Annotated in this window: 47 protein-coding genes and 2 tRNA genes (2 of these 49 cut by a window edge); 26 read left to right on the forward strand and 23 right to left on the reverse strand. The window is 72.2% G+C overall.

Going from position 1 to position 57,404, the window contains the following annotated elements:
- Positions 1-707, reverse strand: the 5' portion of a protein-coding gene (locus ABZW17_RS00795; RefSeq protein WP_354808229.1) for a TIGR03620 family F420-dependent LLM class oxidoreductase. It extends 106 nt beyond the left edge of the window; the window shows 707 of its 813 coding nt (coding positions 1-707); the start codon lies at positions 705-707; the stop codon falls past the left edge of the window.
- The gene (locus ABZW17_RS00800; RefSeq protein ID WP_354808230.1) at positions 704-1,603 is read right to left on the reverse strand and encodes a TIGR03620 family F420-dependent LLM class oxidoreductase; all 900 of its coding nucleotides are present in this window, start codon (positions 1,601-1,603) and stop codon (positions 704-706) included. Before ABZW17_RS00800 ends, ABZW17_RS00795 begins: the two co-directional genes overlap by 4 nt.
- A gap of 88 nt (positions 1,604-1,691) precedes the next feature.
- Between ABZW17_RS00800 and ABZW17_RS00805 the strand changes: the two genes are divergently transcribed.
- From ABZW17_RS00805 to ABZW17_RS00830, 6 genes are all read left to right on the forward strand, one after another.
- On the forward strand, positions 1,692-2,255 hold the full coding sequence (locus ABZW17_RS00805) for a helix-turn-helix domain-containing protein (protein WP_354808231.1): 564 nt from the start codon (positions 1,692-1,694) through the stop codon (positions 2,253-2,255).
- Between the two features lie 125 nt (positions 2,256-2,380).
- On the forward strand, positions 2,381-3,979 hold the full coding sequence (serA, locus tag ABZW17_RS00810; RefSeq protein WP_354808232.1) for a phosphoglycerate dehydrogenase: 1,599 nt from the start codon (positions 2,381-2,383) through the stop codon (positions 3,977-3,979).
- A 230-nt stretch (positions 3,980-4,209) separates the two neighbouring features.
- Positions 4,210-7,557 (forward strand): S8 family serine peptidase, encoded by a 3,348-nt coding sequence (locus tag ABZW17_RS00815; RefSeq protein WP_354808233.1) that lies wholly within the window; start codon positions 4,210-4,212, stop codon positions 7,555-7,557.
- Positions 7,558-7,786: 229 nt separating this feature from the next.
- The gene (locus ABZW17_RS00820; protein ID WP_354808234.1) at positions 7,787-8,827 is read left to right on the forward strand and encodes a 3-isopropylmalate dehydrogenase; all 1,041 of its coding nucleotides are present in this window, start codon (positions 7,787-7,789) and stop codon (positions 8,825-8,827) included.
- 258 nt (positions 8,828-9,085) lie between these two features.
- Positions 9,086-10,690, forward strand: a complete 1,605-nt coding sequence (gene cimA / locus ABZW17_RS00825) for a citramalate synthase (RefSeq protein ID WP_354808236.1) — start codon at positions 9,086-9,088, stop codon at positions 10,688-10,690.
- A gap of 31 nt (positions 10,691-10,721) precedes the next feature.
- Positions 10,722-11,492 (forward strand): fumarylacetoacetate hydrolase family protein, encoded by a 771-nt coding sequence (locus tag ABZW17_RS00830; protein WP_354808238.1) that lies wholly within the window; start codon positions 10,722-10,724, stop codon positions 11,490-11,492.
- Here the strand turns inward: ABZW17_RS00830 and ABZW17_RS00835 are convergent.
- Positions 11,489-12,739, reverse strand: a complete 1,251-nt coding sequence (locus ABZW17_RS00835; protein ID WP_354808240.1) for an FAD-dependent oxidoreductase — start codon at positions 12,737-12,739, stop codon at positions 11,489-11,491. The genes ABZW17_RS00830 and ABZW17_RS00835 overlap by 4 nt on opposite strands.
- Before the next feature lie 501 nt (positions 12,740-13,240).
- On the opposite strand from ABZW17_RS00835, the gene ABZW17_RS00840 reads away from it, so the two are divergent.
- The 3 genes from ABZW17_RS00840 to ABZW17_RS00850 all read left to right on the forward strand — a co-directional run bounded on the left by ABZW17_RS00840 (position 13,241) and on the right by ABZW17_RS00850 (position 14,273).
- On the forward strand, positions 13,241-13,975 hold the full coding sequence (locus tag ABZW17_RS00840) for an HAD family hydrolase (RefSeq protein WP_354808605.1): 735 nt from the start codon (positions 13,241-13,243) through the stop codon (positions 13,973-13,975).
- A 49-nt stretch (positions 13,976-14,024) separates the two neighbouring features.
- A tRNA-Gln gene (locus tag ABZW17_RS00845) sits at positions 14,025-14,096 on the forward strand.
- Positions 14,097-14,197: 101 nt separating this feature from the next.
- A tRNA-Glu gene (locus tag ABZW17_RS00850) sits at positions 14,198-14,273 on the forward strand.
- A 504-nt stretch (positions 14,274-14,777) separates the two neighbouring features.
- Here ABZW17_RS00850 and ABZW17_RS00855 read toward each other — a convergent pair.
- From ABZW17_RS00855 to ABZW17_RS00875, 5 genes are all read right to left on the reverse strand, one after another.
- On the reverse strand, positions 14,778-15,170 hold the full coding sequence (locus ABZW17_RS00855; RefSeq protein WP_354808242.1) for an Lsr2 family protein: 393 nt from the start codon (positions 15,168-15,170) through the stop codon (positions 14,778-14,780).
- A gap of 331 nt (positions 15,171-15,501) precedes the next feature.
- The gene (locus tag ABZW17_RS00860) at positions 15,502-17,766 is read right to left on the reverse strand and encodes a tetratricopeptide repeat protein (protein WP_354808244.1); all 2,265 of its coding nucleotides are present in this window, start codon (positions 17,764-17,766) and stop codon (positions 15,502-15,504) included.
- Between the two features lie 115 nt (positions 17,767-17,881).
- Positions 17,882-18,646 carry a TIM barrel protein gene (locus tag ABZW17_RS00865; RefSeq protein ID WP_354808246.1) on the reverse strand — a complete coding sequence of 255 codons (765 nt, stop codon included), beginning with the start codon at positions 18,644-18,646 and terminating at the stop codon, positions 17,882-17,884.
- Positions 18,647-18,732: 86 nt separating this feature from the next.
- Positions 18,733-19,320, reverse strand: coding sequence for a hypothetical protein (locus tag ABZW17_RS00870; RefSeq protein ID WP_354808248.1), 588 nt, complete (start codon positions 19,318-19,320; stop codon positions 18,733-18,735).
- A 66-nt stretch (positions 19,321-19,386) separates the two neighbouring features.
- Positions 19,387-19,752 carry a DUF6292 family protein gene (locus tag ABZW17_RS00875; protein ID WP_354808250.1) on the reverse strand — a complete coding sequence of 122 codons (366 nt, stop codon included), beginning with the start codon at positions 19,750-19,752 and terminating at the stop codon, positions 19,387-19,389.
- Between the two features lie 159 nt (positions 19,753-19,911).
- Here ABZW17_RS00875 and ABZW17_RS00880 point away from each other — a divergent pair, with 159 nt between their 5' ends.
- From ABZW17_RS00880 to ABZW17_RS00890, 3 genes are read left to right on the forward strand one after another with little or no spacing between them, the layout of a single operon-like run.
- On the forward strand, positions 19,912-21,363 hold the full coding sequence (locus ABZW17_RS00880) for a hypothetical protein (RefSeq protein ID WP_354808252.1): 1,452 nt from the start codon (positions 19,912-19,914) through the stop codon (positions 21,361-21,363).
- Entirely contained in the window at positions 21,360-22,412 is a 1,053-nt protein-coding gene (locus ABZW17_RS00885; RefSeq protein ID WP_354808254.1) for a hypothetical protein, read from the forward strand. The genes ABZW17_RS00880 and ABZW17_RS00885 overlap by 4 nt, the downstream gene beginning before the upstream one ends.
- Positions 22,413-22,440: 28 nt before the next feature.
- Positions 22,441-23,040, forward strand: coding sequence for a TetR/AcrR family transcriptional regulator (locus ABZW17_RS00890; RefSeq protein ID WP_354808256.1), 600 nt, complete (start codon positions 22,441-22,443; stop codon positions 23,038-23,040).
- A 197-nt stretch (positions 23,041-23,237) separates the two neighbouring features.
- Here ABZW17_RS00890 and ABZW17_RS00895 read toward each other — a convergent pair whose 3' ends face one another.
- The 3 genes from ABZW17_RS00895 to ABZW17_RS00905 all read right to left on the reverse strand — a co-directional run bounded on the left by ABZW17_RS00895 (position 23,238) and on the right by ABZW17_RS00905 (position 25,379).
- Positions 23,238-23,651, reverse strand: a complete 414-nt coding sequence (locus tag ABZW17_RS00895; protein ID WP_354808258.1) for an Lsr2 family protein — start codon at positions 23,649-23,651, stop codon at positions 23,238-23,240.
- Positions 23,652-23,901: 250 nt separating this feature from the next.
- A complete protein-coding gene (locus ABZW17_RS00900) occupies positions 23,902-24,087 on the reverse strand; it encodes a hypothetical protein (RefSeq protein ID WP_354808260.1) in 186 nt (61 codons plus the stop codon).
- A gap of 617 nt (positions 24,088-24,704) precedes the next feature.
- Complete coding sequence (locus ABZW17_RS00905; RefSeq protein ID WP_354808262.1) at positions 24,705-25,379, reverse strand: HU family DNA-binding protein; 675 nt, start codon at positions 25,377-25,379, stop codon at positions 24,705-24,707.
- Positions 25,380-26,017: 638 nt separating this feature from the next.
- On the opposite strand from ABZW17_RS00905, the gene ABZW17_RS00910 reads away from it, so the two are divergent.
- The 5 genes from ABZW17_RS00910 (at position 26,018) to ABZW17_RS00930 (ending at position 35,597) form a co-directional block, all read left to right on the forward strand.
- A complete protein-coding gene (locus ABZW17_RS00910) occupies positions 26,018-27,769 on the forward strand; it encodes an ATP-binding protein (RefSeq protein ID WP_354808264.1) in 1,752 nt (583 codons plus the stop codon).
- 35 nt (positions 27,770-27,804) lie between these two features.
- A complete protein-coding gene (locus ABZW17_RS00915) occupies positions 27,805-28,965 on the forward strand; it encodes an exonuclease SbcCD subunit D (RefSeq protein ID WP_354808266.1) in 1,161 nt (386 codons plus the stop codon).
- A gap of 1 nt (position 28,966) precedes the next feature.
- A complete protein-coding gene (locus ABZW17_RS00920) occupies positions 28,967-32,368 on the forward strand; it encodes an AAA family ATPase (protein ID WP_354808268.1) in 3,402 nt (1,133 codons plus the stop codon).
- Positions 32,365-33,357: a hypothetical protein gene (locus ABZW17_RS00925; protein ID WP_354808270.1), complete on the forward strand. Its 993-nt coding sequence runs from the start codon at positions 32,365-32,367 to the stop codon at positions 33,355-33,357. Before ABZW17_RS00920 ends, ABZW17_RS00925 begins: the two co-directional genes overlap by 4 nt.
- 188 nt (positions 33,358-33,545) lie before the next feature.
- Positions 33,546-35,597, forward strand: coding sequence for a glycoside hydrolase family 3 C-terminal domain-containing protein (locus ABZW17_RS00930; RefSeq protein ID WP_354808272.1), 2,052 nt, complete (start codon positions 33,546-33,548; stop codon positions 35,595-35,597).
- A 6-nt stretch (positions 35,598-35,603) separates the two neighbouring features.
- On the opposite strand, the gene ABZW17_RS00935 is transcribed toward ABZW17_RS00930, so the two are convergent.
- The 3 genes from ABZW17_RS00935 to ABZW17_RS00945 form a co-directional block, all read right to left on the reverse strand.
- On the reverse strand, positions 35,604-36,182 hold the full coding sequence (locus ABZW17_RS00935; RefSeq protein WP_354808274.1) for a hypothetical protein: 579 nt from the start codon (positions 36,180-36,182) through the stop codon (positions 35,604-35,606).
- 35 nt (positions 36,183-36,217) lie between these two features.
- Positions 36,218-36,472 carry a hypothetical protein gene (locus ABZW17_RS00940; RefSeq protein ID WP_354808276.1) on the reverse strand — a complete coding sequence of 85 codons (255 nt, stop codon included), beginning with the start codon at positions 36,470-36,472 and terminating at the stop codon, positions 36,218-36,220.
- A 299-nt stretch (positions 36,473-36,771) separates the two neighbouring features.
- A complete protein-coding gene (locus ABZW17_RS00945) occupies positions 36,772-37,473 on the reverse strand; it encodes an IclR family transcriptional regulator (protein ID WP_004560682.1) in 702 nt (233 codons plus the stop codon).
- A 141-nt stretch (positions 37,474-37,614) separates the two neighbouring features.
- On the opposite strand from ABZW17_RS00945, the gene leuC reads away from it, so the two are divergent.
- From leuC to ABZW17_RS00965, 4 genes are all read left to right on the forward strand, one after another.
- Positions 37,615-39,048 (forward strand): 3-isopropylmalate dehydratase large subunit, encoded by a 1,434-nt coding sequence (leuC, locus tag ABZW17_RS00950; protein ID WP_354808278.1) that lies wholly within the window; start codon positions 37,615-37,617, stop codon positions 39,046-39,048.
- Between the two features lie 22 nt (positions 39,049-39,070).
- The gene (leuD, locus tag ABZW17_RS00955) at positions 39,071-39,673 is read left to right on the forward strand and encodes a 3-isopropylmalate dehydratase small subunit (protein ID WP_354808280.1); all 603 of its coding nucleotides are present in this window, start codon (positions 39,071-39,073) and stop codon (positions 39,671-39,673) included.
- Positions 39,674-39,905: 232 nt separating this feature from the next.
- Positions 39,906-40,589 (forward strand): HU family DNA-binding protein, encoded by a 684-nt coding sequence (locus tag ABZW17_RS00960; RefSeq protein ID WP_354808282.1) that lies wholly within the window; start codon positions 39,906-39,908, stop codon positions 40,587-40,589.
- Positions 40,590-41,362: 773 nt separating this feature from the next.
- The gene (locus ABZW17_RS00965) at positions 41,363-44,074 is read left to right on the forward strand and encodes a BTAD domain-containing putative transcriptional regulator (protein ID WP_354808284.1); all 2,712 of its coding nucleotides are present in this window, start codon (positions 41,363-41,365) and stop codon (positions 44,072-44,074) included.
- A gap of 141 nt (positions 44,075-44,215) precedes the next feature.
- Here ABZW17_RS00965 and ABZW17_RS00970 read toward each other — a convergent pair whose 3' ends face one another.
- From ABZW17_RS00970 to cofC, 3 genes are read right to left on the reverse strand one after another with little or no spacing between them, the layout of a single operon-like run.
- Positions 44,216-45,169 (reverse strand): NUDIX hydrolase, encoded by a 954-nt coding sequence (locus tag ABZW17_RS00970; RefSeq protein WP_354808286.1) that lies wholly within the window; start codon positions 45,167-45,169, stop codon positions 44,216-44,218.
- Positions 45,166-47,559, reverse strand: a complete 2,394-nt coding sequence (locus ABZW17_RS00975; protein ID WP_354808288.1) for an RNA degradosome polyphosphate kinase — start codon at positions 47,557-47,559, stop codon at positions 45,166-45,168. Before ABZW17_RS00975 ends, ABZW17_RS00970 begins: the two co-directional genes overlap by 4 nt.
- Positions 47,560-47,601: 42 nt before the next feature.
- Positions 47,602-48,213 carry a 2-phospho-L-lactate guanylyltransferase gene (gene cofC / locus ABZW17_RS00980; protein ID WP_354808290.1) on the reverse strand — a complete coding sequence of 204 codons (612 nt, stop codon included), beginning with the start codon at positions 48,211-48,213 and terminating at the stop codon, positions 47,602-47,604.
- 376 nt (positions 48,214-48,589) lie between these two features.
- Between cofC and ABZW17_RS00985 the strand changes: the two genes are divergently transcribed.
- The 3 genes from ABZW17_RS00985 (at position 48,590) to ABZW17_RS00995 (ending at position 50,977) form a co-directional block, all read left to right on the forward strand.
- Positions 48,590-49,303, forward strand: a complete 714-nt coding sequence (locus tag ABZW17_RS00985) for a lysophospholipid acyltransferase family protein (RefSeq protein ID WP_354808292.1) — start codon at positions 48,590-48,592, stop codon at positions 49,301-49,303.
- Positions 49,303-50,319, forward strand: coding sequence for an NAD(P)H-dependent glycerol-3-phosphate dehydrogenase (locus ABZW17_RS00990; RefSeq protein ID WP_354808294.1), 1,017 nt, complete (start codon positions 49,303-49,305; stop codon positions 50,317-50,319). Before ABZW17_RS00985 ends, ABZW17_RS00990 begins: the two co-directional genes overlap by 1 nt.
- 178 nt (positions 50,320-50,497) lie before the next feature.
- The gene (locus ABZW17_RS00995) at positions 50,498-50,977 is read left to right on the forward strand and encodes a cysteine dioxygenase family protein (RefSeq protein ID WP_354808607.1); all 480 of its coding nucleotides are present in this window, start codon (positions 50,498-50,500) and stop codon (positions 50,975-50,977) included.
- A 4-nt stretch (positions 50,978-50,981) separates the two neighbouring features.
- Here ABZW17_RS00995 and ABZW17_RS01000 read toward each other — a convergent pair whose 3' ends face one another.
- The 6 genes from ABZW17_RS01000 to ABZW17_RS01025 all read right to left on the reverse strand — a co-directional run bounded on the left by ABZW17_RS01000 (position 50,982) and on the right by ABZW17_RS01025 (position 55,864).
- Positions 50,982-51,959 carry an asparaginase gene (locus ABZW17_RS01000; RefSeq protein ID WP_354808296.1) on the reverse strand — a complete coding sequence of 326 codons (978 nt, stop codon included), beginning with the start codon at positions 51,957-51,959 and terminating at the stop codon, positions 50,982-50,984.
- A gap of 13 nt (positions 51,960-51,972) precedes the next feature.
- Positions 51,973-52,821 carry a class I SAM-dependent methyltransferase gene (locus ABZW17_RS01005; protein ID WP_354808298.1) on the reverse strand — a complete coding sequence of 283 codons (849 nt, stop codon included), beginning with the start codon at positions 52,819-52,821 and terminating at the stop codon, positions 51,973-51,975.
- Positions 52,818-53,198, reverse strand: a complete 381-nt coding sequence (locus tag ABZW17_RS01010; RefSeq protein ID WP_354808300.1) for a VOC family protein — start codon at positions 53,196-53,198, stop codon at positions 52,818-52,820. The genes ABZW17_RS01005 and ABZW17_RS01010 overlap by 4 nt, the downstream gene beginning before the upstream one ends.
- Before the next feature lie 65 nt (positions 53,199-53,263).
- Positions 53,264-54,004 (reverse strand): FAD:protein FMN transferase, encoded by a 741-nt coding sequence (locus tag ABZW17_RS01015; RefSeq protein WP_354808302.1) that lies wholly within the window; start codon positions 54,002-54,004, stop codon positions 53,264-53,266.
- Positions 54,001-54,504 carry an FMN-binding protein gene (locus tag ABZW17_RS01020; RefSeq protein ID WP_354808304.1) on the reverse strand — a complete coding sequence of 168 codons (504 nt, stop codon included), beginning with the start codon at positions 54,502-54,504 and terminating at the stop codon, positions 54,001-54,003. Before ABZW17_RS01020 ends, ABZW17_RS01015 begins: the two co-directional genes overlap by 4 nt.
- Before the next feature lie 13 nt (positions 54,505-54,517).
- A complete protein-coding gene (locus ABZW17_RS01025; protein WP_354808609.1) occupies positions 54,518-55,864 on the reverse strand; it encodes a ferredoxin reductase family protein in 1,347 nt (448 codons plus the stop codon).
- Between the two features lie 147 nt (positions 55,865-56,011).
- Here ABZW17_RS01025 and ABZW17_RS01030 point away from each other — a divergent pair, with 147 nt between their 5' ends.
- Positions 56,012-56,725, forward strand: coding sequence for a response regulator transcription factor (locus tag ABZW17_RS01030; protein WP_354808306.1), 714 nt, complete (start codon positions 56,012-56,014; stop codon positions 56,723-56,725).
- A protein-coding gene (locus tag ABZW17_RS01035; protein ID WP_354808308.1) for a HAMP domain-containing sensor histidine kinase crosses the window boundary here: on the forward strand, positions 56,722-57,404 show its 5' end (the start). 727 nt of this gene lie beyond the right edge of the window; the window shows 683 of its 1,410 coding nt (coding positions 1-683); its start codon is at positions 56,722-56,724; the stop codon falls past the right edge of the window. The genes ABZW17_RS01030 and ABZW17_RS01035 overlap by 4 nt, the downstream gene beginning before the upstream one ends.

The following is a 57,404-nucleotide window of genomic DNA, read 5'->3' on the forward strand; positions in this document are numbered from 1 at the left end:
GCGATCGCCTGCTCGCCGGTCGCGACGATGGCGTCGACCAGGCGGTCGCTGCCGCCGTCGGCGAGGTCGGCGTCGGTGAAGCCGAGGCGGCGCAGGTTCTGCTGGTGGTGCACGGCCTGCCCGACGTAGAGGCCCACGTGCTCCCGGGCCACCTCGGGGGCCGGGTCGAGGACCACCGCCTGCTCGACCGCCAGGTACTTGCCCGGCCCGAGCCGCTCGCGGGCCATCGCCGTGTGCTCCGGCGGGACGAAGTACGGGTGGGCGCCGTCGGCGCGTCCGGCCGCCAGGTCCAGCAGCTTCGGGCCCAGGGCCGCGAGCACCCGCCTCGGCCGCGGCGACGGCTGGGGGAGGCCCGGCAGCTCGGCCGCGTCCATCCCGTCGAGGTACTCGCGCAACGCCGTCAGCGGCCGCGCGCCCGGCCGGTGCCCGCCCAGGCCGGCCACGAACCGGCCCGGGTACGCCTCGCCCAGCGCCCGGATCGCGCCTTCCGCCGCGAGCGGGGAACGCTGGTCGAACCGGGCGACCCCGGTGGCGATCGTGAGCCGGGACGTCGCCGCGAGCAGCAGCGCCGCCTGGGTGAACGCCTCCCGGCCGGCGTACTCGCCGAACCAGAGCGCGTCGAAGCCGAGTTCCTCCACCTCGGCGGCCGTTTCGCGGAGCTCGCCGATCGGGGCGCCGTCGAAGAACCGCCAGATCCCGACGCTCATCGGACCACCGCCGGGGCCAGCTCGAGCAGCATGTCCACAGTGGACTCGAACGAGGGCGCCGACGGCGTCAGCAGGACGTGGTCCGCGCCCGCGTCGAGCACCTCGGCGAGGCGTTTCGCGATGGTTGCCGCGTCACCCCAGAGCACGAGGTCGTCGACGAACCGGTCGCTCGGCCCGGCGATGTCGGCTTCGGTGTAGCCGAGCCGTTTCCAGCCCGCGAGGTAGACGGTGACGGAGTACTCCCGCGACTGCGCCACCCGGCGCCGGACGCTCTCGCGGGCGTCCTCGCGGCTGCCGAGCAGGACGGTCTGCTGCGGGATCAGCAGCTTGTCCGGCCCCAGGATTTCGCGGGCGTACGGTGTGTGCGAAACCGGCTGGGCGAACGGGTGCGCGCCGTCCGCGTGGTCGCGGGACAGGGCCAGCATCTTCGGCCCGACGGCGGCCAGGACGCGCGGAAACGCCACGGTGGAAGGGTTTTCGGCCGCGGCAGCATCCATTTCGGACAGATAATCGCGCATCCGGTCGATCGGCCGGTACTCCTCGCCGAGCTTCGCCGCCTGGAACGCGTGTCCGACGCCGATGCCGAGCACGAACCGGCCGGGGTGGGCCTGGGCGAGCGTCGCCCCGCCCTTGTACGCGGTCGTCCCGCGCCGCAGCCAGGTGTTCGCGATGCCGGTGCCCAGCACGACGTCTCCGACGGTGGCCAGGAGGTCGCCGAAGTGGGCGAACACCTCCCGCGTGCCGGGTCCTTCGCCGCTCCAGGCCGAGCGGTAGCCGGCGTCGGCGAGCCGCCGCGTCGCGGTGCGTTCGACGTCCGGGGGCGGGGCCAGTGGCGCGCTCGGCAACCACGCGCCGATCGCGCCGAGCCGCGTCCGGGTGTCTTCGATCAGGGTCATCCTCGAGTTCCCTCCAGTAAGCTGAGGCTGCCTCCGGTTAATATACGGAGGTGGCCTCCGATTGGCTAGCGGGTAAGGTCGGAGCGCGATGACCGACGTCAAACCGATGCGCGCGGACGCCCGCCGCAACTACGAGCGCCTCCTCGAAGAGGCCCAGCGCGCCTTCGCCGAACACGGCGTCGAGGCGTCCCTGGAAGAGATCGCGCGCCGAGCCGGCGTCGGCATCGGCACGCTGTACCGCCATTTTCCGACCCGGGAAGCGCTGCTCGAGACGCTCCTGCGCGCCCGGTTCGACGCGCAGGCCGAGCGGGCGCGCGAACTGCTCACCCACCCCGAGCCGCTGGCCGCGCTGCACACGTGGCTCGCCGGGCTCGGCGACGCCACCGGCACCTTCCGCGGCCTGGTCGAGCTCACCGCCGACGCGCTGAACGACGAATCGTCCCGGTTGTACGAGTCGTGCCACGCGATGCGTGCCGTCGGTTCCCAACTAGTGGAACGTGCGAAGGAGGCCGGGGAGCTGCGCGCCGACGTCACGGCGCACGAGCTCCTTCTCCTGCTGCACGCGGCATCCTGGGCGGGGGGTCACCTGCCCGGCGAAGGGGGCATGCAGCGCCTGCTGGCTCTTGTTTTCGAGGGATTGCGCGCAAGTTAACACCAGAAGACGCCACGGGCCCGGCCAGCGCGTTAAACTCCCGCTCGACCGGGGCACAACGACGTGCTTTGACCGTTTGTCGACACAGAGCGTCCTGGAAATGACCAGATAGTGGGAGCCGCATCGTGAGCAAGCCCAATAAGCCCGTCGTCCTCATCGCGGAGAAGCTCGCCCCCTCCGTGCTGAGCGTCTTCGGTGACGAGGTGGAGGTCCGGCACGTCGACGGCACGGACCGGTCCGCGCTGCTCGAGGCGGTGAAGAGCGCCGACGCGCTCCTGGTCCGCTCCGCCACCCAGGTGAACGCCGAGGTCTTCGCGGCCACCACGCAGCTGAAGGTCGTCGCCCGCGCCGGTGTCGGCCTCGACAACGTCGAGGTGCCCGCCGCGACCGAGCGCGGCGTCCTGGTCGTCAACGCGCCGACGTCGAACATCGTCTCCGCCGCCGAGCACGCCGTCGCCCTCCTGCTGTCGGTCGCGCGCCGCGTCCCGGCCGCCGACCAGAGCCTGCGCGGCGGCGAGTGGAAGCGCAGCTCGTTCTCCGGTGTCGAGCTGCAGGGCAAGACCGTCGGTGTGGTCGGCCTCGGCAAGATCGGCCAGCTGTTCGCCCAGCGCCTCGCCGCCTTCGACACGAAGCTCATCGCCTACGACCCCTACGTGTCGGCCGCGCGCGCCGCGCAGCTCGGCATCGAGCTCGTCACCCTCGACGAGCTGCTTTCCCGCGCCGACGCGATCTCCATCCACCTGCCGAAGACGCCGGAGACCAAGGGCCTGATCGACGCCGAGGCGCTGAAGAAGACCAAGCCGGGCGTCATCATCGTGAACGCCGCCCGCGGCGGGCTGATCGTCGAGCAGGACCTGGCCGACGCGCTGCGCTCGGGCCACGTCGGCGGCGCCGGCGTCGACGTCTTCGTCTCCGAACCGACCACGTCCAGCCCGCTGTTCGAGCTGGAGAACGTCGTCGTGACGCCGCACCTGGGCGCGTCGACGGCCGAGGCGCAGGACCGCGCGGGCACCGACGTCGCGAAGTCGGTGCTGCTGGCCCTGCGCGGCGACTTCGTGCCGGACGCGGTGAACGTCTCCGGCGGCGGCGCGGTCGGCGAGCACGTCCGCCCGTACCTGTCGCTGACCCAGAAGCTGGGCCAGCTGCTGACGGCGCTCAACCCGACCTCGCCGACTTCGGTGACGGTGCAGGTGAAGGGCGAGATCTCGAACGAGGACACCGGGGTGCTGCAGCTGGCGGCGCTGCGCGGGGTGTTCACCGGCGTGGTCGAGGACCAGGTCACGTTCGTCAACGCGCCGCAGCTGGCGGAAAAGCTCGGCGTCCAGGTCGAGCTGACGACCGAGCCGGAGAGCCCGAAGTTCCGCAGCCTGGTCACCGTGCGCGCGGTGCACGCGGACGGCCAGGCGCTGACCGTGTCCGGGTCGGTCACCGGCAAGGACGAGGTCGAGAAGCTGGTCGAGGTCAACGGCCGCGGCTTCGACCTGCGCGCCGAGGGCACCGTGCTGCTGGTCGAGTACCCGGACCGCCCGGGCGTGATGGGCCGCGTCGGCACGCTGCTCGGCGAAGCGGGCATCAACATCGAGGCCGCGCAGATCAGCCAGACCACGGACGGCTCCGACGCGGTGATGCTGCTGCGCGTCGACCGCCACATCGACGCGCACCTGCTGGAGCCGATCGGCGCCGCTGTCGGGGCGCACACTATCCGCGCCGTCGATTTCAACTGACGTAACCCTTTCGAAGGCCCCCTGTCACCCGGCAGGGGGCCTTCGTGCGCAATCACAACTACATAACGGAGTCCTTTGCCTACGTAAGTAGGTGTTTTGGGGCATTAGGTTCTCCCCGCGAGGTTGAACCACGCGCCGTCGAGGGCACGGCGCTGTGCCGCGCTTCACCGTCGGGGGTGTCAGGAGCGGCCGGCAGGTTCGGGTCCAGACCTCGGGTAAGGGGCCGACTCATGAGCAGATCCCGCCTCCCCGCGCGCGCCACGACGGCGGCCTTCGCCGTCGTTCTGGCGGCCGCGCTCGGGGCGCCGGTCGCGAGCGCAGCGGACTCCCCGCTCGCCGACGGCGTCGCGCCGGCGAAGATCGACGACGCGAAGCTGCAGGGCAAGCTGTCGCCGCGGCTGGGGGCCGCGCAGGGCCGGGTCACCGCGTTCGTCGAGCTGGCGAAGAAGCCGGCCGTCGACGCGTTCACCGCCGCGCAGCCCCAGGGCAAGGAGGCCGCCAAGCGCGCCGCCCGTGCCGCGAAGGACGACACCGCCGCCGCGGTGAACTCGGTCGTGGGCCAGCTGCGCGCGGCCGACGCCAAGCCGCAGGTCGTCACGCAGACCGCCAACGCCGTTCCCGGTGTGGTCGTCACCGCCGACGCCGCGAAGCTGCGTGAAGTCGCGAAGCGGGCGGATGTCGTCGCGGTGCGCACGGTCGTGCCGAAGACCCGCACCAACGCCAGCGCCGAGCAGCTGACCAACACGCTCGCCGCGTGGCAGCAGACCGGCAAGTTCGGCGACGGCGTCCGCGTCGGCGTCATCGACGACGGCATCGACTACACCCACGCCGACTTCGGCGGCCCCGGCACGCAGGCCGCCTACAAGAGCGTCGACTCCACCAAGCCGACGCCGCTGTTCCCGAGCGCCAAGGTGGTCGGCGGCACCGACCTCGTCGGCGACGACTACGACGCCGCGACGGCCGGCAAGACCACGCCGAAGCCGGACCCGAACCCGCTCGCCTGCGGTGAGCACGGCACGCACGTCGCCGGCACCATCGGCGGCTACGGCGTCACCGCCGACGGCAAGACCTTCAAGGGCGACTACAAGAAGCTCGACGGCAAGAAGGTCGACGCGATGCAGATCGGCCCGGGCACCGCCCCGAAGTCGCTGCTCTACGCGATCAAGGTGTTCGGCTGCACCGGCTCGACGAACGTCACCTCGCAGGCCCTGGACTGGGCGCTCGACCCGGACGGCGACGGCGACTTCACCGACCACCTCGACATCGTCAACCTCTCGCTCGGCTCCGACTTCGGCGCGCCGGACGACCCGGACTCGCTGTTCGTGCGCAAGCTCGCCGCGAACAACGTGCTGCCGGTGATCTCCGCGGGCAACGGCGGCGACATCAACGACATCGCCGGCTCCCCGGGCAACACCCCCGAGGCGCTCACCGTCGCCAGCACGCGCGACGCGGGCGTCCTGCGTGACGCCGCCGAGGTCAAGGCGCCCACCGCGGGCCAGAAGACCGGACAGTACAGCCAGAACTACACCGGCTACGACACCCTGGACTTGACCGCCCCGGTGGTGGCTCTCTCGGCGGCGAACGCGGCCGGCTGCGGGCCGTACTCGGCCGCGGACAAGGCGAAGGCCGCCGGCAAGTTCGTCTTCCTGGAGTGGGACGACAACGACTCGACCCGCGCCTGCGGTTCGGCCGCGCGCGCCAACAACGCGCAGGCCGCCGGGGCCAAGGGCGCGCTGCTGTCGTCCACTTTGGAGCACTTCAGCGCCGGCATCGCGGGCAACGCGGCGATCCCGATGTTCCAGTTCACCGGGTCCGCCACGAAGACGCTGCGCGCGGCGCTGACCGCGGGCACGCTGCAGGTCCGGCTCTACGGCGCCGGGCGCGCCTCGATCCAGACCTACGACAGGACGATCGTGGACACCCCGAGCTCGTTCACCTCGCGTGGCACCCGCGGCCCGGCCGTCAAGCCGGACGTCGCCGCCCCCGGTGACACGATCACCTCGGCGTTCCGCGGCAGCGGCAACGGCCGGACCGTGCTGAGCGGCACCTCGATGGCCGCCCCGCACACCACGGGCATCACCGCGCTGGTCCGCCAGGCGCACCCGGACTGGTCGGTCGAGGAGGTCAAGGCGTCGGTCATCGACACCGCCGGCCACGACGTCTCCGACGGCGCCGGCCACACCTACGCGCCGCAGCGCGTCGGCAGCGGCCGGATCGACGCCAAGGCGGCGCTGGACAACCAGGTGCTCGCCTACGTCCAGGACGACCCGGGCGCGGTCAGCGTCAGCTTCGGCACGGTCGAGGCGTCCGGTCCGGTGACGCTGTCGAAGACGCTCAAGCTGGTGAACAAGGGCGTCACCCCGGCCGAGTACACCGTCGCCTACCAGGCGGTCAACGCCCTGCCGGGTGTCGAGTACACAGTGGACAAGCCGTCGGTCAAGCTGACCCCGCGCGGCACGGCCAAGGTGAAGGTGACGCTGAAGATCACCGACCCGAAGGCGCTGCGCAAGGTCATGGACCCGACCATGGCGGCCACCCAGGCCGGCCTGGCCCGGCAGTTCGTCGCGGACGCCTCCGGGCGCGTCGCCTTCACGCCGGTCAGCGGGGCCAAGGTGCCGCTGCGGGTTTCGGTCTACGCCGCGCCCAAGCCGGTCTCGACGATCTCGACGCCGGCGTCGGTCAAGTTCGGCGCGGACGCCACGCAGGCCGTGCTGAACCTGGGCGGCAAGGGTGTCGACCAGGGCACCGGCGCGCAGCGGTACCGCTCGCTGATCAGCGTGCTCGAGCTGCAGGCGGAGTCCCCGCAGCTGCCCGAGTGCGACGCGGACGTGGTCACCGACTGCACGCTGAACAAGACGGCCAAGGGCGGCGACCTCCGCTACATCGGCGCGGCGTCGACCGCTCCGCTGGCGAAGGCCCAGGGCGAGCCGGAGAACGCGCTGCTCGCGTTCGGTCTCTCCACGTGGGGTGACTGGGCGAACATCGGCAGCAACACCTCGCCGTTCGTCGACATCGACACCACCGGGGACGGGCAGCCGGACTTCGAGACCTACGTGACCAAGGCGACGTCCACCGACGTCCTCCTGGCGAACACGGTCGCGCTGACCCCGGGCTTCCCGACCGTCGACGTCCAGGCGGTCAACGGCCAGCTCGGCGACGTGGACACCAACGTGTTCGACACGAACGTGCTCACGCTGCCGGTTTCGCTGGCCGCGCTGGGCATCGACGCGAACGCGGACAGCCACCGCATCTCGTACACGGTGGGCGTGAGCGGTTTCTACGTCGCGCCGGGCACGACGAACGGGCTGATCGACTACGTCGGCACGCCGCTGTCGTTCGACGCGCTCGCGCCGGGCTACGCGGTGCAGGGTGGCGGCGACGCCGCGCTGGGCTACGTCGCGAAGCCCGGAACGGCGCTGGTCGTGACGCGGAACGCGGCGTCGGCCGCGGCCGACAACGCCCTCGGGCTGCTGGCCATCGAGCACCACAACGCCGCGGGCAACCGGGCGAACGTGGTCAAGGTGGAGGACGCCCGGCCGGGGAACGGCCGTCAGCCGATCGGGGCTGGCCGCCCCTAGTTCCCGTGAAGATCGGGTTCTTGCAGGACCAGGGGCGTCCCCGGTGGATTTCCGCCGGGGGCGCCCCGCCCACATTCACCCGATTGGGTGTCTCACCCTGCGGGAGGATGCGGCATAAGGGTGGTGCGGCTACGGCGGTTTGTCTACGGCCGGTAACCTTCCGGCTGCTGGCGTTTTGTTGCGATGGACCATCGGTGCGGCCGGTGGTCCGGTCGACGGAGGTGTGTGGATGCGGCTCGCGGTGATCCCAGGAGACGGGATCGGGCCCGAGGTGGTCTCCGAGGCGCTGAAGGTGCTCGGCGAGGTAGTACCGACGGCGGAGATCACGAACTACGACCTCGGCGCGGCGCGATGGCACTCGACCGGTGAGCTGCTCCCGGAGTCGGTCCTCGGCGAGCTCCGCCAGCACGACGCGATCCTGCTGGGCGCGGTCGGCGACCCGTCGGTGCCGAGCGGCATCCTCGAGCGCGGCCTGCTGCTGCGCCTGCGGTTCGAGATGGACCACCACGTCAACCTGCGCCCGGCGCGGCTCTACCCGGGCGTCCGGGGACCGCTGGCCGACGCGGGCGACGTCGACATGGTCGTCGTGCGCGAAGGGACCGAAGGCCCGTACGCGGGTACTGGTGGTCTGCTGCGCAAGGACACCGAGCACGAGATCGCGACGGAGGTCAGCGTCAACACGGCGTTCGGCATCCGGCGCGTGGTCGCGGACGCGTTCAACCGCGCCGAGGCCCGGCCGCGCAAGCACCTGACGCTGGTGCACAAGACCAACGTGCTCGAGTACGCGGGTTCGCTGTGGTCGCGGATCGTCGAAGAGGTCTCGCTGGAGCACCCGGAGGTGACGGTCGCCTACTCCCACGTGGACGCGGCGACGATCCACCTGGTGACGGACCCGTCCCGGTTCGACGTCATCGTGACGGACAACCTGTTCGGCGACATCATCACGGACCTGGCGGCCGCGGTGACGGGCGGCATCGGCCTGGCGGCGAGCGGCAACCTGGACATCACCCGGCGGAACCCGAGCATGTTCGAGCCGGTCCACGGCTCGGCGCCGGACATCGCGGGCCAGGGCCTGGCCGACCCGACGGCGGCGGTGCTGTCGGTGGCGCTGCTGCTGGACCACCTGGGGCAGAAGGAATCGGCGCGGCGGATCGAGGCGTCGGTGGCGTTCGACCTGGCGACGCGGGACCAGTCTTCCCCGGGGGCGACGCAGGCCATCGGTGACCGGCTGGCGGCGCTGGTCTCGTCGAACGTGCGGACGGCCGGCTGAGGTTTCCCGGAAGAGCCCCGCACTTCGGTGCGGGGCTTTTTTCGTGCCCGGAGGCTTCCCGGATGGTGGGAGCTTCGCCCAGTTCCTGGACTCGTCCGCGACCGCTGTGGCATGATGCGACCGTGACCAGCTTCGCGATCATTATCGACGAGCGCGCCGGACGATAGCTCCACAAGAGCACCCGGCGCGCAACCTCTCGCACCCTGCGGGAGGTTTTTTTGTTGCCTTGAAACGCCAGGAAGACGCTAGGAGAAGCCCGTGACCCGCCAGGAGCCCGCCGATACGCCGCTCGGCGATGCCTTCCACCTCTACGACACGACCCTGCGCGACGGGGCGCAGCGGGAGGGCATCACCTACTCCGTCCAGGACAAGCTCGCCGTCGCGCGGCTGCTGGACGAGCTCGGGGTCGGGTTCATCGAGGGCGGCTGGCCCGGGGCGCTTCCCAAGGACACCGAATTCTTCGCCCGCGCCGCGAAAGGCGAACTGAAGCTCCGCCACGCCGCCCTCGTCGCGTTCGGGGCCACCCGCAAGGCCGGCACCACCGCCGACGTCGATCCGCAGGTCCGGGCCCTGCTCGACAGCGAAGCACCCGTTGTCACGCTCGTCGCCAAGTCCGACCTGCGGCACATCGAACGCGCTCTCCGCGTCGACGTCGACGAGGCCTGCGCCATGGTGAAGGACACCGTCGAGTTCCTCACGAAGGAAGGCCGGCGGGTCTTCCTCGACGCCGAACACTTCTTCGACGGCTACGCCCATTCCCCCGAGACCGCCCTCCGGGTCCTCGACGCCGCCGCGCACGCGGGTGCCGATGTCCTCGTGCTCTGCGACACCAACGGCGGGCAGCTGCCGCTCGGGCTGGCGGAAACGGTCCGCGACATCAAGGAAAAGACCGGGTTCCGGCTCGGGATCCACTGTCAGGACGACACTTCCTGCGCCGTGGCGAACTCCGTCGCCGCGGTGCAGGCCGGCGTGACGCACGTGCAGTGCACCGCCAACGGTTACGGGGAACGGGCCGGCAACGCCGACCTCTTCGCCGTGACGGGAAACCTGGTGACCAAGCTCGGCCTCGACGTCCTCCCGACCGGAGGCGCCGCCGAGCTCCCCCGGGTCTCCCATGCCCTTGCCGAAATCGCGAACATCGCCCCCTACACCCACCAGGCCTACGTAGGGGCGTCGGCCTTCGCCCACAAGGCGGGACTGCACGCGAGCGCGATCAAGGTGGATCCGTTGCTGTACAACCACATCGATCCATCCTCCGTCGGCAACGACATGCGGGTACTGGTCACCGAGATGGCCGGCAGGGCCAGCCTCGAGCTCAAGGGACGTGAGCTCGGGGTCGACCTTGCCGGCCGGCCCGAAGCGCTGACGAGCGCCATCACGAAGGTCAAGCGCCTCGAAGCGGAAGGCTGGTCCTTCGAGGCCGCCGACGCCTCCCTGGAACTCCTGCTGCGTCAGGAAGCCGACGTCCCCGTCGAAGCGCCGTTCCAGCTCGAGTCCTACCGCGTGGTCCTCGACCACCGCTCCGACGGCGAGGTCGTGGCCGAGGCCACGGTGAAGGTGCACGTCGGCGGGCAGCGCGTCATCGCCACCGCCGAGGGCATCGGGCCGGTGCACGCCCTCGACGCCGCCCTGCGGCAGGCGCTCTCCCCGCACCTGTCCTGGTTGGACAGTGTGGAGCTGGCCGACTACAAGGTGCGCATCCTCACACGGCACCCCGGCACCGACGCGGTGACGCGCGTGCTGGTCGAGAGCACCGACGGCGAACGCGAGTGGACCACCGTCGGGGTGCACGGCAACATCGTCGAGGCCAGCTGGCTGGCCCTGTGCGACGCGCTGGTGCACAAGAGCACGACCGTGCACTGAGTCACGGGCCGGGCGCACGTAGACTGAGCCCGTGCGCCTAGCCCGAATTGCTCATCCCGGTGGTGTCGCGTTCGCCTCGATCGAAGGCGACGGTGACGACGCCCAGGTCCTCGAAATCGCCGAACACCCCTTCGGCCAGCCGAACTTCACCGGCAAGCGGTGGCCGCTGGCCGACGTCCGGCTGCTCGCGCCGATCCTGCCGTCCAAGGTGATCGCCGTCGGCCGCAACTACGCCAAGCACGCGGCCGAGTTCGGCAACGAGGTGCCCAGCGACCCGATGCTGTTCATCAAGCCCTCGACCACGGTCATCGGGCCCCACGCGGCCATCCGCCGCCCCTCCGGCATCGGCCGCGTCGACTTCGAGGGCGAGCTGGCCATCGTCATCGGGCAGCCGGTGAAGAACGTGCCGGCCGCCCGCGCCGCGAGCGTCATCCTCGGCTACACGATCGCCAACGACGTCAGCGCCCGCGACCTCCAGAAGGCCGACGGCCAGTGGGGCCGCGCCAAGGGCTTCGACACCTTCTGCCCGATCGGCCCGTGGATCGAGACCTCGATCGACGCCGCCGACCTGGCGCTGAGGAGCGAGGTCGACGGCGAGCTCAAGCAGGACGGCCGTACTTCGGACCTCGTCCACAAGATCCCCGAGCTGGTCGAGTTCGTCTCCGGCATCATGACGCTCCTGCCCGGCGACATCATCCTCACCGGCACCCCCGAGGGCGTCGGCCCGATCGAGGGCGGCCAGAGCGTCTCGATCACCATCGAAGGCATCGGCACCCTGACCAACCCGGTCGAAGAGGTCTAGCCCCGGCCGGCCGGCTCCATCGGCCGCCGGGCGAACGCCGGAGCGTGCTCCGGCCGCAGCCCGAGGCCGAGGAGCCGGGCCGGGAAGTACGCCAGCCCCGGGAACCGCGCGAACGCCCTGACCATCGGCTCCGGCGGCCCGTTGCGCTTGCCGGTCATCACCCCGCGCACCACGGTCCGGTGCATCAGCCGTTGCAGCCCCTGCACCAGCAGCGTCGGCGCGAGCCGCCGGCTGCGCACCTTCGCCAGCTCGGCCCCCGTCGGGCGGCCCCGGCGCAGCGGCTCGGCCAGCAGCGTCGCCGCCGCGACCGCGTCCTGCACCGCCAGGTTGATGCCGACGCCGCCGATCGGCGACATCGCGTGCGCCGCGTCGCCGATGCACAGCAGCCCGTCGACGTGCCACCGGCGCAGCAGGTTGAGCCGCACGTCGAGGAACTTGACGTCGTCCATCGCCTCGAGTTCGTGCACGCGGTCGTGGAACTCGGGGCAGATCTGCGTCACGTTCTCGCGGAACGCCTCGATGCCCTGCTTGCGCAGGTCTTCGCCCTTCGGTGCGAGGTAGGCGACCTGGTAGAAGTCCGGCCGGGGGAGCGGTACGGCGAACCGGCGGTCCCGCATCTTCGGCAGCAGCATGCCGCCCGCCTCGCCGTCGTTGCGCGAGAGCCGGAACCACCAGACGTCGAACGGGCAGTCGTACTCCCGCGGCACCAGACCGGCTTCCCGGCGGGCCAGCGACCAGCGGCCGTCGGCGGCGATCACCAGGTCGGCGCGGATTTCGCCGGTCTCACCGGCGCTCGTGCGGTAGGTGATGCCCGCCACCCGGCCGTGCTCGCGCACCAGGCCGGTGCACTCGGTCTCCATCCGCTGGACGAACGTCGGCTCCTTGCGCGCGCTCTCGGCGAGCAGGTCGAGGAAGTCCCACTGCGGCACCATCGCGATGTACGGGTGCGCCACCTTCAGCCGGGTGAAGTCGGCCAGCTTCATCAGCTCGCCGTTCTCCTGCGGGAAGCCCGCCGCGGTCAGCTCGCTGTGCGGCAGCGCGTGGAACTTCTCGCCCAGACCCAGTTCGTCGAGCAGCGTCAGCGTCGACGGGTGGACCGTGTCCCCGCGGAAGTCGCGCAGGAAGTCGGCGTGCTTCTCCAGCACGGTCACCTCGACGCCGGCCCGGGCCAGCAGCAGTCCCGTGACCATCCCGGCCGGCCCGCCACCGATGACGACGCAGGTCGTGCGCTCGGTCATCTCGACCATCTCCCTTATTCATCGCGTGTTGAATAAGTTGAGGATGCACCCGCTCGACACCGGCGTCAAGGGGTGTGACCGGAGATACGCTGATCGGGCGAAGGCGGGCCGAGGGCCCCGGCGGTGAACGGAAACCGTCCAAACGCGACAGTTCGTCGGCCGTGCGCCCCGCGCGGGCGACGCCGCCGGCCGGGTGCCGATGCGCCCTTGTGGACTGAAGGAATTTCCCGGCCGCACAACGGTTTCGCGTGGTGCGAGATCCGGCACCGGAGGAGGCGACAGCGCCCGTGTGCGGTGCCGGATAACCGAACGGGGACGGTTCGCCAACTGGGAGTAGAGCCGGTGCGCCGGAACAGGGGAGCGGCAATCACCTCTTTGGCAGCGTCGCGAACGCGGCGGTTGCCCTAGCCTCACTGGGTGGATTTCGCCGTGGCACCCCGGACCCCTTCGCGAACCGCCCCGCCCGCCGCGGCGGCCGCCGAGCCCTGGTCACCGCCCGAGCTCCGGCTGGTGTGCCTGGACATCGACGACACGCTCATCGACTGCACCGCGGCGATCCGCCGCAGCCTCCACATCCTCACCGGCCGGGGCGATCTGTGGCCGTTGTGGGACCTGATCACCGAGGAGCACGTCGCCCTCGTCGTCGCCGGCGGGCTCGACTACGCGACCATGCACCAGCGCCGCACCGAATGCTTCCTCGCCGAAATCGGCATCCTCGCCGACGCCGAGCAGGTGAGCTCGTTCGAGCGTCGCCGAAGAGAACTGCTCGACCACTCGTGGCAGCTGTTCGACGACGTCGTCCCGTGCCTCGAATGGCTCCGCGCGGCCGGCCTGGTTCTGGCCGCGGTGACGAATGCCTCGGGCGCCCACCAGCGCCGGAAAATCGCCGACCTGGGCCTGGCGCCGTTTTTCGACCACGTCGCCATCGCGGGCGAGCTGGGGGTCGCGAAACCCGACCCGGTGATGTTCCACACGGTGTGCCTGGGCCTGGACTGCGCCCCGGCCCAGGCGGTCCACGTGGGCGACAAACTGGACACGGACGCGATCGGCGCCCGCGACGCGGGCCTGGGCGCGGTCTGGCTCGACCGCGACGGCATCGGCGAGCGCGCCCCCGAGGGCGTCCACACGGTCGCCGGCCTCGCGGAGCTGCCTGAGCTGCTGGTTTCGGAGTACGCCACGATCGGCGTCCCCGCCCAGCGCGGCAGTGGCACCCCCGCGTTCACCGTCCGGAACGGCGTGCTCTAGTATTTCTTCTCGTGCGGTGCTGAACCGGCCAGCCGGAGCAGTACCTCACTGGGGTATGGTGTAATTGGCAGCACGACTGGTTCTGGTCCAGTTAGTCTAGGTTCGAGTCCTGGTACCCCAGCTGCGGAGAGTGACCCCCCTGCAGGTCGGGAAATCGGCTCTGGTAGGTTCTCTCCAGCAAGAAAAACAGAAAAGCCCCTGGGAAACCAGGGAAGATCCTAAGCCCCCGTCGTCTAGCGGCCTAGGACGCCGGCCTCTCACGCCGGTAGCGTGGGTTCGAATCCCATCGGGGGTACCAGCAAGACCGTCGAAGCCCGTCTGACCCAGGTCAGGCGGGCTTTTGTGGTTGGTCGGCGGCTTGATTCGGTGCGGCTCCGGGGATTGTTCCTGCGGCGAGTACCGGCGCGGGAGAAGAGCTCTCGGGGGGTGCGATGGCGGGCCTCGGCGGTCCGGGACGCCAACCCGATTTGGTGCTTCGCGGCCATGGGGCCTCGCCGCCAGCGCGCCTCGGCAGCGCTGGACTTCGGCGCGCCGGAGGGGCGGCGAGGTCTCGCCGCGGCCCAGCTTCGGTGCGCTGAACATTGTGCGCCGGAAGGGCGGCGAGGGCTCGCCACGGCCAGCCGCGGTGCGCCGAACATTGCGCGCCGGAATTAAGCGCAGCGTGCCTTCAGTGGCGCCGGACATTGCCGCGTCGGGAACGGCTCTGTGGCTCACCACAGCGTGCCTCGGCGGTACCGGACCGCCACCGGACCGCCACCGTGGACCGGGCAGCCGTCCCCGGCGCAGGCGCAGGACCGCCGGGTCAGGCGGCCGCGCTCTTGCGGGATGCGCGCCTCGGCGGGGTCGGCGCGTCGCCCGCCGTGTGGGCCTGCTCGTAGGCCGTCACCACCTGGGAGGACAGGCGGCCGCGCTCGGAGATCTCGTAGCCGTTGGCCGCCGCCCAGGCGCGGATCTGCTGGTTGCGCTCGCGGTCGGACGTCGTCATCGCCGGGCGGGTGGCCGCCGTGCGGGCGCGGCGGCCCGCCAAGCGGCGGCCGGCGCCGATGTAGCGGGAGAATTCGTCGCGCAGGGCCGTGGCGTTCTCGTCGGACAGGTCGATTTCGTAGGTGACGCCGTCGAGGCCGAACTGGACCGTCTGGGCGGCGGCGCTGCCGTCGATGTCGTCCAGGATCTCGACGAGGACTTTCTGGGCCATTGACTGCTCCTCGGGTGGATGCGTCCAGGAACGTGTGGCAGGTCGGGGTGCACAATGGGGGACGTTCTCCCCGGCGAGTGTATCCACAAAGCCGCCGGAAAGGGAAATACCGCGCCCGGTGGCGGCGGTGCGGAAACGCGCGATCAGCCGTTCTTCCTGCGATCCGGGCGTGTCGCGCATTCCGGGGAAACGACGTGAGGCCGTTCGGCGTAGTCGGTGCCGGGTGGTGGCGAAATGTCACAGATTCGCCTCATCGAGTGATGATCGGCGTATTCGCCGCGGAAAACCGGTGGTCTGTCCGCTGTGGAGGGTGCGGACCCGGTGCCGTGCCTCACCGCAACGCCGGAGGCCGCTCCAGCGCGGTCAACCGGGCCCGGACGCGCCGGGCGTCCGCGGTCCGGTTCTGGGTTTCGAACATCGCGAGCGCGGTGCGCCACGCGGTTTCCGCCGCCACCGGGTCCGCCGTGGCCGCGTGGACTTCGGCGATGTCCACCTGGGCGTTGGCTTCGGCGAATTCGTCGCCGATGTCGTGGTAGACGGGGATGGAACGGCGGAAGTAGCGCAACGCCTCCGCGTACCGGCCCGTTCTCTTCGCGATGTAACCGAGGCTGTGCAGCGCGCACACCTCGTACCGGCGATCACCGCGGCGGACCAGCATGTCCAGCGCCGCGGTGCAGTACTCCCGCGCCGACTCGAATTCGCCCAGCATCGCGTGGTGCCAGCCCATCGCGTTGAGGGCGTTGGCTTCGTCGTTCGCCTGGCCGATCGACCGGAACAACCGCGCCGCTTTCAGCGCGTAGCCGATGGCTGTCCGGTGGTCGGCGCCCAGTTCCGCCAGGTGCGTCAGGACGCCGTAGGTGTGCGCGAGCGCCTCGGTGAAGCCGTGCTCCTCGTTGGTCCGCCGCGCCTGCTCCAGGTACGCCGCCGCCTGCTCGCGGTCACCGAGGCGCAGCAGGTCGTAGCCCAGGTTGCGGACGATGATCGCGGTCGCCGCCGCGTCGCCCAGCTCCTCCGCGGCGGCGAGGGCGCGCCGCGAGGAGACCAGGTCCTCCGCGAACAACCCCCGCCGCCAGTGGAAGATGGCCAGCGCCTGCGCCAGCCGCCACACCCGGGCGTGCTTGCCCTGCGCGGCCGCCACGGCCTGGATCGCCAGCAGGGCGTCGTGCTCGGTGGCCAGCCAGGCCATCGCGGCGCCGACGTCCGGCGGCGACTCCGGCACGCACCCCTCGGCGGGCGAGCCCGGGTCGACCACCTCGGTGCGTTCGCGCAGCACCCGGTCGGCGGCGATCGCGGTGTGCACGTAGTGGTCGACCAGGCGGTCCAGCGCCGCGGTGCGTTCGCCGTCCGGGAGGTCGGCGCGGGCCCGTTCGGTGGCGTAGAGCCCGATCAGGTCGTGCATCCGGTACCGGCCGGGCCGTGGCTGCCCGACCAGGTGGGCGTTCTCGAGCACCCGCAGGACCTGCCCGGCCTTGGCGGCCGGCCAGCCCGCGAGGCCGGCCACGGCCGGCACGCCGACCTCCGGCACCGGTGCCGGCCCCAGCAGCCCGAACAGCCGCCGGGCGTCGGGGTCCAGGACGCCGTAGGACGCCGAGAAGACGGCTCTCAGGTTGGCGTTGAGTTCGCCGGCGTCGAACCCGTCGAGCCGCGCGGTCGTGTCGTGCAGCTCGTCCGCCAAGGTCTGCAACGGAAAGCCCGGGTTGCCGGTGGCGCGCGCCGCGACGATGCCGAGCGCCAGCGGCAACCCCGAGCAGTGGTCCAGCAGCTCGGCGACGGCGCCGGCCTCGCGGTCGGCCCTGGTCCGGCCCACGTGCCGGATCAGCAGCCGCCGGGCGTCGCCGGGGGCGAGGACGTCGAGCCCCACCGTCGTCGCGCCGTGCGAGGCGACCAGGCCGGCGAGCCGGTTGCGGCTGGTCACCAGGACCACGCAGGCCGACCGGCCCGGCAGCAGCGGGACGAGCTGCGCGGTGTCGCGGGCGTTGTCGAGCACGATCAGGAGGCGGCGGCCTGCGGTGAGGCTGCGGAACAGGCCGTACCGCGCCTCGGCCGCCAGGGGCAGCGACGACGGCGGGACGCCCAGCGCCTCGAGGAACCCCCGGACCACCGCCTCGGGCCGCGCCGGCGTGCCGCTCGCGTCGAAGCCGCGGAGGTTGGCGTACAGCTGCCCGTCGGGGAAGCCGTCCGCGTTCCGGTGGGCCCAGTGCAGGGCGAGCCAGGTCTTGCCGATGCCGCCCGCGCCGCCGATGGCCGAAATGGCGACCCCGTCGTCCCCGGCGGCCGCGCGGGTCAGCTCCGCCAGCTCCCGGTCCCGGCCGGTGAACCGGCGCGGGGGCGGCGGCAGCTGCCGCGGAACCGGGCGGGGCGGCGGCTCCGCGGGGCCGGTGAACACCGCGGCCACCAGCTCGGCGCGATCGCCGTCCGAAAGCTCCATCGCGTCGGCCAGCAGCTGCAGTGAACTGCGCTGCGGATTCCGCCGCGTCCCGGTCTCCAGCCCGCGGATCGTCCGGACCGACACCCCCGAGCGCTCGGCGAGCGCCTCCTGGGTCAGCCCGGCGTGGTGCCGGAAGCGCCTGAAGGTCGTGCTCGGCCGATCATCCACACCGATCTCCCCCTCGGTTTCCCTCCCCGTGCCACCGACGATAACGCCCGGCCGGTGGCACGGACCCGGGTCAGGGGCGTGGTGACCCCATCAGAGCAACGCCGGTGAGGGAGGCTCAGGCCTCGAGCCAGCCCAGCAGCGTCGCCGTCTCCCGTGGCAGCACCGCCGGGTCGTCGTCGGGGACGAACTCGAGGAGGACGTCCGCCGGGTGGTCCGCGACGAGCTCCAGCGCGGGCCGCCACAGGCGCTCGCGTTCGTGCAGGGGAAGGCGGTTCTGCCCCGGCCACCACGAGAAGACGTGGATCGCGCTGACCCGCTCCAGCAGCGTGGCCAGGCCGGCGAGGGCGTGCTCGTCCGGCGCGTCGACCGGTGGCTGCCAGTAGGTGGACAGCGCGTCGTGGCCGACGTCGTCGAGCAGGCGCAGGGTCGCCGCCGGGGTGTCCGCCAGCGTTCCGGAGTGGAACTCCAGCGCGACCGACAGGCCCCGGCCGGCGGCGATCGCCGCCGCCTCGCGCAGTGACGCCGTCACCCGCGAGCGGGACTCGGCGGACGCGTCCGCCGAGTCTTCGGTGCCGGCCCACACGCGGATCCGCGGCGCGCCGAGCGCGGCCGCGGCTTCGGCGAGGGCGCCGAACTCCGCCGTGCCGTCCCGGCCCGCGCGCCAGTACGAGCCGTACGAGCAGACCGCCAGTCCGTGGACGGCGGTCCGCTCGCGCACGTCCCGCAGGGCCGGCGCCGGGTGCGGGGGAGCGTGGACGTCGGCGCCCCACTCGACGACGTGCAGCCCGGCGGCCGCCGCGATCCGGGCCACCTCGGCGGCGGGCAGCGCGCGGAACGTCACCGAACACAGCCCGATCCGGTCTCGCGGGGTGGTCGGCACGCGGCGCCTCCGGGTGATCGCTTTTCGCGAGCCTAAGCGACGTCGGCCGCGGCGGACAAGGTGGAAAGCGCTTTCAGCGGGTTCGGTCAGCGCACCCGGCGGACCTCGTCCGGTGCGGCCTCGATGCCCGCGACCTGAACCCAGCCCCGGCCCCGGACGTGCCCGCGGGCCTGCAGATCCTCGAGCTGACGGCGGGGAGCGGAACCGGGGTCGTAGCTCTGGACGAGCCCTTCCCCGGTGTCGCCGAAGCTCCACAGCTGGGCGTAGACCTGCCCCGCGTGCCGCCAGCGCGCGTGGACGACGGACTTGCCCAGCAACGCTTCGAACCACTTCGCGCACTCGGCCGCGAGCCGCCGAGGCGGCCCCTTGACGTCGACGGCGAACCCGGTCGGCTCGTCCGGCAGGGTGAAGAGCTGGTTGTGCAGCTGGTCCCCGCGCGCCCGGTCGCCGAGGACGTGGACGCCGAAGTCGCCCAGCGAGACCCGCGCCTCGCTGTCGACCAGCGACACCACGGCGAGCAGCGACGGTTCGGTTTCCCCACGCGCGGCCCAGCTGTCGGCGAAGGGGACCGACCAGCGGCCGGCCGCTTCCCGGAGGGTGTCGAGGAAGGCGGTTTCGTCGGGGGAGAGGCCGGGGGTCTCCTCGTCCTCTTCGTAGGGGAACCAGTCGGTCATGACGCCAGGTTAGGGCCGCCGCCGGACCACGCGAAGCGCTTTGCGCGCCGGCGGCACCGGGCTCGGCTACGCCGGCGACCGGTCCTTCTCGCCGGGCGTGACCGGTTCCGCGCCCGGCTCGTCGGACCGGCGCACCAGGCGCTCCCCGCGTCCGGTCAGGGCCGTCAGGACGAAGTCGGCCACGGCTTCGGGCGGCCGGGCGCCCGGCAGCGTGGCCACGACCTGCACCGCGCCGTCCCGGCCGTCGTCCGCGGCGAGCTGCCAGCCTTCGCCGGGCGTCCAGAGCAGCAGGTAGTCGCTCGGTTCCCGCTCGCCGGCGCGGCCCGCGAAGCGGATGCGGCCACCCTCGAAGTCGCCGGTCCGGGCGCGCGTGTCCTCGGGCTGCAACCCGAGTTCGGCGGCCACGGCCTGCAGGTGCGGTTCGTTCGTCATGGCCCGCCCTCCTGTCGCAGCCGGGCTACCCGGCCGCGACCGGAGGGAAACGCCGTGTCGAACCACTGTCCACTGTGGACGCGAACCGGGGCTTGACGCCCGCACCTTGTCATTCATACATTCAGTGTCTCTTTGTATGAATGACGGGAGTTGGTCCGCATGCGGCTCGGCAAGACCGCCGTCGTCCTGGGTGGCAGTGCCGCGGGTCTGTGCGCCGCCGGTGCGCTCGCCCCGCACTTCGACCACGTGCTGGTGCTGGAACGCGACGACCTGCCCGCCGGGGCCGGGCACCGGCGCGGCGTGCCGCAGAGCAAGCACCCGCACTTCCTGCTGAACTCGGGGCGGCGCGCGATCGGCGCGCTGTTCCCCGGCTTCGAGGACGACCTCATCGCCGCCGGCGGCCTGCTGCTGATGCCGTCCATGGACGCGGCCTACCTCGACGGCCCGGGCTGGTCGGCCCGCAAGCGCAGCGCCATGACGATGGTCTACGGCTCGCGGATCCTCATCGAACGCGTGCTGCGGGAAAAGGTGCGCGAGCTGGGCAACGTCGTCGTCCGCGAAGGAGCGTCGGTGCGCGGCCTGACCACCCGCGACGGCGAGGTCACCGGAGTCACGTTCACGGCGGGCGAGGGCGACGAGCACGTCGGCACCGACTTCGTGGTGGACGCGATGGGCCGCGGGTCCCCGGTCGCCGGCTGGCTGGTGGCGGCCGGCTGGCCCGAACCCGAGGTGCGGACGCTCGACGCCAAGGTCACCTACACCTCGCGCTGGTACGACCTGCCCGCCGAACGGCCCGCGTCCTGGTGGTGGCGGCACCTGGTGATCATGCCGACACCGGACAAGGGCGAACACCCGGCCGAGCACGAGTACCTGGTCAACTTCTTCCCCGTCGAGGGCAACCGCGTCATCGCGTGCATGGGGTCGTGGGGTCTCGAAATGCCCAGCACCACCGACGCCTTCGTGGAGACGGCCCGCCGCGTCCGGACGCCGTTGTTCGCCGCCGCGATGGACCGGTGCGAGCCCGCCTCGCGGGTGCACCTGACCCGGTCGACCGGGAACAAGTGGCGGCGCTACGACCGCCTCCGGACCCCGCCGCGGCGGCTGGCGTTCGTCGGTGACTCGATCTGCGCGTTCAACCCCTTCTACGCCCAGGGCATCAGCTCCGCGTCGGGTTCGGCGTTGCTGCTGCGCGAGCACCTGTCCCGCGCCGGGGAGCTCGACGCGGAGTTCTCCGCGCGGTTCCTGGCCGCGCAGCGCAAGCTGCTCCGCGTGCCGTGGAGCCTGGCGATGGCCCGGGACCAGGGCTACGAGTGCGCGTCCGGCACCGAAAAGCTGCCCGAGTGGCGGCGGCGCATCGTCGCGGCGCTGTCGGCCCCGGCGTTCAGCCTCGTCGTCGGCGCCGCCCGGGAGGACGCCGTGGTCGACGAGCACTTCGCCAAGGTGTTCAACCTGGACGAATCACTGGGACAGATGCTGCGGAACCCGCGCGTGCTCGCCGGGCTGGTGCGCCACCGCGTCCGCACGGTGCTGGGGCGGCCGCGGGTGCCGTCCGGGTTCGACCCCCAGGCGGAACCGCCGTCGACGGACTACTCGGCGGCGGTCACGCGATGACCGCGGAGTGCGGGACGGCCGCCGAAGCCGTCACCCGCGGCCTCGGGTTCGACTGCCACGACGTCTCCGCGGTGGTTTCGGTCCGGCCGCCGTGGGAGCTCGCGCACTGGACGATGCCGCTGCTGGAACTGCTCGTCGTCGGCGGTGCGGTGTTCGCGCTGGTGCACGCGGTCCGCCGGTACCGCGCGGGCGATCCGGTGAACCTGGCGCTGTGGTGGGCCTCGCTGGTCTACCTCTTCGTCACCGAGCCGCCGCTGTACTTCCCGGAGTGGTTCGGGCTCGACCGCCTGTACGGCTTCATCTTCGCCCACAACCGGTTCACCGTGCAGTTCATGGCGGACCGGCTGCCGCTCTACATCGTGGCGTTCTACCCGGTGATCAGCCAGCTCGCCTACGAACTCGTGCGCTCGCTCGGGCTCTTCCGCCGGGGCGCGCTGACCGGCTCGGTGGCCGTCGCGTTCGTCTGCCAGGTGTTCTACGAGGTTTTCGACCAGCTCGGCCCGCAGCTGAAGTGGTGGGCGTGGAACCCGGGCAACACGATCGTGAACCACCCGGCGCTCGCCGCGGTGCCGATGACCAGCATGGTGCTGTTCGCGTCGGTTTCGATGGCGGCCATGACCTACCTGGTCGTGCGCCTGGCCGGGGCGCACCGCGGAGGGGCGCTGGTGCCGCGGATCCTGCTGGCCGGCGTGCTGACGCCGGTGGCCATGGCGATCGCGGGCATCCCGTCGGGACTCGCGGGCGAGAACACCACGGCGCGGGCGTGGATCCTCGGCGTCGAACTGGTCCTGATCTGGGTGGCCGGCGTCGTGATCGTCCTGCGGCGTGCCCGGCCGGAGACCTTGTCCGCTTTCACGCGGTACTACCCGGCTGTCTACCTGGGCGGGTTGCTCGTGTGCTGGATCGGTGCGCTGCCGGGGTACTTCGCCGCCCGCGACGGCGTCACCCCGGACGGCACCCCGGTCGGCAGCGGGCTCTACGCGCTCGCCTGCTTCGCCGCGGCCGGGCTGCTGCTCACGCTGTCGCGGAAAGCACCTGCCGCCGGCTGAACCCGCCGGCTCGGGGAAGATGGACCGCATGGGGCACCACGGATGGCAGGGCAACCCGCCCGGCACCGAAGACGAGGCACGCCGCCGGATCGTCGAAGCGGCGACGGCGTGCCTCGACCGGGCCGGCCTGGCCAAGACGAGCCTTTCCGACGTCGCCGCCGAAGCGGGCGTCACCCGCCAGACCGTCTACCGCTACTTCCCGGGCCTGAAGGACATCCTGCGCGCGGTGGCCCTGGCCGGGGTGGAGGAGTTCGCCGGGCGGATGGAACGCCACCTGGCCGCGTTCGGCAGCGCGGAGGAAGCCGCGGTGGAGTCCGTGGTGTTCGCGGTCCGGGCCATCCCCGGTGAGCCGCACATGGGCCTGCTGCTGCAGGCGGGCGAAGCCGACTTCTTCACCGACGGGGTCGTCTCCCCGCTGGCCTTCTCCTACGGCGCGCGGATCCTCCGCAACGTCCCGGTCGATTGGGCGGCCGCCGGCGTCACCACCGAAGCGGACCTGCACGGGCTCGCCGAGGTCCTGATGCGGCTGTTCCTGTCGTTCCTGCAGTACCCGTCGACCCCGCCGCTCACCGATGACGAACTGCGGGCCCTGGTCCGCCGGTGGATCGGGCCGGCGTTGCGCGGATAGTTTCGCTGTCGGTGTCCGCGCGGTCGCGCTGTGGTTTGTGAAAAGACTGCGCCGAATGCGATGACAATTCCTGACAACGCGGATCCTGTGACGGTGCCCACGTCCGATCCGGAATGCCGGACGCGGGCGGCGAGGAGGTTCAGTCCCCGCCGCCCGCGCGGGCGTGCTCTTTCCCCAGTGATCTGCCGGCCACCGCGTTACTTCTTGGCGGCGGCGACCTTCTTGCGCGGGGCACGCTTGCGCGGCGCCGCGGCGGGCGGCTCGGCCTCCTCGGCCTGGGCGGCCTCGTAGGCGGAGATCACCTCGGAGGACAGCCGCCCCCGCTCGGAAACCTCGTAGCCGTTCGAGTTGGCCCAGGCGCGGATCTGCTGGTTGCGCTCGCGGTCGGTGGTGCTGGTCGTGGTCGACTGGCCGGTCGCGACCCGGACCTTCCGGCCGCCGATGCGCCGGCCGGCCGCGATGTAGCGGGCCAGTTCGTCGCGCAGGGCGCCGGCGTTGTCGTCCGAAAGGTCGATTTCGTAGGTGACGCCGTCGAGGCCGAACTGAACGGTCTGGGCAGCGGTGCTGCCGTCGATGTCGTCCAGGATCTCGACGAGGACTTTCTGGGCCACGGGAATGCTCCTCAGCTGGATGTGCGTCCGGGGGAACGCGACATGTGACAAGTTGCACAATGGTCGGCGTTCTTCGGTGGAGTGTATCCACCCGAGGAGAGATCCGGCAATTTCCTCCCGCATACGCGGAACGGACGGCGGCCGGCCGGGTCCTGATAGGACTGGCCGGCCGCCGCGTTCCGGGCGAAAGGCCGCACCCGCCCGGTTCGCCCGGGAGCGGCAATACCGGCGGAAATGGCGGCCCGGGAATCTAGGTTCCGGAGGGTGTGGAGCCCTGCTCGCCGTGGTGGTGGGGCGGATCGGTGGCGAGCGCCTCGTCGGCGTCCCCTTCGGCCGGATCGGCCAGGTCGGCCTTCTCGGCGGCTTCTTTGGCCTCTTTGATGGACTGCCGGCTGCGGGCGAGGTCGTCCCCGGGCCGGTTTTCGTTCTCGGTCATCGCGACTCCTTGCCGGTCGGACGGGCTTTCTCCCGGCTACCCCGGCGGGCGTCCGGACAACCACGACCGGCCGATTCGGCCGGTCGTCACCCCACCGGGTGGGCGCGGGAATTCTTCGGCGGAGTGGCGGCGGATCGGGTGAGCGGGTGACCGGGACCGGTTCCGGACCGGAGAAACACCGTTCACCGCGGCCGGTGGTGGTTCCTGGACGCGCGGTGGGAATGCGAACGGAATGTCCGCGGGGGGAAGGGGATGGCATTCCGGACCCGGCGGCTGACGCGGGCTTGGCGTGCCGCGGTCTTCGTGCTCGGCCTGGGTGCGGGGAACCTCGCGCGGCTGCTCGCTGATGCGGGCTTGGCGTGCCGCGGTCTCCGTGCTCGGCCTGGGCGTGGAGGAATCTCGCACGGCTGCCCGCAGATGCCGGTCCGGCGAGAGGCGGCCTCAGCGGCCCGCAGAGTGCGAAACCCGTGCCGTCCGATCGGCAACGCCGTCGGCCGTGTTCGTGCGCCGAGAGGTGGCCTGAGCGCTGCCCGCGGCTGATGTTCGCCACAGCGGCCCCGAAACGGCGGAAGGGCCCCGCACCAGCCTGGTGCGGGGCCCTTCCGAGGTCGCCGGTGTTACTTCTTCTTGGCGGCCGACGTGCGCTTGGCCGGGGCCTTCGCCGCCGTCGTCTTCTTCGCCGCGGCGGTCTTGGTCGCCGCCGGCTTGGCGGCCGCCGTCTTCGCGCGGGTGGTGGTCGCCTTCGCGGTGGTGGCCTTGGCCGCCGTCGCCTTCGGGGCCGCCTTCGTGGCCGTCGCCTTGGTCGCGGTGGCCTTCGCCGCCGGCTTCGCGGCCGCCGTGCGGGTGCGGGTCGTGGTCGACCGCGTGGTGGCCGGCTTGGCCGCCGCCGCGCGGGTGGTGCGGGTCGTCGTCGCCTTGGCCGGGGCCGCCGCGGCCGCGGTCTTGGTGGCGGTCGCCCGGGTGCTGGTCGTCGCCGCGGCGGCGCGCTTGACCGGGGTGGCCTTCGGCAGCTTCTTGGTGCCGGAGATGACGTCCTTGAACGTGGTCCCGGCGCGGAACGCGGGCACGTTGGTCTTCTTCACCCGCACGGCCTCGCCGGTGCGCGGGTTGCGCGCGGTCCGGGCGGCGCGAGCGCGCTTCTCGAACACCCCGAAGCCGGTGATGTTGACCTTTTCGCCCTTGTTGACCGTCCGGATGATGATGTCGACCAGACCGTCAACGGCCTGCGAAGCCACCTTCTTGTCGCCCAGACGCTCCGACAGCGCCTCGATCAGCTGGGCCTTGTTCGTCATTCCAGTCCTCCATAGTGGAACTACTCGTCACGGCCCATCTCGGCCGACACTGCACACGGTATTACCAATACCGCACAAAATCCAACCGGGGGTCGAAATATTTCCTTGTACGGGGGCGGGTTCCGCCCCCTCCGGGGCCTCGCCCGGACGCCTTCCGGAACGCGGCCCGAACCTCCGTCATGCCCCTGATCAGGCAAAACCCGGTACCGGTGCCGTCCACAGTGGTCGTCCATATAGGACCCGAGGCCCTTCCGGAGAACTTTTCCCGCGACACGCCCGAGCGGGCGCCCCGGCGTGTGGCCGAAGCCACCCGGGGCCCGATCCCCCGCAGCGGCGGGGGATCGCGGGCCGCCCGGACGGCCGCCGGCGGCCTCCCGGGAGCCTCGCCGGCGCCGCGGGGGAGCCGGCCCGCGTGATTGGCCGACGGCACAGCAACTCCGGGCGGCCGCCGCCGGCCCGGAAGGGCCTGCGGTGCCGGAAAGATCTCCCCCGAAGGGTGAGCTCACTCGTTCGGCGCAGTCGTGGCCTGCGGCGGGAGTCCCCGGCACCGCCGCGGCAACGCCGTGTTGGGCGCGGGACTGTCGGTCCCCCGGGCTAGTCTGCCGCGGGAGGAACCCCCGGGTGCGACAGGGAGAACCGTGGACCAGGAGACGCTCACCACCGTCGTCGGACGGGTGGCAGGCACCGAGGACTCGACGCCGCTGCAGTTCTGCGTGGCCATCGATCCGGAAGCCTATCTGCAGCTCGACGACGTCGTCGTGACCCGGCGGGACCTGCCGGGACTCGGCGAAGTCACTTCCTACGGCGTCGTGACGCAGGTGAGCGCGCGGCACGAGGGCGCCAGCTTCGGCAGCGACGTCTTCCTGATCTCCGACGGGGTCCTGCCCGCCCAGGTGCAGGAGATCGCCGAGATCGCCACCACCCGCGTCGAGCCCGAATGCTACGTCCCGCCGAAGCCCGGGTCGGTCGTCGAACGCGCCAAGGGGGAGGATCGCGCGCAGGCGCTGTACTTCGACAACATGACCCGCCAGGTGGCGGTCGGGCTGGGCCGGGACGGCGAACCCGTCTACCTCAACATGGACTTCCTCGACGGCACCCGCGGCGCGCACGTCAGCATCTCCGGCGTCTCCGGCGTCGCCACCAAGACGTCGTTCGCGTTGTTCCTGCTGCACTCGATCTTCCGCGGCGGCGCCCTGCCCAACGCCCACAACGCCAAGGCCCTCGTCTTCTCCGTCAAGGGCGAAGACCTGCTGTTCCTCGACACCCCGAACAAGGCGCTCGACGAGAAGCTCACCGGCGAATACCTCAAGCTGGGCCTGCCCGCGGAGCCGTTCGCCTCCGTCGGGTTCTACGCGCCGCCCACGCCGTCGGACACCACGGGGAAGCCTTACGTCACCGGGCGGACCTCGGGCGTCGGCGCCTTCTGGTGGACCATCGCGGAGTTCTGCGCCCAGGACCTGCTGCCCTACGTCTTCGCCGACGCCGAGGACGAGCGCAACCAGTACACGATGGTCATCCACCAGGTCGCGAACCGCCTGCGCCACGACAGCACCCCGGCGGGCAAGGACGGCGCCGCGACCGTCGACGGCGTCCTGTGCCGCACCTACGCCGAGCTCGTCGACCTCATCTGCGACCGCGTCACCGAAGAGGAAACCCGCGCGAGCTGGGCGGGCGCGGTCACCGGCGCCGGCACGGTCAACGCCTTCATCCGCCGGTTGCGCTCGAGCCAGCGCGCGCTGAACGGCCTCATCCGCGGCGACCTCGCCGACCACCCGGCCCGCCGGCTGTCCACGGAGAACCAGCAGGTGACCGTCGTGGACATCCACAACCTCGTCGAGCGCGCGCAGCGGTTCGTCGTCGGCGTGACGCTCGCGGCCGAGACCGCGCGCAAGGAGGCGGCCGGCCCCGGCGGGCTGCTGTTCACCATGCTGGACGAGCTGAACAAGTACGCGCCGCGGGAAGGCAGCAGCCCCATCAAGGAGGTGCTGCTGGACATCGCCGAGCGCGGCCGCTCCCTCGGCGTCATCCTGATCGGCGCGCAGCAGACCGCCAGCGAGGTCGAACGCCGGATCGTCAGCAACAGCTCGGTGCGCATCGTCGGCCGCCTCGACGCCGCCGAGGCTTCGCGGCCCGAGTACGGCTTCCTCCCGGCCAGCCAGCGGGTCCGCGCCACGCTCGCCACGCCCGGCACGATGTTCGTGAGCCAGCCGGAGATCCCGGTGCCGATCGCCGTCGGCTTCCCGTTCCCCGCCTGGGCCACGCGGCTTTCCGAGGCCGGGCCGGTCCCGGCGGCCACCGCGGGGCTGTCGACGTCGAAGAAGAGCGATCCCTTCGCCGGCCTCCCTTCACGCGGCAGCGACCCCTTCGGTGACGACCCGCCGCCGTTCTGAGCCGCCCGCCCACCACCCGAACGGAAGGACGAAGTGTGAAGTTCCTGCACACCTCCGACTGGCACGTCGGCAAGACGCTCAAGGGCCGCAACCGGCTCGACGAGCAGCGGGCCGTGCTCGGCGAGATCGTCCGGATCGCGCGGGACGAGCGGTTCGACGCGATCCTCGTCGCCGGTGACCTCTACGAGACGTCGGCGCCGTCGGCGGCCGCGCAGGAACTCGTGGTGCGGGCGCTGATGGCGCTGCGCGAAACCGGTGCCGAGGTCATCGCCATCGCCGGGAACCACGACCACGCCGCGACCTTCGAGGCGTACCGGCCGCTGCTGCTGGCCGCCGGCATCCAGCTCACCGGCGATCCCCGCCCGGTGCACGACGGCGGCGTCGTCTCGTTCGACGCGCGTTCGACGGGTGAACGCGTCAACGTCGCCGTGCTGCCGTTCCTTTCCCAGCGCTACGCGGTCCGTGCCGCGGAGCTGCTCACCGGGACCCCGGCGGACAACGTCGGCCAGTACGACCAGCGCGTGCGCGACATCCTGGACCACCTCAAGTCCGGGTTCACCGACGGCGCGGTGAACCTCGTCATGGCGCACCTGACGGTGACCGGTGGCGCGATGGGCGGCGGGGAACGCGCGGCGCAGTCGATCTTCGAGTACCACGTGCCCGCGACGGCGTTCGGCGCCGAGCCGCACTACGTCGCGCTCGGCCACCTGCACCGGCGCCAGTCGCTGCCGGCCGCCTGCCCGGTGCACTACAGCGGTTCGCCGTTCGCCGTCGACTTCGGCGAGCAGGACAACACCAGCGTCGTACTGTCGGTGGAGGTGAGTCCCACGACACCGGCGAAGATCACCGACATCCCGTTGAAAGCGGGCCGGAAGCTGCGGACGGTCCACGGCACGGTGGCGGAACTGACCGGCCGCGCCGCGGAGTTCGGCGAGGACTACCTCCGCGTCTACGTCCGCGAAGCGACCAGGGCCGGGCTGCGGGAGGAGATCCAGGAAGCCCTGCCGAACGCCCTGGAAATCCGCATCGACCCGGAGTTCGCCGCGCCGGTGGCGACCTCGGGCGGCGACCGCGCGGTCGCGGACCGCTCGCCGGGGGAGCTGTTCGCGGCCTACTGCGCGGAGCGGACCGTCGACGACAAGCGCGTGCAGACGCTCTTCGCGCGGCTGCACGACGAAGAGACGAGCGGGGTGTGACATGCGGCCAGTGCTGCTGGAGATGACCGGCTTCGCGTCCTTCCGCGAGAAGACCGAAGTCAGCTTCGAAGACACGGACTACTTCGCGCTCGTCGGCCCGACCGGCGCGGGCAAGAGCACGGTGATCGACGCCCTCACCTTCGCTCTCTACGGGTCCGTCGCCCGCTGGGACCACGAAGGTCTCGTCGCGCCCGCCCTGGCGCCGACGGTCAACCGCGCCACCGTGCGGCTGGTCTTCGACGCCGGCGGCGCGCGCTACCACGTCGTGCGGGAAGTCCGGCGCAGCGGCGGCAAGAAACCCACGGTCAGCGTCAAGAACGTCCGCCTGGAACGGCTCGCCGACCCCACCGCGCCGGGCGGTCCCGAGGACGACGCCGAGGCCATCGCCGCGGACTCCGAGGTGACCCCGGCGATCGAACGCCTGCTCGGGTTGACGTTCAAGCACTTCTGCACCTGCGTCGCGCTGCCCCAGGGCGACTTCGCGGAGTTCCTGCACGCGAAGGCCGCCGATCGGCAGAAGATCCTCATCAAGCTGCTGGGCCTGGAGGTCTACGAGCGGATCGGGCGCCGCGCCGGGGTGACGGCGGAGCAGCAGAAGCAGCGGGCCGCGATCCTCGCCGAGCAGCTCGGCAGCTACGCCGACGCCACCGAGGAAGCCGTCGCGGAACTGGCGGCGCGGGCGACTGCCCTCGCGGAGCTGGACGCCCGGGTGAACGCCGCGCTGCCAGGCCTCCACGACGCGGCCCGCGCGCACGACGAAGCCCGCCAACGCGTCGCCACGCTGGCGCAGGAGCTGAGCGTCCTGGACGAGGTGGAACGCCCGGACGGCGTCGAAGACCTCGAATCCCGGCGCCGGGCGGCGGCGGAGGCGGCCACGGCGGCCCGGGCCGGGTTGGAGGCGGCGGAAACGGCGGACGAAGCCGCCCGGGCCGCGCTCGCCGCCGCTCCCGCGCGAAGCGAGCTGGAACGGATCCGCGCCGACCGCACGGAGCTCGCCGCGACCGAGAAGGCCCTCCCGGACCTGGAAGACGCGGCAACGGCGGCAACGCAGGCCAAAGACGCCGCCGCCGTCGCGGTCGCCGAGGCGGTGTCGATCGTCGATGCGGCCCGGCAGAACCGGGACACCACGGCCCGCACGGCCGAAAACGCCGCCGCCGAAGCCGCGAAGGCCCGGCAGGACCGGGACCGCTTGGCCGGGCTGAAACCGCCCGCCGAGCTCGGGGACCTGACGGCGGAAGCGGCGCGGGTGGCCCGGCGCACCGCGGCCGCGACCAGCCGGCTCGACGCGGCCGAGGCCGCCGACGCCGAAGCACGCGCGGCGCTGGCGGCCCAGCCCGACGTCGCCCCGCTCGCCGCCGCCCGCTCCGACGCGCGCACGCTTTATACGGTGTGCGACGCGCAACGGAAGGCCGCGCCCGAGCAGGCCGCGCGGCGGAAGGAAGTCGAAAGCGCACGCGCCGCCTTCGCACGCGCCGACGCCGAAGTCGCCGAAGCGAAGGCCGCGCTGGCCGAAGCCGAACGCGCCGGACAGGCCCTGGTGCTGCGGGCCGGGCTCGCCGTCGGGCACGCGTGCCCGGTGTGCGAGCAGCCGGTTTCGACGTTGCCGGACGCGGGCGGGCACGCCCATCTGGCCGAGGCTAAGGACCGGCTCGAGCGCGCGGAACAAGAGCGCGCCGCCACCGAGTCCGCGCTGCGGAAGCTGGAACGCGCGGTGGACCGTGACGCCGACGCGAGCGCGTCCGCGGCCGCGCAGGCGGAAGAACTGCGCGTGGCGCTCGTGGCTGTCGACGGTCCGCCCGAGTCGGCGGTGCTGCGCCGCCCGGTCGAGGCCGGCTTTGCGGAGCGGGACTTCGCGGACCTCGTCAGCGCCGTGCGGGAGCGGGGCGAGTGGCTGTCGGCGACGATCGACGCCCGCGCCCGCGTCGCCGAGGCGGCCCGGACGGCGGACGCGGAACTCGCCGCCGCCCGCGCTGAACGCGCGGCGGCCCAGCACGACGCCGACGTCCTCGGGAAGTCCGTCGCGGCCGCCGGGGAAGCGCTGCGGGCGGCCCGTGATCCCCTGGTCGAGCTGGGCGCGCCGGCCGTCGACGCCGACGACGTCCCGGCGGCTTGGCAGCGCCTGACCACGTGGGCGGCTTCCGCGCTGGACGAACGCCGCACGGTCCTCGCTTCCCTCGAAGCGGCCGCCGAAGCCGCGGGCAAGGAAGCCGCCGTCGCGGCCGACGACCTGGCGTCCGCCGAGCGCAGTGCCGAACAACGGCGGAAGCGGGCGGAAGAGGCGGCCCTGGCCGAGCAGGCGGCGAGCACCGGATGGGCGAACGCCCGGCGCCGCCACGGCGAACTGGCCGGAACCCTGGCCGGTGCGCCCTCGGCCGAAGTCGTCACCGAACAACTGGCGAAGGTCGCTTCGCTCGAAGAAGCCGCGAAGGCAGCGGACGCGGACCTGCGGACCGCGCGGGCGGCCGCGAAACGCGCCGCGGAAGCGCAGAAGGGTGTCGGTGCCCAGGTCGACGCCGAACGGCAACGCCTGTCCCGGGCCCGCGACCCGCTGGTCCGCCTCGGCGCGCCGCCGATCGACGGCGAAAGCCTCCTCGAAGCCTGGACCGCGCTCACGGAGTGGGCCGCGCGCCAGGCGGGCGCCCACCGCGACCGGCTGGCCGCCGCGACGACCGCCGAGGGGGAGGCCGCCGAAGCGTTGCGCGTGGCCGAACGCGCGGTCGCCGACGACGTCACCGCGCTCGGCGTCGCCGTGCCGGAGGGGCCGGTGCGGGACCGCGTCCCGGTCGCCGTCGCGACCGCCCGGGCCCGTGCGGAAGGCGACCACACGGAACTGCAGCGGCGGGTCGCCCACGTGGCCGGGCTGCGGGGCGACATCGCGGCCGCGGAGTCCGACGCCCAGGTCGCGCGGCTGCTCGCGGATCTCCTGCGCTCGGACAAGTTCCCGCGCTGGCTGATCGCCGGGGCGCTCGACACGCTGGTCGCCGAGGCGTCGGCGTCGCTGCTGGAGCTGTCCGGCGGCCAGTTCGAGCTGACCCACGACAAGGGCGACTTCCTGGTGGTGGACCACAACGAGGCCGACGCCCGGCGCCCGGTGAAGACGCTGTCCGGCGGCGAGACGTTCCAGGCGTCCCTCTCGCTGGCCTTGGCGCTGTCTTCGCAGCTGGGCGCGATGGCCGCCGAGGGCGCGACCCGGCTGGAGTCGATCTTCCTCGACGAAGGCTTCGGGACGCTGGACGAGGCCACCCTCGACGTCGTGGCGTCCACATTGGAGAACCTCGCCGCCACCGGCAGCCGGATGGTCGGGGTGATCACGCACGTACCGGCGCTCGCCGAGCGCGTCCCGGTGCGGTTCCTGGTGACCCGGGACGGCGCCGGCTCGCACATCGCCAGGGAGGGCGCATGACCGTTCGGCAATTCACCACGGTGGCCGGGATGAACTTCAGCATCGATGCCTGGGACCCGGGCTACGGCAGTTCGATGGAGGCCGAGGACCTCGGCCGGTCTCAGGCCGAGGTCGAGCTGGACGTCGAGGTGCCGGCGGCCGAATGGGCGCCGATCGACCCGTCGCCGGTTTCGCCGCCCGAAGCGGTGTGTTTCGTCGACGGCGTCCGGCGGATCGACGCGCGGGTCTGGATCGACGACCCGGCCGGGACGAACTCGGCGTCGATCGGGATCTGCGCGTCCTACGCGGCCGGGGTCGTGTGCTGCTGCGACGGGCGGGCGCACGTCGTGGGCACCGACGTCCGGCGCGGGCTGTTCACCGTCGCCCCGCGGGCCGACGACATCGCCACCCCGGCCGGGATCTACACCGCGCACCGAGCGGCGGCCAAGGAGGACAAGCCGCTGCCGGTGGTGCTGTCCTCGGCGTTGCAGGAGCAGCTGGCCGAAACCGAGCTGGAGACGGCGATCCGGGCGCGCACGGCGATCGCCGGCCACGTGCGCGGCGACCTGCTGGTCGTGGACGGCCCGCTGCGCGGCCGCGCGCACCTCGAGCGGACCGTCGGGTTCATCAAGAGCCACCAGACGACGTACCTGCCCGGCGAGCTCAACGCGCTGGTCGGCTCGCTCGAAGCGCACCAGCGCACGCCGGTGTTCCTGATGGGCACGACCTGGGTGCGGCACTCGTGGTACCTGCGGCTGCCGTCGGCGGGCGGCCCGCCGTGGTCGGGCGTCGTGCGCGTCGAGGCGGCGCCGCACCTCGGGCGGGCGGAGGTGGCCGAGCTGGCCAACCTGACGCAGTCGGTGCTCGGGCGGTTCGCGTCCGTCCCCTACAAGGACTCGCGGGCGCCGCAGAACCTGTACCCGATCGCCGGGCTGGAGCGCGACCTGCGGCACCGGCTCGGCGACCAGCAGTTCGTCTACCGCGCGCTGCGGCTGGCCGCCGCCGGTTAGGCCGATCAGGGTTTTCTCGGCCGCGGTCGAGGTCCGCCGCCGGTCCTCGTTCCCCGCGTTGAGCCGGGGAAATGGTCAAGACCTCTGCGAAATTCAAGTACGTGAACACGGATCGCGTCTATGTTTCCTTGTCACGTATGGGTTAGCTTGGCCGCCGTTGGTTCCCACCTCGTGCCGAGGGAGACTCGATGCGCACCGGCCCGCTCGTTCTCGTCGTGGCCCTGGGGTTGTCGCTGGCAACACCCGCGGCCGCGGCCGCGCAACCCTGGCGTGACGCGCGTCAGTCACCCGACCGCCGGGCCGCGGAGCTCGTCGCCGCGATGACGCTCGACGAGAAGATCTCCCAGCTGCACCTGCAGCCCGACGCCGAGCACCAGCGGTTCGTGCCGCCGATCCCGCGGCTGGGCGTGCCCGGGTTCCGCATCGCCAACGGCCCGGCGGGCATGGGCCCGGCCGACGACAAACCGCAGAAACCGGCGACCGCCCTGCCGGCCACGATGGCGCTGGCGTCGACGTTCGACACCGGCCTCGCCCGCCGCTACGGCCGCCTGGTCGGCGACGAGACCCGCGCGCTCGCGCACAACGTGTCCGAGGGGCCGGACATCAACATGGCCCGCGTCCCGCGCAACGGCCGGACGTTCGAGGGCATGGGGGAGGACCCGGTGCTCGCCGGCACGCTGGCCGCCGCCGACATCCGCGGCATCCAGGAGAACGGCACCATCGCCGAGGTCAAGCACTACGCGGCGAACAACCAGGAGACCCAGCGCTTCACCATCGACGAGCACATCGACGAGCGGACGCTCAACGAGATCTACCTGCCGCACTTCGAGCAGGCGGTCACCGAAGGGCGCGCGGGCTCGGTGATGTGCGCGTTCCCGAAGATCAACGGCGTCTTCATGTGCGAGAACCCGGCGTTGCTGCAGGGCAAGCTGCGCGACGACTGGGGGTTCAAGGGGTTCGTCCAGTCGGACTGGGGTGCCGCGCACAGCACCGTCGGCTCGGCGAACGCGGGCATGAACCTCGAAATGATCGACGGCACCTGGTACGGCGACAAGCTGAAGCAGGCCGTGCTGGCCGGGCAGGTCACCGAACGGCGGGTCGACGAGCTGCTGCTGCCGCGGTTCCGCACGATGTTCGCCTTCGGCCAGTTCGACCACCCGCCGGTGCTCACCCCGCTGCCCACCGCGCAGCACGACGCCGCCGCGAAGGAGTTCGCCGAACGCGGCATGGTGCTGCTGCGCAACGAACACGCCCAGCTCCCGCTCGACCCGGGCGTGCGCTCGATCGCGCTCATCGGGCCGTTCGCCACCAAGGCCAAGACCGGCGGCGGGGGCAGCTCGGCCGTCATCCCGACGTCCACAGTGGACCCGCTGCCGGGCCTGCAGCAGCGCGTTCCCGGTGCTCGCGTGTCGCTCGACGACGGCAGCGACGTGGCGCGCGCGGCCGCGCTGGCCCGCACCGCCGACGTCAGCGTGGTGATGGTCGGGGACAACGAGACCGAGGGCAAGGACCGGCCGAGCCTGGCCCTGGACGGCACCCAGGACGCCCTGGTGGCGGCGGTCGCCGAGGCGAACCCGCACACGGTCGTCGTGGTGAAGAGCGGCGGCCCGGTGCTCATGCCGTGGGCGTCGCGCGTGCCGGCGATCCTCCAGGCGTGGTACCCCGGCCAGCAGGACGGCGCGGCGGTGGCGGCGGTGCTCTTCGGCGACGTCAACCCGTCGGGCAAGCTGCCGATCACGTTCCCGGCGGCGGACGCCGACACCCCGGCGAACACGCCGGCGCAGTTCCCGGGCGTCGACGGGGTGGCGACGTACTCGGAGGGCCTGCAGGTCGGCTACCGCTGGTTCGACGCACAGGGCCGCACCCCGCTGTTCCCGTTCGGCCACGGCCTGTCGTACACGACGTTCGGCTACTCGGACCTGAAGGTGCGCACCACCGCCGACGGCGCCACGGCGACGTTCACGGTGCGGAACACGGGCCACCGCGAAGGCGCCGAGGTCGCGCAGCTCTACCTGGGTTTCCCGGCGGCCGCGGGCGAGCCCCCGCGGCAGCTGAAGGGGTTCTCGCGGGTCGTCCTGGCCCCGGGGCAGTCCCAGCGGGTGACGATCCGGCTGGACGCGCGTGATTTCTCGGTCTGGGACACCGGCCACCACGCGTGGCAGCCGGTGCGGGGCGGGTTCACGGTGTCCGTGGGCGGCTCGTCGCGGTCACTGCCGCTGCAGGCTCCGCTCGCGCGATGACGGGTCTCAGGACTTGCAGCCCGGCGCGTTGTCGGCGGCGAGCATCAGCTCCGGCGACGCCGTCACCGCGCCGACCGGGTCGTAGGTGCCCTCGATGTCCTGCTGCGCCTGCTCGAGGGCTTCGGCCGCCGGGCCCGGGGACGCCTGGTCGCCCGGCTTCGCGCGGTCGAGCCGGGTCTTCGCCGCCGCCGCGCGATCGCGGGCTTTCGAGAACTTCGCGACGAACGCCCGGCGCGCGGTCTCGGCGGCCGGTACCGGCGCGGCGGACAGGGCGTCCAGCTTGCCGACGACCTCGCCGGTGCGGGCGGCCATCCCGCCCAGGTCCGCGCCGAGCTGCTGCTGCGCCTCGGCGGCCGTGCGGGGCAGCGGCCGGGTGGGGTCGGCCTCGCGGCGGGCGCGGTCGCGGTAGCCGTGGACCGCGGTGCAGAAGCCGTCCATCCAGCGCACCAGGTTCGGGTCGGCGAGCGGCGAGGGCGGGATGGTGACGACCGGGCTCAGGTAGTGGGACGGCGGAACTTCGGCCGGGGTGCGCTCGCAGGCGGTCAGCAGCAGGCCGGCGCCGAGCAGCGCCGCAACGATCCTCACGGGAGATACACGCGCGAGCGGCCCGGAAGGTTGCGTCAGGCGGCGGCGAGCGTGTCGTCCAGCGCGAGCCGGCCGTCTTCGGTCAGCTCGGCCCGCGTCCACTGCCCGACGGCGACGACCCGCGCCGGCCGGATCAGCCCGGCCCGGGCGAGCTGGTGGGCGGTGGCCTGGTCGCAGCACGGCAGGCCGTCGACGCGGAGGTCGGGTTCGCAGCTGCAGGTCAGCTCGGCCCGCCCGGCCCCGACGGCCCGCAGCATCGCCAGGGCGCGGCGGCTCAGTTCGGTGATCATGGTCTCCCCCTTTGTGGTGCTGGTGACAAGGAGACGTGACGGCGGTCACTGAGTACGCGGTTTCGGGGAGGGTCACCCGAAAAGGTGCACGGCGGTGATCTGGGCGTCATCTTCGCCGTTCGGCCGTGCTACTGGGTCGCCACCCCGAAGCCCGATTGTGACTACGGCCGGCCGTGTTCTGGCTTCGGATCGGGGTTGCGGGGGGTCTGGGTGGCGTGTGGTCCTGTCCGGTTTTCGCCTTCCGGGGGTTCTCCCCCGCCTGGGTGCCGCTCGGTGTGCTGCTCGTGCGCGGCTGTCTGTCAGAGGCGTTCTTGCAGTGCGTCCGCTGCGGCCAGGAGGTCTGCTGCCCAGCGTGCTCCTGGTTTGCGGCCTATCCGCTCGATCGGGCCGGAGACCGAGACCGCGGCCACCACCGTGCCCGCCGAGTCGCGTACGGGGGCCGAAATGCTGGCCACTCCCGGCTCTCGCTCGGCCACGCTCTGCGCCCAGCCTCGTCGCCGGACTTCCAGGAGCGTTCGCTCGCCGAAGACCGCGTCCGCCAGGATCGTTCGCTGGGTGTGCGGGTCCGCCCAGGCCGCGAGGACCTTGGCGCCCGAGCCCGCCGTCATCGGGAGGCGGGAACCCACCGGCACCGTGTCGCGCAGGCCGCTCGGGGGCTCGGCCGTCGAAACGCACACGCGCTGGACTCCGTCGCGCCGGTACAGCTGGACGCTTTCGCCCGTCACGTCGCGCAGCTTCGGCAGGACCACGCCCGCCGCGTCGAGGAGGGGGTCGGTCGAACCGCCCGCCAGCTCGGCCAGTGCCGTACCGGGGCGCCAGCGGCCGTCCGGACCTCGGCGCAGCAGCCGGTGCACCTCCAGGCCGACCGCGAGCCGGTGCGCCGTGGCCCGGGGGAGGCCCGTCCGGGTGCACAGTTCCGCGAGGCCGCAGGGGTCGTCCGCGACCGCCTGCAGGACGGCCACTGCTTTGTCCAGTACTCCGATACCGCTATGCTGTCCCACGACCCGATACTAGCGTCCCGCACTTTGGGAAGTCCAGCATCTGGGAAAACCCTGAACTCGAGCTGCGCCCTCCTTCGCGGCTCGCATCCCGCTCGCAGGTGCGCGCCCGAGTTCGTCGACGAACCGTGGAAGGAGCCGGAGATGACCAGCCCGACCGGCAAGGCCCGCACGCTGGCGGAGAAGGTGTGGGAAAGCCACCTCGTGCGCCGAGGCGAAGGCGCCGAACCGGACCTGCTCTACATCGACCTCCACCTGCTGCACGAAGTCACCAGCCCGCAGGCCTTCGACGGCCTCCGCCTGGCCGGGCGGCCGCTGCGCCGCCCCGACCTGACCATCGCGACCGAGGACCACAACGTCCCGACCGTCGACATCGAGCTCCCCATCGCCGATCCGGTCTCGCGCACCCAGGTCGACACCCTTCGCCGCAACTGCAAGGAGTTCGGTGTCCGGCTGCACCCGATGGGTGACGCCGAGCAGGGCATCGTGCACGTCATCGGCCCGCAGCTCGGCCTGACCCAGCCCGGCATGACCGTGGTCTGCGGCGACAGCCACACCTCCACGCACGGCGCGTTCGGCGCCATCGCCTTCGGCATCGGCACGTCGGAGGTCGAGCACGTCATGGCGACCCAGACGCTGCCGCTGCGTCCCTTCAAGACGATGGCGATCACCGTTGAGGGCACAGTCGGCGAGTCCGTCACGGCGAAGGACATCATCCTCGCGGTGATCGCGAAGATCGGCACCGGCGGTGGCCAGGGCTACATCCTGGAGTACCGCGGCTCGGCCATCGAGGCCCTCTCGATGGAGGCCAGGATGACCGTCTGCAACATGTCGATCGAGGCCGGCGCCCGCGCCGGGATGATCGCGCCGGACGAGACGACGTTCGAGTACCTGAAGGGCCGCGCGCACGCGCCGCAGGGCGCGGACTGGGACGCGGCGGTCGAGAACTGGCGGCAGCTGCGCACCGACGACGGTGCCGAGTTCGACGCCGAGGTGCACCTGAACGCGAGCGAGCTGACGCCGTTCGTGACCTGGGGCACCAACCCCGGCCAGGGGCTCCCGCTGGGCGCCGAGGTGCCCGACCCGGAGCGGATCGCGGACGAGAACGACCGCATCGCCGCTGAAAAAGCCCTGTCCTATATGGACCTGAAGCCGGGCACACCGCTGCGGGAGATCTCCGTCGACACCGTCTTCCTCGGCTCCTGCACCAACGGCCGGATCGAGGACCTGCGGGCCGCCGCCGAGGTGCTGCGGGGGCGGAAAGTGGCGGACTCGGTCCGGATGCTGGTGGTTCCCGGCTCGATGCGGGTCCGCAAGGCCGCCGAGGCCGAGGGGCTCGACCAGGTCTTCACCGAGGCGGGCGCCGAGTGGCGCCAGGCGGGCTGTTCGATGTGCCTCGGCATGAACCCGGACCAGCTGAAGCCGGGGGAGCGCAGCGCGTCGACGTCGAACCGCAACTTCGAGGGCCGGCAGGGCAAGGGCGGCCGGACGCACCTGGTGTCGCCGCTGGTGGCCGCCGCCACGGCCGTCCGGGGCACGCTGTCGTCGCCGGAAGACCTGCTGACCGCCGCCCGCTGACCCTTTTCGAGGAGCTATCGCCATGGAACCGTTCACCCAGCACACCGGCGTCGGCGTCCCGCTGCGCCGGTCCAACGTGGACACCGACCAGATCATCCCCGCGGTCTACCTCAAGCGGGTGACCCGGACCGGCTTCGAAGACGGCCTGTTCGCGGCCTGGCGCGGCGACGAGAACTTCATCCTCAACTCCGAGCCGTTCCGGAACGGAAGCGTGCTGGTCGCGGGGCCGGACTTCGGAACCGGTTCCTCCCGCGAGCACGCCGTCTGGGCGCTGATGGACTACGGCTTCCGGGTCGTCATCTCCGCCCGGTTCGCCGACATCTTCCGCGGCAACTCCGGCAAGGGCGGCTTGGTGGCCGCCCAGTGCGAGCAGCACGACGTCGAACTGCTCTGGAAGCTGCTCGAGAACGAGCCCGGCACCGAGGTCACGGTCGACCTCCAGACCAAGACCGTGCGCGCCAAGGACTTCACCGCGCCCTTCCAGATCGACGACTACGTCCGCTGGCGGCTGCTGGAGGGCCTCGACGACATCGCTCTCACGTTGCGCCATGCCGGTGAGATCGACAGCTTCGAGGCGGGCCGCCCGTCCTGGAAGCCGACGACGACACCGGTGGCGGCCGGCTAGCCTGGTTTCGGGGCGGGATCCCTTGTGTGGCAAGGGATCCTGTCCCGTTTCCGGAGCTTTTTTCGCGTGCCAAACGGCCCTCCGCAGGCCCTTTTACCGGGGTGTTGCGCGAGGCGGAACCCGTCCCGGGGCAAGGGAAAGTTCCGCGTGCCGTTTGGAATTTGGGCTGCCTTGGTAATACCGTGTCGCTAGCCGGCCGACGCGGCCGTGGAGCCTTCCTGGAGGACTGGACATGGCCAACAAGGCCCAGCTGATCGAGGCGCTGACGGAGCGTCTGGGCGACAAGAAGGCCGCTTCCGAGGCGGTCGACGGTCTGGTCGACATCATCATCCGGACGGTCAACAAGGGCGAAAAGGTCAACATCACGGGCTTCGGCGTGTTCGAGAAACGCGCCCGCGCCGCCCGGACGGCCCGCAACCCGCGCACCGGCGAAGCGGTCCGGGTGAAGAAAACGAACGTGCCGGCCTTCCGCGCGGGAACCACGTTCAAGGACGTCGTTTCCGGCGCGAAGAAGCTGCCGAAGGCAACCCCGGCCAAGCGCACGACAACGAGCACCCGCACGGCGGCGGCAACGACAACGCGCGCAACGACATCCCGCACAACGGCGGCCAAGCCGGCCGCGACGAGGACAACGACAACGCGCACCCGCACGGCGGCGGCCAAGCCGGCAACGACGAGGACAACGGCCCCGAAGGCGGCCCCGAAGGCAACGACGACCCGGGCAAAGGCAGCCCCGGCCAAGTCGACGACGGCCCGCACAACGGCGTCGAAGACGACGGCGGCGAAGGCGACCACAGCGGCGAAGCCGGCCACGGCGGCAAAGGCGACCACGGCGGCGAAGCCAGCCACGGCTCGCAAGACGACCGCGGCCAAGGCCCCGGCCAAGCGGACCTCGACGGCGGCGAAGAAGGCCTGACCACCGGAAACTGTCGTACCCCTGCGGTAACGTGAAATCAGGGGGTCCCCTGGGGGGGCGACCTCCTGTTGGGCGAGCAAAGATTCAGCAGGGCCCCGCGCGAGTTGCGCGGGGCCTTGCTGCATTGCCAGGTCCTTTCGCATGTCCGGGCCTGTGCCAGTGCGGCAGAAGCGATCCGCGCCCCCGGAGTCCAGCTTGCTTTCGATCTGCGAACTGCAGTGGCCGGTTCGCGCACCCGGATGGTCGGCTCGCGCACCAGGACGGTCGGCTCGCGTAGTCCGATGGTCGGCTCGTGAACCGGAATGGTCGGTTCGCGTACCCGGGCGGTCGGCCCGCTAAGTGGGTGGCCGCCGGCGAACCGAGAGCCAAGGCGTGCGAACCGGTCGCCGGCCGAGCGGTTCGAACGTGCCCGCCCGCGAGCCGACCCTCCCGGTACGCGAGCCGACTGTCCGGGTACGCGAGCCGACTGTCCGGGTACGCGAGCCGACCGTCCGGGTACGCGAGCCGACCCCTCGGGCGCCTGGGCAGTGATTGCCCAAAGTTACGCCGGCCACCGAATCGGGGTCGTTCGCCACCCGCTCGGCCCAACGTGCGTCCCGGGACCGGTTCCGTCCAATTTCCCAAAGTTGCTTGAGCGCCCGGCCGAGTGATGCCACGCTGCGTTCCTGGCCCGCGTCCGGCGGGGCCGGCGGGGCGAGGCGAACCTGGGGGCGACCACCATCGACATCCGGCTGCTCGGCCCGTTCCAGGTGCTCGTCGACGGTTCGCCGGTCGTGCTGACCAGTTCCCGGCAACGCGCGCTGCTCGCCACCCTCGCCCTCTCCGCCGGGCGCCTCGTCTCCATCGATGCCCTCGCCCGCGGGGTCTGGGGCGAAACGCCGCCCGCGCACATCCGCGGCAGCCTGCAAACCTACGTCATGCGCCTGCGCCGGCTCTGCGGCGAAGACACCGTCGGCACCGCACCGGACGGCTACCGGCTGGTCGTCGACCCGTCCCGGGTGGACGCCCTGCACTTCCTCCACACCCTCGACCAGGCCGCGGCCGCCGCCGAACCCGCCCGCCGGCGGGAACTGCTCACCGCCGCCCTCGACTCCTGGGGCGGTGTCCCGCTCGAAGGCGTCGGCTCTCCCGCGCTCGCCGCCGAATGGGGGCCGCTGCTGACCGAGCGGTACCTCTTCGCCGTCGAACAGCGCATCGACCTCGACGCCGGGCTCGTCCCCGATGCGCGGCTCGTCGCCGAACTGACCGACCTCGTCGCGCAGCACCCGCTGCGGGAGTCGTTGTGGGAACGGCTGGTCCGCGCCCTGGCCCGCTCCGGGCGCCGCGCCGAAGCGTTGGCGCGCTACGCCGGGTTGCGCGCGTTGCTGGCCGACGAACTCGGCGTCGAACCGGGCGAAGACCTCCGCCGGCTGCACGCCGAACTGCTCGCCGCCGACGCCGGGCCGACTGTGCACACTGTGCCGCGGCAGCTGCCCTTCGACGTCGCCGGCTTCACCGGCCGCGGCCCCGAACTCGCCGAACTCGACCGGCTGCCGCCCGGTGGCGCCTCCGGCGTCGTCGTCATCGAGGGCACCGCGGGTGTCGGGAAGACGTCGCTGGCCGTGCACTGGTCCCACCGCGTCCGCGACCGCTTCCCCGGCGGCCAGCTGTTCCTCGACCTGCGCGGCCACTCCGCCGAAACGCCGGTCGCGCCCGGCGCCGCGCTGGCCGGCTTCCTCCGCGCCCTCGGCGTCCCGCCGGAAACCCTGCCTTCCACAGTGGAGGAACGGTCGGCGCTGCTGCGCAGCAGGCTGGCGGGCAGCCGCACCCTGATGCTGCTCGACAACGCCCGCGACGCCGACCAGGTCCGCCCGCTGCTGCCGGGGCCCGGCAACCTGGTCGTGGTGACCAGCCGGAACCAGCTGCGCGGCCTCGTCGCCCGCGACGGCGCCCGCCGCATCGCGCTGCGGTCGTTCGACGACCGCGACGCCACCGCGCTGCTCGCCGGCAGCGTCGGGTCGCACCGGCTCGCCGCCGAGCCCGACGCCGTCGCCGAGCTCGTCCAGCTCTGCGGCCGGCTGCCGCTGGCGCTGGCCCTGGCCGGAGAACGCGCTTCCCGGTTCTCCGGCGTTTCGCTCGCCGGGATCGTCGAAGAACTCCGTGACCAGCGGCTGCGGCTCGACACCCTGCGCGACCCGGAAGACGCCGGCACCGACCTGCGGGCCGCGTTCTCCTGGTCGTACAAGGCCCTGCGCCCGGCCGCCGCCCGCTTCTTCCGGCTGCTCGGGCTGCACCCCGGGCACGGCTTCAACCTGTCGTCGGCCGCCGCGCTCGCCGGGGCCGACCTGCGCGAAGCCCGCGAACTCGCCGACCAGCTCGCCGCCGCCCACCTGCTCAACCAGCCCGGCACCGACCGCTACCAGTTCCACGACCTCCTGCGCGTCTACGCCGCCGAACTCGTCGAAACGGAGACGACCGCGGCCGAGCGCGAAGCCGCGCTGCGCCGGCTCGTCGACTGGTACCTCGCGAGTGTCGCGGAAGCGAACAAACTCGTCCGCCCGGACCTGCTCACCGAGGACATCACGCTCGACCCGGCGCCGCTGGCCGCCGTCCGGTTCGCACAGCACGAGCAGACGATCGCCTGGTACACGACCGAACGACAGGCCCTGACGGCGCTGGTCGGCATCGCCGCCGGCCACGGCTGGACCGCGCACGCCTGGAAGCTGGCCTGGCTCCTGCGCGGCTTCTTCGCCGAACGCCACGACCGCGACGACTGGATCACCACCGCGCGCACGGCGGTCGCCGCCACCCGCGCCGCCGGCGACAACACCGGCCTCCAGTACAGCGCCAACAACCTCGGCTCGGCCTACCTGCGCACGCTGCAGCCCGACAAGGCGCTCGAAGCCCTGGAGGAAGCGCGCGCGGCGTCCGAGGCGGGCGACGGCACGGCGCTGGCGGTGGCGATCGTGTCCAACCTGGCCGGCGCCTACTACGTCCGCGCCGAATACGCGAAGGCGGAACGCCATGCGCTCCAGGCGGTGCGCTTGGCCCGCGACAACGGGCAGCGCACGTTCGTCCCGCACGCCCTCCTGAACGTCAGCGCGAGCCGTATCGGCTTGCACGATTTCGACCACGCGGCCGAAGCGGCCCGGGCCGCCCACGAGGCGTTCGCGGAACTCGGCGACCGCTACCACGCGGCGCTGGCGCTGGGAAACGTCGCCGAAGCGCTCGAAGGCGCCGGCCGGCACGACGAGGCGGAAAGCGCCGGGCTCGCCGCGCTCGCCGAGCTGAAGGAACTGAACGCCGACTACGGCACGATCGACGTCCAGATCACCCTCGGCCGCCTCAAGCACCGCACGGGCCGGGCCCGGGAAGCGAGCGGTCACTGGGCCGAGGCGCTGACGGTCAGCCAGCGCCTCGGCGACCCCCGCGTCGCGGAGATCCAGACCCTGCTGGCCACGGTGCCGACAGAAAACCCCTCGCCCGGGGATGCGCCGTACCCCTAGCCCGGCGCAGCCCAGCGGGACCCGGATCAAGTACACCAAGATCGACTGTCATGCCGCTGTCTCGTGGTGTTGGAGGTTTTCCGGCAGCCTCGGATCGGGCTCGCGGGCGTCGTGCGTTCTTGTCCCGCGACCGCCAACCGGTCAGGAGCGGCTCGGCGACGGGGCCGGCAGGGCGCTCGGGTGGTAGTCCGCCGCCAGCAGCACCGGGCCTTCTTCGGCCGTTGGCGGGCGGAACGACAACACCCAGAACGAGCCCTTCTTGCTCGGGACCACTCCGCCCCGGGCGGCCGCGATCTCCACGCCGTCGCGGTCGGCCAGGGTGCTCACCAGGTCCGGGATCACGCCGCCCTGGCTGCACACCACCGGGGTGCCGCCGTCGCCCGCCAAGGCCAGCAGTCGGGCCACGCCCAGGACCGGGTCCGGCCAGTAGCCTTCTTCCGACAACAGCGGCTCGTGGCGCACGTCGGCGCGCAGGTCGTCCGCCACTCCGTGGACCGTCTGCACGCACCGCAGGCGCGGTGCCGACAGCACCCGGTCCGGTCCGAACAACGTCAGCACCCGGCGCAGGGCCGCCGCCTGGCGTTGTCCTGCTTCCGACAACGGGCGGAGGTCGTCGTCGCCTCGCCACTCGTCGCGCTTGCCCGCCTTCGCGTGGCGGACCAGCAGCACCGACGTCAGGCCCACCGGCAGCTCGCAGAACGACCGAAGCACCCGGACGTCCTCGGGCCGCGTCAGCGCTTTCTCGGCCGTCGCCGGGTCGAGCCAGCGCAGCTCGTCGACCTCGTCGTTCGGCTCGAAATCGCCGGAGACCGCTTCCGCCGCGAAGTAGTCCACGGTCTTCGGGACCGTCCCGGAACCGTTCTTCGACGGCACCGGGTACGCCGTCCGGGTCAGGTAACGGCCCAGGACCGCTGCGAAGCCGGTCTCCTCCCGCACTTCCCGGACCGCCGCCTCCGCGGTCGTCTCGCCCGGGTCGAGTTTTCCCTTCGGCAACGACCAGTCGTCGTACCGCGGGCGGTGCACCAGGGCGACTTCCGTCTCCCCTCCGGCGACGCGCCACAGCACCGCGCCGGCCGCCCGTACCTCCTGGGTCATCCGGCGGCCCCGTGCAGCTTCGCCAGCTCCAGCTGGTGGTCGCGCACGCGCGAGCCGTCGGCCGGGAACGGTGACCACTCGCCGCTCGCCGTCAGCACCCAGCAGCGGGTCGCCGGGTCCAGCGCCGACTCGAAGATGTTGTCGAGCTGGGCGGTCAGTTTCGGGTCCTTGACGCGGACCAGCGCCTCGATCCGGCGGTCCAGGTTGCGGTGCATCATGTCCGCGCTGCCGATCCAGTGCGTGCCGCCGGCGCGGAAGTTGAAGATCCGCGAGTGCTCCAGGAAGCGGCCGAGGATCGAGCGGACGTGGATGTTTTCCGACAACCCTTCGACGCCGGGCTTGAGCGTGCAGATGCCGCGCACCACGATCTCGACCGGCACCCCGGCCTGCGACGCGTGGTAGAGCGCGTCGATGACCTGCTCGTCGACCAGCGAGTTGCACTTGATCCGGATCCCGGCGTCCTGCCCGGCCCGCGCCAGCTCGATCTCCTCGCCGATCGCGCGCACGATGCCGCGGCGGATGCCGTGCGGCGACGTCAGGATCGTCCGGTAGGTGTCCTGCCGCGAGTAGCCGGTCAGCACGTTGAACAGATCGGTGACGTCCGCGCCGATGCTCGGGTCGGCGGTGAACAGGCCGATGTCCTCGTACAGCCGCGCTGTCTTCGGGTTGTAGTTGCCGGTGCCGATGTGGCAGTAGCGGCGGATGGTCGAGCCCTCCTGGCGCACGATCATCGACACCTTGCAGTGTGTCTTCAAACCGACCAGGCCGTAGACGACGTGCACGCCCGCGCGTTCCAGCGTCCGCGCCCAGGTGATGTTGGCCTGCTCGTCGAACCGCGCCTTGATCTCGACCAGCGCGACGACCTGCTTGCCCGCCTCGGCGGCGTCGATCAGCGCGTCGACGATCGGGGAGTCACCGGACGTCCGGTACAGCGTCTGCTTGATCGCGAGGACCTTCGAGTCGGCCGCCGCCTGCTCGATGAAGCGCTGCACGCTCGTCGAGAACGAGTCGTACGGGTGGTGCACCAGGACGTCGCCCTCGCGCAGCGTCGCGAACACGCTCTTCGGCGTCTCGCGCTCGCCGAACGCCGGGTGCGTCGCCGGGACGAACGGCCGGTCCTTCAGCTCCTTGCGGTCCACAGCGGACAGCTGGTGCAGGCAGGTCAGGTCGAGCAGGCCGGGCACCTCGACGACGTCGGCCGGGTCGACGTCCAGCTCGCGCAGCAGCAGCTCGAGCATGTGCTCGCTCATGTCCTGCGCGACCTCGAGGCGCACCGGCGGGCCGAAGCGGCGCTGCGCCAGCTCGCGCTCGAGGGCCTGCAGGAGGTCCTCGTCACGGTCTTCGTCGACCTCGAAGTCGGCGTTGCGGGTGACGCGGAAGACGTGGTGCTCGGTGACGTCCATGCCGGTGAACAGCTCACCCAGGTGGGCGGCGATGAGCTCTTCGAGGGGGAGGAACGTCGCCGTCCGGCTGGTGCGCTCGGTCTCGACGCGCATCAGGCGCGGCACGTTGCTCGGAACTTTCACGCGGGCGAAGCGCTCGGTGCCGCCCTCCGGGTCGCGGACCGTCACCGCGAGGTTGAGCGAAAGGCCCGAAATGTAGGGGAACGGGTGCGCCGGGTCGACGGCCAGCGGCGTCAGGACCGGGAAGATCTGCTCGGAGAAGTAGCTGGACAGCCGGAGCTGGTCGGCGCCGGCCAGGTCGGCCCAGCCGACCAGGTGGATGTCCTCCTCGGCCAGCTGCGGGCGCAGGTGCTTCTCGAACGCGCCGGTCTGCCGCTCGACCAGGTCCTGGTTGCGCTTGGCGATGTAGCCGAGCTGCTCACGCGGGGTGAGGCCGTCCGCGCTGCGGACCAGCAGGCCCGTCTCGTCACGGCGCTTCAGCCCGGCGACGCGCACCATGTAGAACTCGTCCAGATTGGACGCGAAGATGGCGAGGAACTTGGCCCGCTCCAGCAGTGGCTGCGACTCGTCCTCGGCCAGCGCGAGCACGCGGGCGTTGAAGTCCTGCCACGACAGCTCGCGGTTGAAGTACCGGTCGTCCGGCAGCGTCTCGACGGCGGCGGGCGCGGTGGTGACCGCGGGCGGCGCCGACGGGACGGACCGGAACTCCTCGGCGTTGCGGGCGTTGCCCTGCGTGGTGCTGCGGCGCCGGGTCGTCGCCGGGGTGGCCGCCGCGGCGGTGGTCTTGCGGGTGCGCGCCTTGCCGGCGGTGGCACGGGCGGCGGTGTCGCGCGCCGTGGACTTCGACGGGACCTTCTTGGCCGCGGCCGGTTTGGCCGCGTTCGTCCGGGCGGTCGTCTTCTTCGCGGTCTCCGAAGATTCGTTCGCCGGGTTCCGTCGCCTCCGCGGTGCGGGCGTGCCGCCGTCGTCTGTGCTCACGGCCCCCATTCTTCACTACGCGGCGCCGGATTGCGCAGGCCGCGGTGAAGGTCAGATGAACAGCTCGGCAGTGTGTTTCCCGACACCGAGGGCGCGCACGTGGGCGAGATCATCGGGCGTGTCGACGTCGCTGCGCAGGGACGGGAGGGCCTGGCGCAGGGAGATCGCTCCGGAAGCGGCGTGCTGGCGCGCCGAGCCGGGCCCGAACCGGGGGTCGAGCGGCTCGCCGGGCGCGGCCAGCAGGAGGGTGGTGCCGGTGCCCTGGCGATCGGCGACGAAGGCACGGTTCCCGGCGGCCTCGGTGAGGGCGGCGGTCAGGTCGCCGGCGGTGAGGGCGGGAAGATCGGCCTGGAGCGCGCCGACGACAGCGCCCGGATCGTCGGCTTTCAGCAGGGCTTCGCCGTGACGGAAGGCGGCGTTGAGGGAGCGTTCGGCGGGTTCGGCGACGATTTCGATCCCGAGCTCGGCAAGCTCACCGACGGCCGCGGGATCGGCGGCGACGAGCAGAACCCGCCGAACGCGCCCGGCCGAAACGACGGCGGCGAGCGTGTCGGCGGCGAGGGCGAGCACGAGGCCGGGATGCCGCTGTGCGGCGACGGCGCCACGCAGCCGCGACTTGCCGTCGCGGGGGTGTTTCATCGGCACGACCAGATCCACGTCCACGTGTCCATCTTTACCCGAAAGCGGGGGCGGGGGTGGCTGGGTGGGGTGGGTTGTCCACAGGTGGTGGGTGTTGTGGACAGGGTGGGGATGGGGGTGGTTGGGCGGCGGGTTTTGTCGGCTGGGGTCGATACGGTCGGTTTCGGGGTGGGCCCGAGTGGTGGTGGCCCCCTTGGGTGGGTGGGCTGTGGGTGGGTGGGCTGTGGGTGGGTGGGCTGTGGGTGGGTGGGCTGTAACCAGGCCGGTGCGGCCGCACCCAGGCCGGGCAGTCGGACCCAACCGGCCTCCGACACCCCGAAACCGCTCCCGAGCTGCTCGAACCCACCCTCCCTGGACTGCCCGGAGCCCGGCGCGGCAGGATCAACGCCGGACGTCACACGTGGAGGAGGAGATCGTGGCCCGGCGTGAAAAGGGTGGCTTCTGGGTGGGGTTCGCCGCCGTACTGTTCTACCCGCTCACCCGCATTGCGCGGCGGGTCTACCTCGGGGCCGAAAAGATTCCGCGGCAGGGGCCCGCTCTGCTCGTCATGAACCACATCTCGCACCTCGATCCTGCCGTCGACGCCGTCTTCGTGCACCGGCAGAAACGGGTTCCGCGGTTCCTCTTCAAGGAGAGCCTGACGCGCGCGCCGATCCTCGGGCCGATCGTCTCCGGGTCCGGGCAGATTCCCGTCTCGCGGGGGTCCGCCGCCGCCGGGGACAGTCTCAAGGCTGCTCACCAGGCCCTCGAAGAAGGCAAGATCGTCGTCATCTACCCCGAGGGCACCATCACCAAGGACCCCGACGGCTGGCCGAAGGAGTCCTTCACCGGCGCCGCGCGGCTCGCGCTGCAGAACGACGTCCCCGTCATCCCCGTCGCGCGCTGGGGGACCAGTCAGATCTTCAACGGCTACACGAAGAAGTTCACGCCCTTCCCGCGCAAGACCATCACCCACTCCGTCGGCGATCCGCTCGACCTCTCCGCCTACCGCGGTGGCAACACGCGCAGCGCCTCGAAGCTGCGCGAGGTCACCAAGGTCATGATGGACGACGTCACCCGGCTGCTCGCCGAGATCCGGCACGAAGAGCCACCGGCCGGGAAGGATCCGGCCTGATGCGCGCCGACGTGCAGCGGGTCACCGTGCTCGGGGCCGGTTCGTGGGGCACCGCCTTCGCCAAGGTGCTCGGCGACGCCGGGCGGGACGTCACGATGTGGGCGCGCCGCGAGGAGGTCGCCGAAGACATCCGTGACCGGCACACGAACCACGCCTACCTGCCCGGCGTGCCCCTGCCCGCGACCGTCACCGCCACCAGCAACCCCGCGGAAGCCACGAAAGGCGCCGAAGCCGTCGTCCTCGCCGTGCCCAGCCAGAGCCTGCGCGCCAACCTGACGTCGTGGCGCGAGCTGCTGCCCGCCGACGCGATCCTCGTCAGCCTGGCCAAGGGCGTCGAGCTCGGCACGCTCAAGCGGATGAGCGAGGTGATCGGCGAGATCGTCGGCATGGACCCGAACGAGGTCGTCGTCGTCACCGGGCCGAACCTGGCCAAGGAGATCGCCGCCGGGCAGCCGTCGGCCTCCGTGCTGGCCTGTGCTGACCACGAACGGGCCGTCGCGATCCAGCGGGCCTGCGCCAACTCCTACTTCCGCCCGTACACCAACACCGACGTCGTCGGCTGCGAGCTCGGCGGTGCCTGCAAGAACGTCATCGCGCTCAGCACCGGGATGGCCGCCGGCCTCGGCCTCGGCACGAACACGATGGCGACGCTCATCACCCGCGGGCTGGCCGAAATGGCCCGGCTCGGCGCGAAGCTCGGCGCCGACCCGCTGACGTTCGCCGGGCTCGCCGGCGTCGGCGACCTGGTCGCGACCTGCTCGTCGCCGCTTTCGCGCAACCGCACCTTCGGGGAGCGCCTCGGCCGGGGCGAGACCCTCGAACAGGCGCAGGCGGCCGCCGGCGGCCAGGTCGCCGAGGGCGTCATGTCGTGCTCGTCGATCCGGGCCCTCGCCCTGAGCCTCGGCGTCGACATGCCGATCACCGACGCCATGCACCGCGTCTGCCACGAGGGCGTCGACCCCCGCCGGGCCGGTGCCGAGCTGCTCGGACGGTCGCAGAAACACGAATGGTCCTGATCCGTGGGACGGCTTGACCGGGAAGGACACGGCTGCGACTCTGGTCGCATGTTCGCGCAAGCCGTGTCCGAGTCGTGGGGCCCGATGGGCCTCCGCTCGAGCGTGCGCGCGTGTCGCTGTTGTCGGTGAACCCAGCCCCGGCCCAGCTCGACACCCTTATCTTCCCGTGAGGACCCTCATGTTCGCCGTTCCGGACAACACCCTGCTGCGTCCCGAAAACCCCGCCCTGCGCCACCCGGTGCGCGTCGCGCTCGAGGTCGCCGCCGACCGCGACCGCTGGCGCCACCTGCTGCGCTACGACCCCGAAGAGCGCTTCGCGACGCTGGTGTCGAAGGACGAACAAGAAGAGGTGTGGCTGATGGGCTGGCTGCCCGGCCAGCGCACCGACCTACACGACCACGCCTTCGCCAGCGGCGCGTTCACCGTGGTCAGCGGCCACCTGACGGAGGCCGTGGCGCGCCGCGCGCCGGACGGGCGCGCGGTCACCGAACTGCACGCCCTCGCGGCCGGGCAGTCGCGGGTGTTCGGGCCGGGATACGTGCACGAGGTCCGCAACGACGGCCCGGACCCCGCGGTCTCGGTCCACGTCTACCGCGACGCCGGCCGCGCGATGCGCCCGTACCACCTCGACCCGGTCGAAGGGCCGATCCGCGACTAGCCGCTCAGTCCAGGTCGCCGCGGGCGCGGAACTCGCGCTCGATCCGGTCGCGGTCCGCGCCGGAGGCCAGCAGCGCGTGCAGCAGGATCCGGGACTTGCGCGCGTCCAGCCAGCCCGCCATCGTCGCGCCCATCGCGATCAGGCTCGACTCCGAGCCGTGGAAGCCGTACGTCGAACGCAGCGTTGGACCGGCGCCCGTCCGCGAAGCGACCACCACCGGCATCGACGCCACCAACCGCGAGATCACGTCGGCCGTGCCGGACGAAACGTGCCCCACGCCCGTCGCGGCGACCACGACCCCGCGCACGTCCGGCTGCGCGGCCACGGAAGAAAGGACCGCGCCCGAGTCGTCCAGGCCCGCTTCGACCACCGGGACCAGGCCGCCGAAGGCCGCGCCGGTGAGCGCGGGCAGGCGCGGCGGGGACGGGTGGAACCAGTGCACCGCGTTTTCGGCGACCATGCCCAGCGGCCCGGCGGGCGCCGACGAAAACGCGTCCAGCCGGCTCGAATGCGCCTTCCGCACCCAGCGTGCCGCGTGGACGTCGTCGTTGAGCGTCACCAGCGCGCCCCGGCCGCGGCTGCGCGGGTCGGCCGCCACGGTGAGGGCGTTGCGCAGGTTGGCCGGGCCGTCCGGGCTGGCCAGGCCGGCGTTGCGCATCGCCCCGGTGACCACCACCGGTATCTCCGACGGCCAGCACAACTCGAGGTAGTACGCCGTCTCTTCGAGGGTGTCCGTGCCCTGGACGACGACGAACCCGTCGGCGTCCTGACGCAGCCCCCAGTCGCGGCAGCGCAGGAGCGTCGCGAAGTCCAGCGACGCGCTGCCGATCCCGGCCAGCGTCTCGGCCAGGACGTCCATCGGCAGGTCGCCGAGGCCGCCGAGCAGGTCGGCCGCGCCGAGCCGCGGGACGGCGCCGCCGTCCGCGCCGGCCGGGGCCATCGAGATGGTGCCGCCGAGGGAGGCGAGGGCGATCAGGGGCATGCAGCCACCCTATTCAGCCGCCCTTGACCGCCTGGAGCGTGTAGCTCGCCGCGAGCCGGGACGGCGTGTCCTTCAGCCGCCATTCGCCGCTGTCCTCGTCGAGCACCATCTGACCGGGCAGCGCGTCCCACGGCACGCTGTCGTGTTCGGTGAACGCGGTCAGCGTCAGGCCGTTCTCCAGCAGCGCCATGATGATTTCGCCCAGCGCGTGGTTCCACGAGTGGGTGACGCCGTGCTCGATCGGCCGGTCGACGGCGACGTAGGTGCCCGGGTCGTCGAAGACCAGCGGCTCGGCGTGCTCGAAGTACGGGTACCGCGGCACGGCCGGATCCGCCGTTTCGTCGAGCGTCCCCAGCATGGGATGCCCTTCCCGGATGAACAGCCGGCCGCCCGGCCGCAGCAGGCCGGCGACCACCGCCGCCCAGCGCGCCACCGAAGGCAGCCAGCACAGCGCGCCGATCCCGGTGTAGACCAGGTCGAACCGCCCGCCGCCGAGCACCTCGACGGCGTCGTACACGTTCCCTTCGTGGAAGCCGATCGACGCGCCCGCCGCCGCGGCGAGGCGCCGGGCCTCCGCCAGCGCCGCGCCCGAGAAGTCCAGGCCCGTCACGGACGCGCCCAGCCGCGACAGCGACACCGTGTCCGTGCCGATGTGGCACTGCAGGTGCACCGCGCGCAGCCCGGTGAGGTCGCCCAGGCGCGGCCGGTCGAACCGGACGACATCGCTCAGGTGCGCCGGGTCCGCGGCGAAGGCGGCGAAGCCGTAGTCCGGCGAGGCCGCGTGCAGCACCGCGCGTTCGTCCCAGTTGGCCTTGTTGACCGCGAAGTTGACCGCGAAGCCGACCGCGAACGAGCCGGTCACGACGTCGCCGCGCGCTCGGCCGCGCTGCGCAGCACGCAGAACTCGTTGCCCTCCGGGTCGGCGAGCACGGCCCAGCCGGTGCCGTCGGGGTTGCGCAGGTCGTTCACCAGCGTCGCGCCCAGGCCGAGGATCCGCTCGACCTCGTCGTCGCGCGCGGTGTCCGGCTGCAGGCACACGTGGAGGCGGTTCTTCACCGTCTTCGGCTCCGGGACCCTGAGGAACAGCAGGTCGATCCCGCCTTCGAGCGCGATGCCCACCTCGTCGTCGCCGCGGGAAGCGGTCTCCGGGATCGGCTTCCCGGTGACCTCGCTCCAGAACTGACACAGCTGGTAGGGATCGGCGCAGTCGACGGACACGTGCAGGACGGACGATGGCATGGCGCTCCTCGAAGACGGCTACCGGCCCGAGTCTGGCTCAGCCGCCCCGAGGAGGGCGAACCGATTTAGGACGCCAGCGCCAGCCCGGCCGTCCGGTGCACGCGGCGGCTGTCGTCGACGATCAGGATTTCGCAGTCCGGCCGGTCCGCCGCCCAGGTGATGCCCTCGGCGCCCATCGCGAACGCCGCGGTGGCGAGCGCGTCCGCGGTGACCAGGTCCCCGGCCACGACGGTGACGCTCATCAGCCCCGTCGCCGGGGTGCCGGACCGGCCGTCGAGGATGTGCGAGCCGCGTTCGTAGGCCGCCGACGTCGCGATCGCGCCGTTGCGCGACTCCAGCACCGCGCACACCGCCAGCGGCTGCTCGGGGTGGCGCACGCCGACCCGCCACGGCCGCCCCGGCTCGGGTTCGCCCGCCGTGACGACGTCGCCGCCGGCGTTGAGGCAGAACGTCGTCGCGCCCTCGGCCTTCAGCAGGTCCGCCGCGCGCTGCACCGCCCAGCCCTTCACCACCGCGCACGGGTCGAGGCCGCGCCCGGGCAGCCGCGCGCGGAACGCGCCGCCGGAGAGCTGCTCGTAGTACGCGCAGAGCTCCAGCACCTCCAGGAGGTCGTCGCTCAGCTGGGCGGCCGTCAGCTCGCCGCGGTCGTACCGGCTGACCTCGCTGTCCTCCTTGAACGGGCTGAACCGCGCGTCGACGTCCCGGAACCACGCGAAGACGTCGTCGACGACCTCGGCGAAGTCGCCCTCGTCCCGCAGGTCGAGGGAGATCGGCAGGCCCATCACCTGTTCGACGCGGTTCGTCATCGGTTGCCTCTCGCGTCGATCGCGGCCTGCAGGGACGTCTTGTACGACTCGCTCGTTTCGGTGGCGCCGGTGACCGTGTCGATGTCGGCGCTCTGCGCCTTGATCGCTTCCTCCTGCAGGCGCGGGAGCGCGGTGAGCGACCGGCCGCTGTCCGGGGCCTGCAGCAGGGTGATCACGGCGAGCCGGGCGCCGGTGAACGTCACCTGGACCTGCACGGTGCCGTACCGGCTCGACTCGGCGCTGCCCTGCGTGGTCACCGTCTCGTTCTTCGTGTCCCGAGTGGACGGTGTGTCCGAAGTGGCCGGAGTGGACGGAGGGGGCGAAGCCGGCGAGGCGGACGACGACGACGGCGGCGGAGCGGCCGTTGTGGACGGTGCGGTGACGCTCGGCGGCGGTGCCTGCGCGACGGCGGCGGTGTTCTGCACCGGCCCCGGCTCGAACCGCCAGACGGCGATGAACCCGGCCACGGACAGCGCGACGACGAAAATGGTCTTCTTCAACGGAATCGTCCCCCTAGGCCGCGAGGCTGAAGCGTTCGGCGTGGACCTGGGCGTTCGGCACGCGCAGCTCGCGCAGGCTGCGCAGCACGGCCGAGGTCATCCCCGGCGGGCCGCAGACGAACACGTCCCGCTCGTGCACGTCCGGCACCATCATGTGCAGGTTCGCCGGCCCGAGCATCACCCCGCGCGGCCCGACCGCCTGGTCCGGTCCGGTGAGGACGCTCACCACCGCGCCGCGGGCCTTCGCCAGCTCGTTCAGCTCCGGCAGCAGCACCGCGTCGGCCTGGGTGCGCACCCGGTACAGCACGACGACGTGGCCGTCGATGTCCTCCAGCAGCGCGCGGATCGGCGTGATCCCGACGCCACCCGCCACGAGCAGCGCGTTGGGCTGCTTCTGGTGGATCGTCGTGAAGGCGCCGTACGGTCCCTCGGCGAACACGCGCGTCCCGACCCGGAGGCTGCGCAGCCCGGCGCTCGAACCACCGAGGGCCTTCGCGGTCAGCCGCAGCGTGCGGCCGTCGGGCGCGGCCGACAGCGAGAAGGGATTGGCCTGCCACCAGCGGTCCTTCGTCAGGAACCGCCAGAGGAAGAACTGCCCCGCCCGGGCCGGCATCTTGTCCAGGTGCTTGCCGGTCATGTACACCGAAACGACGTCCGGGGCCTCGGAAACCACCGCCGTGACGCGCAGCTGGTGGCGCAGGTTCCGCCACAGCGGCAGCAGGACGCGCCCGGCGAGGACGGCGGCACCGGCCCCGAGCCAGAGCGTCCACCAGTACGCCTTCGCCCATTCCGAGCCGGCGAACGACGTGCCGAGCGCGAGTTGGTGGGTGAACGCCAGCAGCACCGCGGCGTAGGTGTAGAGGTGGATGAAGTGCCACGTCTCGTACGCGAGCCGTTTGCGCGCGAACTTCGCCGAAGCCGCGCCCACGATGAGGATCACCGCGAAGGCGACCAGCGCGCGCAGGATGCCTTCGAGTTGGTTGGCCATGTCGACCAGCTCGTCCACCACCCCGTGGCGTTCGACCTCCGCGTAGCCGAACGCGATGAACACCAGGTGCGCCAGCAGCGTCCACAGGATCGTGAAACCGGTCCAGCGGTGCCAGGTGGTGAGCCGGTCCATCCCGATCCGGCGGTCCAGCCAGGGGAGCCGGGCCACCAGCAGCAGCTGGAACGCCATCGCCAGCGCGCCGTACAGCCCGGCGAGCCGGCCGATCGTGATCAGCGAGTTCGGCGACAGCCCGGCCTGCGCGAACAGCACCGTGACGGCGGCCACGTTGGCACCGAGGAAGAGGAAGAGGCCGGATTTCGCGGCGATCCGGGGGCGGATCGCCGGGCGCGCGGCCTCGGCGGTCTGCGTCATGGTGGTCACACGGATTCCCCTTCGGTTCGGTTCACGAAGGCCAGCCTCGCCGCCTGTCCTGTGGCGAGTCTGGGTGCCGGCTGTCGGAATCCTGTCGGCCGCCGGCTCCGCTCGCCCGGCGCGCCCGCCGCGGGAGAAGATGCAGGGGTGCAGACCCCCGACCCCGTGCGCCTGCTCGTCGTCGACGACGAGCCGCACATCGCCGACCTCGTCGCCACCGTCGCCCGGTACGAGGGCTGGCAGGCGGTCACGGCCGGCACCGGGCAGGCCGCGCTGAGCCGGGCCGCGGAGTTCGGGCCGGACATCGTCGTGCTCGACCTGATGCTGCCCGACCTCGACGGCTTCACCGTGCTCGACCGTCTGCGCGAGGGCGGCAACGCGGTGCCCGTGGTCTTCCTCACGGCGAAGGACGCGACGGCCGACCGGATCGCCGGGCTCACCCGCGGGGGTGACGACTACCTCGTGAAACCGTTTTCGGTCGAGGAGCTGATGGCGCGGCTGCGGGCGGTGCTGCGGCGCAGCGCCGGTGTTGCGCACCAGCCCGAGGCGCGCGGGGCCGTGCTGCGCGTCGGCGACCTGACCCTGGACGAGGACACCCGCGAGGTCCGCCGCGGCGACGTCCCGGCCGAGCTGACCCCGACCGAGTACGAGCTGCTGCGCTACCTCATGCGCCGCTCGCCCGCGGTGCTGACCAAGGCGCAGATCCTCGACCACGTCTGGGAGTACGACTTCGGCGGCCGGTCCAATGTGGTCGAACTGGTGATTTCGCACCTGCGGCGCAAGGTCGACGCGGGCGGCGGCGAGCCGCTGATCCACACCGTCCGCGGCGTCGGGTACGTCGTGCGGCAGGCGCACCGGTGAGGCGCTGGTACGGGGCCTGGCAGCGGTCGCGGCTGGGCACCCGGATCACCGTCGGGCTCGGCGCGCTCGCGCTGGTCGTGTTCGCCGCCGTCGGCGTCACGACGGTCGGGATCATGCACGGCTACCTCGACCGGCGGCTCGACGAGCAGCTGTCCAAGAGCCAGAACGGGCAGCTGCCGCTGCTGCGCGAGACGCACGGCTCGCCGCAGTCGGTGTACTCGTGGTACTCGGCGCTCTACAAGGTCCAGGGCGGCGTCGCCGTCCCGGAACCGGGCGGGAAGCTGCCGGGAGACGCCGGACAGCTGGCGAACATCGCGGCGGAGGCGGTGAACGGCGACGTCACGCGGAACATCTCCCTGCCCGGCGACGGCCCGTACCGGGTCCGTGCGTGCCCGGTCGACACCGATTCGGTGCTGCTGTCCGCCGCGCCGCAGAAGGACCTCGACGGCACGGTCCAGCAGCTGATCTGGGTCGAGGTCGCCGCGTTCGCGCTCGCGCTGGGCGTGCTGGTGGTCGTCGGACGGCTGGTGCTGCGCCGCGGCCTGCGCCCGCTGGCCGACATGGCCGGCACCGCGCACGACATCGCCTCCCACGACCTCACCGCGAACCCGGCCCTGCCGGCGCGCGCGGCGGGCACCGGCGGCGGCGCCGAAGTCGACGAGCTGCGGACCGCGTTCAA

The organism is Amycolatopsis sp. NPDC004625, assembly GCF_040609695.1.
GTDB lineage: Bacteria > Actinomycetota > Actinomycetes > Mycobacteriales > Pseudonocardiaceae > Amycolatopsis.

Coding starts and splice junctions, on each gene's coding strand:
- ABZW17_RS00990 (WP_354808294.1), top strand. CDS start 49,303: ATGCGCGCCGACGTGCAGCGGGTCACCGTGCTCGGGGCCGGTTCGTGG.
- ABZW17_RS01000 (WP_354808296.1), bottom strand. CDS start 51,959: ATGCCCCTGATCGCCCTCGCCTCCCTCGGCGGCACCATCTCGATGGCC.
- ABZW17_RS00835 (WP_354808240.1), bottom strand. CDS start 12,739: ATGGTCGAGATGACCGAGCGCACGACCTGCGTCGTCATCGGTGGCGGG.
- ABZW17_RS00900 (WP_354808260.1), bottom strand. CDS start 24,087: ATGACCGAGAACGAAAACCGGCCCGGGGACGACCTCGCCCGCAGCCGG.
- ABZW17_RS00800 (WP_354808230.1), bottom strand. CDS start 1,603: ATGACCCTGATCGAAGACACCCGGACGCGGCTCGGCGCGATCGGCGCG.
- ABZW17_RS00820 (WP_354808234.1), top strand. CDS start 7,787: ATGCGGCTCGCGGTGATCCCAGGAGACGGGATCGGGCCCGAGGTGGTC.
- ABZW17_RS00805 (WP_354808231.1), top strand. CDS start 1,692: ATGACCGACGTCAAACCGATGCGCGCGGACGCCCGCCGCAACTACGAG.
- ABZW17_RS00995 (WP_354808607.1), top strand. CDS start 50,498: ATGTTCGCCGTTCCGGACAACACCCTGCTGCGTCCCGAAAACCCCGCC.
- ABZW17_RS00870 (WP_354808248.1), bottom strand. CDS start 19,320: ATGACCGACTGGTTCCCCTACGAAGAGGACGAGGAGACCCCCGGCCTC.
- ABZW17_RS00890 (WP_354808256.1), top strand. CDS start 22,441: ATGGGGCACCACGGATGGCAGGGCAACCCGCCCGGCACCGAAGACGAG.
- ABZW17_RS00925 (WP_354808270.1), top strand. CDS start 32,365: ATGACCGTTCGGCAATTCACCACGGTGGCCGGGATGAACTTCAGCATC.
- ABZW17_RS00940 (WP_354808276.1), bottom strand. CDS start 36,472: ATGATCACCGAACTGAGCCGCCGCGCCCTGGCGATGCTGCGGGCCGTC.
- ABZW17_RS00960 (WP_354808282.1), top strand. CDS start 39,906: ATGGCCAACAAGGCCCAGCTGATCGAGGCGCTGACGGAGCGTCTGGGC.
- ABZW17_RS00815 (WP_354808233.1), top strand. CDS start 4,210: ATGAGCAGATCCCGCCTCCCCGCGCGCGCCACGACGGCGGCCTTCGCC.
- leuC (WP_354808278.1), top strand. CDS start 37,615: ATGACCAGCCCGACCGGCAAGGCCCGCACGCTGGCGGAGAAGGTGTGG.
- leuD (WP_354808280.1), top strand. CDS start 39,071: ATGGAACCGTTCACCCAGCACACCGGCGTCGGCGTCCCGCTGCGCCGG.
- ABZW17_RS00975 (WP_354808288.1), bottom strand. CDS start 47,559: ATGGGGGCCGTGAGCACAGACGACGGCGGCACGCCCGCACCGCGGAGG.
- ABZW17_RS01010 (WP_354808300.1), bottom strand. CDS start 53,198: ATGCCATCGTCCGTCCTGCACGTGTCCGTCGACTGCGCCGATCCCTAC.
- ABZW17_RS00970 (WP_354808286.1), bottom strand. CDS start 45,169: ATGACCCAGGAGGTACGGGCGGCCGGCGCGGTGCTGTGGCGCGTCGCC.
- ABZW17_RS00885 (WP_354808254.1), top strand. CDS start 21,360: ATGACCGCGGAGTGCGGGACGGCCGCCGAAGCCGTCACCCGCGGCCTC.
- ABZW17_RS00880 (WP_354808252.1), top strand. CDS start 19,912: ATGCGGCTCGGCAAGACCGCCGTCGTCCTGGGTGGCAGTGCCGCGGGT.
- ABZW17_RS01025 (WP_354808609.1), bottom strand. CDS start 55,864: ATGACGCAGACCGCCGAGGCCGCGCGCCCGGCGATCCGCCCCCGGATC.
- ABZW17_RS01015 (WP_354808302.1), bottom strand. CDS start 54,004: ATGACGAACCGCGTCGAACAGGTGATGGGCCTGCCGATCTCCCTCGAC.
- ABZW17_RS00920 (WP_354808268.1), top strand. CDS start 28,967: ATGCGGCCAGTGCTGCTGGAGATGACCGGCTTCGCGTCCTTCCGCGAG.
- ABZW17_RS00875 (WP_354808250.1), bottom strand. CDS start 19,752: ATGACGAACGAACCGCACCTGCAGGCCGTGGCCGCCGAACTCGGGTTG.
- ABZW17_RS00855 (WP_354808242.1), bottom strand. CDS start 15,170: ATGGCCCAGAAAGTCCTCGTCGAGATCCTGGACGACATCGACGGCAGC.
- ABZW17_RS00905 (WP_354808262.1), bottom strand. CDS start 25,379: ATGACGAACAAGGCCCAGCTGATCGAGGCGCTGTCGGAGCGTCTGGGC.
- ABZW17_RS00930 (WP_354808272.1), top strand. CDS start 33,546: ATGCGCACCGGCCCGCTCGTTCTCGTCGTGGCCCTGGGGTTGTCGCTG.